This window comes from Pseudoalteromonas sp. 20-92, assembly GCF_030847595.1.
Lineage (GTDB): Bacteria > Pseudomonadota > Gammaproteobacteria > Enterobacterales > Alteromonadaceae > Pseudoalteromonas > Pseudoalteromonas fuliginea.
In genome coordinates this window covers 57,672-115,342 of the sequence record NZ_JANJGQ010000005.1, presented here as the reverse complement: position 1 = coordinate 115,342, position 57,671 = coordinate 57,672, and the positions used below count along the sequence as shown (strand labels likewise).

Here is a 57,671-nt window from a genome sequence, read left to right as displayed (position 1 = left end):
CCTAAGCCTTCTGTATTCCATGTTGCAACAAAATCGATACCACGAGTTTCTGTATCTGCACCATTTAAGAAAAACTGACCAGCGCCTGCACCTGAGCTAACTAAGGCCGCATCTAAGCTTGAAGAAAGCCCTTTACCCAAACGGTTACTAATAACAATACGGTCGTCAATATCAATTGAGTAGTAATCAACTGTTAAGTTGATGTTATCTGTCACGTTGTAAACGATACCCAAACTACGGTTTTGAGATTTCTCTTCTTTGAGTTTTGGAATACCTAAACTTTGTGCAAGTGTTGAGTCATTTCTAAATGTCCCTACTTCCTCAGCAACTAATGTACCATTAGGGCCTGTCACGAACTGCGTACTAATATTGTTAAAGTATAGTTGTTGCATAGATGGCGCTCTAAAGCCTGAACTTAATGCACCACGTAATGAAATATCATCTGTAACCGACCAGTTACCCGCTAGTTTAAAGTTAACAGTATCACCAAAACCTTTGTAGTTATCGTAGCGAAGTGCGCCAGATATAATAACATCTTCAATAAAGTAGGCTTCTGCATCCATATAAAATGAAATAACATCGCGTGACTCGTCAACCGACGATGCTGGAGATGAACCACCAAAACCTTGTGTGCCACCAGATGCATCTTCACTGCCTACACCACCACTTAACCCATCGTAAATACTTACGCCATTGTTTGTATCATAATCTCGGTATGCATATTCATTACCTTCTAGGATACGGTATTCGTCAGTACGAATCTCAGCACCCATTGCTAAAGAATAATCATCAAAGTTTTGTGTGAAATCAAGATTGATTGTTTGTAGTGAGAGCTCCATGCCATAAGCGTATGCTTCACGTGGAATAGTTGTACGGATATCAGCTGCACTTAAGCCTTGGTCGTAACGTAAAAAATTAGCGTATGAAGCATTAATTGTGTCACTTGTCGTGTAATCAATGCTGTTTTCACCGTAAGTGTAGGATAAGTCTAAGCTAGCATCGTTATCAAATTGTGTCTTATAACCAAAGTTATATGAAATATCATCGATCGTTGTGTTGATTTTTGGTAAAAAACCTAGCGGAATCGTCGCATCATTATCTTGTAGTACTGGGTTGCCACCCGCATTTGCATTGTGACGGAAAAATGCAGCTGATTCGTTATCACGCGTTGAATAAGTAATAAAGCCATAAAGCTCGCCATCGCCTAACTCATAACCTGTGTTAATTGTTAAACCAAACTGTTGAGAGTCGGCATCACCAATTCTAAATGTATCTCTGTCTGCGGTCACTTCTCGTGGATCGCCAGCCAATAAAGTACCGTCACTTAATTCTGTACAACCGTAAAATTGGCATGAACCATGTAAACCAGCACGGTTAGTAGGTGAACGGTCGCGATAGTTAATTGTTGCATTTAAATAACCGTCATCGCCTAGTGCAAAACCTTTGTTAAAATCGACGTTAACTGTTTCGCCATCACCTTCTGAATATTGACCATAATTGATAGCCGCTTTACCGCCTTCACTACCATCTTTAAGTACAATATTAATTACACCGGCAATTGCATCAGAACCATACTGAGCCGCAGCGCCATCACGCAGAACTTCAATACGTTTAATAGCTGACGCAGGTATTGCATTCATGTCAGTACCCGCAGTACCACGTCCTACTGATGTATTAATATGAATAATACTTGCTTGGTGGCGACGTTTACCATTGATCAACACTAACGTTTGATCTGGACCTAAACCACGCAGTGTGGCAGGTCTTAATGCATCGGTACCATCACTAATCGACGAGCTTGAAAAGTTAAATGAAGGGGCAATAGACTGTAACATACGGCCAACTTCTGTTTGGCCCGTATTTTCAAGCGCTTCTGCACTTAGAATATCTACTGGAACGGGTAAATCTTCAACTGAACGTCCCGCTACACGGCTACCGACAATAGCAATTTTTTCAATTTTTTCTTGAGCAACTTCTTCTGCTGCATTCACACCTTGCGAATTTGCCGCAAGTAACGCTGGTAATATAGCTGCACTGACCGCTGAAAGCTTCATCATGTTGTTATCATTCCTGTTGATTTGTTTGAGTTTTATACTCAGTAATCCATTTTGATCAACAACCGCATCGAGCTCAGTTCCACCTAGTAATGCCTGTAAAGCATCAAGTTGGGTATAAAATCCATATACCGAATTTGCATCATACTGCTTAGCTAACTCATAAGAAAACACCACGGTTTGCTCTGTTTGCTTAGCAAATTCAATTAAGGCTTTGTCTGCTCGCTGCGCTTTTATATCAAATTGCACCATTTGCCCAGTGGTTTGCGTCGCGGCTTGTACACTGATGCTAAAAATAGCGGGGACAAGCACACTTAAACCACCCAATAAATACGTATGGTTACTGCGCAACTTATATAAACAGCTGACAAACAAAAATCCTCTATGGTTTTGTTTCTTTTTTTTAATCTTTTTTTTACGTGATATCTTTATAGGTGCAACTTTATCTAACATTAGCTTGATTTTCATAGCTGCTACTTATGATTCTGTATGGCGTTTAAGACTAACTACATGCTCGCCTAAGCGTTCATGATCAATCGAAAAATTAGTTTGTAAGCTCTCAAGTAAGCCAGCTACATCGCCGGCTTTAAATACACCAGCCACTTTAATACTAGCAAGTTCAGCTGACGACAATTCAAAACGCGTTGCGGTATAACGGCTTACTTCATTTAAAGCATCGCTTAATTGTTCACCATTGAAAATTAACATACCATTTTGCCATGCTAAATCGCGCTGAACATCGCCCGCAGAAAGTTGCGTTATCGGCTTTGTTATACTTTGCTCAATAATCGCTTTCTCGCCCGAAGTAACAATATTTGCATTAATTTTGCGAATTTTTTGCGTACTATTATCAGCAAGTTGATATGCTTTAAAATCATTAGCATCTACAGCAACACTTGGGTCGGTAATCATCACTTTACCTTCGGTAACCACAAGTTCTAAATCTGATGAAGTATTGCGTTGCACATTAAATACCGTGCCTAACGCGGTAAAGCTTTTATCACCAGCCATAACACTGAACGGACGCGTCGTATCTTTAGCCACATTAAATCGCCCTTCTCCACGACTGAGTAATAGCTGCCTGCGCCCTTTGCTGTAAGCAACTTCAAGTAAACTATTGGTATTTAACTGAACAATCGTTCCATCGGGTAAAACATAAGTAGCTTGCTCACCTACTTTCGTTTTATAAATTTTAGTATAATTAACTTTAGCAAGTTCTTGGTTATAACCATTTTCTAAATTGATCAGTAAATAGCTACACACCATTAATGCTGCAAATAAACTGGCTGCAATCGAGTAAGAAAACATCCATCTATTTTTAGACTGTTTGCTACTACGGTGCGGGAATAAATGACTTAATTCGTTTAAAACAGATATTTCATCCCAAAGCTGAGCAAGTTCATATACAGCATCTTGATGAGCAGTGCTTTGCATCATCCACAATTTAAATTGCTCTTTTTCGTCAGCACTTAAGCCGCGATCTATTGCACTTATCCAATTACAGGCTTTTTCGAGAATTAAATCTTTTGAGGTAAATTGATGTACGTTGCTCATTTTGAAACCCTCTCTAGGGGTAACGATTGCACTGACATAATACTTGCATCAGGAAGTTCGTGGGTTTTGTCATGCTCTCGCATATACAACATAGTCTGTAGTAATCCTTTGGCAATGTGCTTTTCAACCGTACTTTGACTTAATTGCATCTCGCTCGCTATCTCTTTTTGGCTCATGCCGTATACTTTTTTTAATATAAAACATTTACGAATTGATACACTTAATTGCTCTGTGGCTTTACAAAAAAGTAAAAAGCGCTCTTTAGATGTGTATTCATCTTCTAACTGCATTGATTTAAGTAATACAGGCAACTCACTGTCTTGCTCAAGGGATTCGTTAAATTTATTATCCCATTTAGCAATATGATTAAGTGCTAAATGCTTTGCTGTTTTAAGCATATAACTGCGAGTAAATTGAATATCTTGCTTTAAGTCAGCTTCATAGCTTTTTATAAATGTTTCTTGCACAATGTCTTCTACGTCATCGGGCTGAACTATTCGAGAGACAAAGCGCTTAAGTTGACTTGAAATATCAACAAATGTTGACGTAAACGTTATTTTTTTCGTCATCCTTAACTAGCACCTGTTGTTATTTTTATTACCTTTAGATTACGAGTTTTGAGCATAAAAACAAGCAAAATGTTAACTTTGGGTTATTTATATGTATTGTTTTTAAAAAGGAAAGTTTATGAGTAAACTTTTAGACTATATACGATTAAGTTTTTTTGCGTGTGGTTTACTTTTAGGTGTGCAAATTCCTGCATTTGTGAGTGATTTTGGGCAAGCACTATCAGCCCAATTAATTGAAGCTAATAATGCCGTTGCGCCTTTTAAAAGCGACGCAACTAAGTATTTCAATAATGATTTAAATAAGCTAATAAAACACTATCAAAATATTGATGATGAAATTGTGAACAAAGGGGCAAGTAATATCAGTACTCTTTACGAACGACAGCAAGACTTACAGATAGCCGTAAATAGGTTTGAGAAATCTCCGTATATATTTACTATGATCAGTGGCATGAGCGATATAAAGCAACAAGTATGGCAACGCTTTGAAGGTCAAATCATTTTAAAAAAAGACTCTATTATAGCCGCCATTGTTGCAGCCATAATAGTAGCCTTGCTTGCAGAGCTTACTGGTTATTTGTTTTTAACTGGAGTAAAACGCTCATTTAAACGCTTATTCGCAGCTCAAAAATAGTGATTTCATAAAATCATAAAATACATCGGTTTTACGGGTTGTTAAACTATTTTGCGGACGTAAAAACCAAACCGGTGCATCATCTTGTGCCATTACGCCTGGCATTACTTCTACTAAAATACCATTTTTAAGATCTTCATTAATCGCTATTTTTGACTTAATAGCAATACCATGACCTGCAATAGCAGCTTGTGTCATATTATCGGAGTTTGAAATAGTAAAACGTGTTTTAGCATTAAAGGTATGGATTTTTTTGTGTTCGTCAAAAAGCTTTAACTGGCGTTGCCACGGCAGGCAAACCCAATAATGTTCACTCAATTGCGTTAAATTTTTAGGCATGCCGTACTTTTCTATATAGCTAGGGGCTGCACACAGTATGCGACTATTGTTTACGATTTTACGAGAAAGTAATCCTGAGTCATTTAATTTTCCCACCCTAATTGCAACATCTTGAGCGTCATCAACCACATTTACAAAATGATCCGTTATTAAAAAATCAAGCTTTAGTTCAGGGTAAGCTTGCTCAAACTCATTGAGTTTAGGCATTACGTATTTTGAAAAAACCCATGGGGGCATTGTCACTCTTAGTAAGCCACTTACCGATGAGCTACGCGCACCAATACTGTGCTCAGCATCGCGTAAAGCTTCTATTATGGCGCCAACTCGGGTGTAAAATATTTCTCCAGCGGGAGATAACCGTACTCGTCTGCTATCTCTAAAAACAAGCACTGTAGCAAGCTCTCGTTCTAGTTTACTTAAGCGATGGCTCACTGTTGCAGGCGATAAACGCTGCTCGCGGGCAGCAGCAAGTACTCCCTTATTTTCAACTACAGCTATAAATGTTTCTAGGTCGCTCAAATTATACACAAACTTGCCAATCTCTATTTTCAATGTTTAATATTTTCGAATGAAGCTTTCAGTTTTGCAATGTTTATTTAAATAACTGGAACACTATAATTGTAGATAGTTTAATTATTGAGGTTCAATCATGAGTTTAAAAGCGCAAATAGATGCCTATAACGTACAAAAAGAGGCCAAGTTACCAGCTGACGTTTTAGCATTAATGAACACTACAAACGAAGAGCTTATTGCACAGCATATTAAAGACAATGCGTTGCAAATTGGTCAAAAAGTAGAAAATTTTAGCCTAGCCAATCATAAAGGCGAAAACGTTGAGCTTGCGGATTTATTAAAAAAAGGCCCAGTAATTATTAGCTTTTATCGTGGTGGCTGGTGCCCATATTGTAATTTAGAGCTAAAAGCACTTAACGACTACTTACCACAATTTAAAACTCAAAGTGCTCAGTTAGTCGCAATATCACCACAACTACCTGATGAGACTCTCTCAACTGCACAAAAAAACAACCTTGAATTTGACGTGCTTTGCGATGTGAGCAATAAAGTAGCTGAGCAATTTGGTTTATTATTTACACTTGATGAGCGTATCCAAGCGTTATATACACAATTTGGTATTGATTTTGAACACTACTACGGCGATAAAAGCTTTAAATTGCCGCTACCGGCTACCTATGTAATAAACCAAGAAGGTGTTATTACATACGCATTTTTAAGCGAAGATTACACCCTACGCGCAGAACCTATTGATGTTATGGCAGCACTTGAATCGGAGAATAATTAATGTCTATTTTAAAATCGTTAAAAACACTCACTCTTTCACTACTTGTGGGCACAAGCCTTGTATCTGGTTACGCCGAAGCTGATGAACCAAAAGAACAAGCAAAACCTAAAGTGCTTATTTTTGATGTAAACGAAACCCTACTTGATTTAACGTCAATGCGCACCTCTATTGGTAAAGCATTAGGCGGACGTGAAGATTTATTACCACTGTGGTTTTCAACTATGCTGCACCATTCATTAGTAGATACTGTAAGTGGTAGTTATCATGACTTTGGGCAAATTGGGGTGGCGTCACTCCTCATGGTCGCTCAAAACAACAATATTGATATTACTAGTGAACAAGCTAAAACAGCTATTGTTACACCTCTTTTAACGCTTCCTCCACACAGCGATGTTAAAGAAGGACTGGCGAAACTCAAAGCACAGGGCTATAAATTAGTGAGCCTTACAAATTCTTCAAACAAAGGTGTAAAGGCACAGTTTGAAAGCGCTGGTTTAATATCTTACTTTGATGCACGTTACAGCATTGAAGATATTAAAATTTACAAACCAGACTTACGTGCTTATGAGTGGGTACTTAAAAAGTTAAATGTAGCTCCAAATGAAGCAATGATGGTAGCAGCCCATGGCTGGGATGTTGCTGGTGCTAAAGAAGCTGGCTTACAAACCACTTTTATAGCACGCCCGGGTAAAGCACTTTATCCATTAGCTAAAAAACCAGATCACGTTGTGAAAGATTTACATGAATTAGCCGCTCTACTTAAATAAGTATGCGCTGATGAATCAATACCCAAGCGGCCAATGTTAGGATGACATTGGCCGCTTTTTTATAACTCCTAGAGCGTGTTGAACTTTACGGTATTTATTCTCATAATCAGCATGTTAAAAAATTGAATGTAAACAAAGTATTTAGCCCGCTATGCGTTATTTTATCTGCTAGCAATTTAGTACTCACAACGCTACTATTAACTAAATACGTGGTGGAGAGTGTAATGAAAAGTCAAAGATTAGGTGAGTTTGAGCAATACTTTCAAATTGATGAAAGTATTAGAGTGAATCTATTAGCTGTGACAAATAAGCAAGTCCCTAAGTCACAACTTGAGCTTGAAGACGATATTCCTCCATTATTTAAATTAGCCAACGAAGTCAGTGAACTCGAACAAAGTTCTTTGCGTCCTCTGCGTAACTTAGGCGATATAGCGCAAGAGTTAGCCGCTTTTTTACAAGCACAGTCGCGTAAAATAGATTTAATAATGAGCCATATTTTGGCCTCAGAACAAGCCCAAGATAACGCAATCCAATGTGACAGCTATGGCGGTGGCGGTATTCGCTTTACATCACCAGAAGTACACTCAATTGGCCAAGCCTTTAGAACCAAACTGTTTTTACATCACGAAGCATCTGCTGTGTACTGTTATACTGAAGTTGTGGCAGTAGAGAAACAAGATAGTGAACATTACCAATACACCCTGCTTTTTACCGCAATTAGAACCACCGACCAAGAACTTATTGTTAGAGCGAGTTTGCATGCGCAGACTCGTCAGCTTAAAAAACGCCAAGAACCGGAACCAAACCAAGCCGACCTAAACAGTGATAATTAGCTGACATCTTTATGTAAAATGCTAAACTAGCGTCATCTTAATTAGTATATAAAATTCATGAACTTTAGACTTTTACCAGAATGGGCCGAGCAAGACGCCGTTATGCTCACGTGGCCTCACAAAAACACCGATTGGGCCGACAACTTAGCACGTGTAGAACCTGTTTATACTGAACTTGCTAAGCACATAACAACGCAGCAACAGCTTGTTATTGTGGCGCATGACAGCGCCTTAAAAATGCATATTACAGCACTGCTAAATAGCGCTAATATCGCTCTAAATCGTGTTCATTTTGTAGTAACGCCTACCAATGATACGTGGGCACGCGATCATGGTCCGCTCACTTGTGGCGCTATTGATACGCCAGGGCAACTAAAAGTATATGATTTTACTTTTAATGGTTGGGGCAATAAGTTTGAAAGCACATTAGACAATCAAATAAACCGTACATTGGTAAAAGAATTAAGTAGTTCAAAAAACCAATATCAAGCACTCGATATGGTACTTGAAGGCGGTGGTATTGAGATCAACGAACACGGTGTATTACTAACAACCAGTGAGTGTTTACTCAATAAAAACCGTAACCCAGATTTAGACCCAAGTGATATTGAAGCACTTTTAAAAGAGCACTTGGGCGCGACACGTTTTTTATGGGTTGATCATGGCTATTTAGCGGGCGATGACACCGACAGCCACATTGATACGCTCGTGCGTTTTGCACCAAATAACACCCTTGTCTATGTGCAGTGCGATGATAAAACTGATGAACACTTCAGCGCACTTGATGCAATGGAAAAACAACTGCAAACCTTTAAAACGGCCGATAACACCCCATATAACTTAATTGAGTTACCGTGGCCAAAAGCCGCTTATGACGATGAGCAAACACGCTTACCGGCTACCTACGCTAACTACTTAATTATTAATAATGCTGTGCTTGTGCCAACGTATAATGATGCCAATGATGAGCGTGCTCTTGCGCAAGTTCAAAAAGCATACCCACAACACACTATTATTGGCGTTAATTGCCAACCAATAATTGAACAATTTGGCAGCCTGCACTGTATTACAATGCAATTACCTCGTGGATTTTTAGCTGGAGCAGCACAATGACAAGCCCTGCAAAATTAACCGTTGCGTTAGTGCAACAAAGCAATACCGATAACGCTCAGGACAATATGGCAAAATCAATGAGTGCCATTCGTGAAGCCGCTCAAAAAGGTGCAAAACTGGTTGTACTTCAAGAGCTACACCGAAGCCTCTATTTTTGCCAAACCGAAAATGTTGACGTATTTGATTTAGCCGAAACCATTCCAGGCCCTAGCAGTAATGCCTTAGGTGAGCTTGCTAAAGAGCTAGGCATTGTTATTGTAGCCTCTTTATTTGAAAAACGCGCCACGGGCCTTTATCACAATACTGCGGTTGTATTAGAGCAAGATGGCAGTATTGCAGGTAAATACCGCAAAATGCATATTCCTGATGACCCAGGTTTTTACGAAAAATTTTACTTTACCCCGGGTGATATCGGTTTTGAGCCTATTCAAACCTCGGTGGGTAAATTAGGCGTGCTAGTATGTTGGGATCAATGGTTTCCTGAAGCGGCGCGTTTAATGGCAATGGCAGGCGCTGAGGTATTAATTTACCCAACCGCTATTGGTTGGGATACAAACGACGACGTTGCTGAGCAAACTCGTCAAAAAGATGCGTGGGTTATTTCCCAGCGTGCCCATGCTGTTGCCAATGGTGTGCCAGTAATTAGTTGTAATCGCGTAGGTCATGAAAGTGACCCAAGCGGGCAAAGCGATGGTATTTCATTTTGGGGGAATTCGTTCATTGCAGGCCCACAAGGTGAATTATTAGCAGAGGCTAATAATACTGATGAGCAAATTTTAGTGGTTGAAATTGATCAAAAACGCTCAGAAAACGTAAGACGTATCTGGCCTTTCTTACGTGATAGACGAATTGATCACTATAAAGACCTAACAAAAATATACCGAGACTAAGTAAACTTAACTCAAGATGACTCTTACTTGCTAAGAGCCAACTATAAATGGAGTAATAAATGGCGTTTGAGCAATGGGCAGCCTTGCCTTGGGTAAAATCTCAAAAAGATAAAATTCAATGGGGCCAGCTAAGCGGAAGTGGTTTAAGTATTGCCATTGCTGAAGGCGTTAAACAACAAGACAACTTAGTCTTGATTGTTACGCCTGATACACCAAGCGCACTGCGCCTTGAAACAGAATTAGAATATTTATTACCCGATAACCCAGTCATGGTATTTCCTGATTGGGAAACTCTGCCATACGATCACTTTTCTCCCCATCAAGATATTATTTCAGCCCGTTTAGCCACTTTAAATACCTTAAAAAAAGAACAACAAAGTGTGTTAATTGTGCCTGTATCTACCTTAATGTTGCGCACAGCCCCAGCCTCGTTTATTTACGGTTCAACAATAAACTTTAAAGTGGGCGACAAGCTAGACACACATAACTTTCGTGACAACTTAGAGCAAGCTGGTTATTTAAATGTTCAACAAGTAATGGAGCACGGCGAATACGCTATACGCGGCTCTATCGTTGACTTATACCCAATGGGTAGCCCGCACCCATTTAGACTCGACTTTTTTGATGACGAACTCGATACCATTCGCTTATTTGATGTAGAAACGCAGCGTTCTGATGAAAAAGTAGATAAAATTGAGCTACTTCCAGCGCATGAATTTCCTACTAACGACGCTGATATTGAACGTTTTAGAATAAGCTACCGTGAAAAATTTGGCGCAAGCTCGCAGCAAGACTCAGTATACATGCAAGTAAGCAAAGGTAACTGGCCTGCAGGTATTGAATACTACATGCCGTTGTTTTTCGAAAAGCTAGCGACTATTTTTGACTACCTGCCAGATACAACAACCGTTATGCAGCTGGGTGATTTAGAGCATGCGGCAGATAACTTTTGGCACGATGTAAATGTACGCTATGAAAACCGCAGAGTTGACCCACTTCGTCCATTACTTGAACCCAATGCACTTTATCAGCCTATTGAAGAGCTGTTTTCTAATTTAGGCAATTTTGCACGTATTAGATTATCCCTTGCAAAGCTTGGTACTAAAGCAGGCAATAAAAACTTAAGCGTTAGCGAGCTGCCTACTATTCGAATCGACCATAAACAGCATGAACCTTATGGCGCGTTTATAAATTATGTAGCAGAGCAAAAAAAGAAAAAAGGCCGCATATTACTCAGTGTTGAATCGGACGGTCGTCGCGAATCATTGCTGAGCATTTTAAAACCAAGCGGTTTAAAATTTAAAGCATTTGAAACACTCGAACAATTTACAAAAAGCGCGAGTGACGTAGGCTTAATAGTAAGTCCGCTTGAGCAAAGTGTCGTACTTGGTACTAAACCAAGCCTTTCTATTATTACCGAGCAAGAACTGCTTGGTATAAAAGTATCTCAGCGCAGACGCCGCAAGCACAAGTACGAAGCCAGCCAAGATGCGCTAATCCGTAATTTAGCTGAGCTTAAGGAAGGCCAACCTGTTGTGCATCTCGATCATGGTGTTGGGCGTTACCAAGGTTTGCAAACAATTGATGCCGCAGGTGTAATTACTGAGTTTGTTACGATTACTTACGCAAGTGAAGCTAAATTGTACGTGCCAGTATCTGCATTGCATATGCTGAGTCGTTACTCTGGCGGTGAAGAAGCTAGCGCCCCGCTGCATAAACTTGGTTCAGATGCATGGGAAAAAGCAAAAAAACGTGCGGCTGAAAAAGTTCGTGATGTAGCAGCAGAATTACTCGACATTTATGCACAGCGCCAAGCAAAACCTGGTAATAAATTTACCCTAGACGCCCCTGCATATCGCCAATTTAGCGATAGCTTCCCGTTTGAAGAAACAGACGATCAGCGCAACGCCATAGAAGCAGTGTTAGGCGATATGCAATCAAAACAAGCCATGGACCGCTTAGTGTGTGGTGACGTAGGCTTTGGTAAAACAGAAGTGGCCATGCGCGCTGCTTTTGTAGCAGTTAACGATGATAAGCAGGTAGCTATTTTAGTGCCCACCACCTTGCTGGCTCAACAACACTATGAAAACTTTAAAGACCGCTTTGCTGATTTTCCTATTGAAGTAGGTGTACTTTCGCGCTTTAACTCCACTAAAGAGCAAAAAGACACGCTTGAGAAAATGGCCAACGGTAAGCTCGATATAGTTATTGGTACGCATAAACTTATTCAACATGACATTAAGTTTAACGATTTAGGCTTGTTAATTGTTGATGAAGAGCATCGCTTTGGTGTTCGCCAAAAAGAGAAAATTAAAGCACTGCGCGCTGACGTAGACATACTCACACTGACTGCAACGCCAATACCTCGTACACTTAACATGGCCATGAGCGGCATGCGCGATTTATCAATAATCGCAACGCCGCCTGCTAAACGTTTAGCGGTAAAAACCTTTGTGCGTCAACGCGATGTAGAACTAATACGCGAAGCAGTACTGCGAGAAATTAAACGCGGTGGCCAAGTTTACTTTTTGCATAACAATGTAGAAACTATTGAGCGTGTTGCACAAGAAATTAGTGAATGGGTGCCGGAAGCGAGTGTGACTACAGCTCATGGCCAAATGCGCGAGCAAGAGCTTGAGCAAATAATGACTGACTTTTATCATCAAAAATACAACGTGCTGGTATGTACCACAATTATCGAAACCGGTATCGATGTACCTACGGCCAATACCATTATTATGGATAGAGCAGATAAACTCGGCCTTGCGCAATTACACCAATTACGTGGGCGAGTGGGTCGAAGCCACCATCAAGCGTATGCCTACCTACTAACAGGTGACCCTAAAGCGCTTTCTAAAGATGCGAGCAAACGCTTACAAGCAATCGAATCGTTAGAAGATTTAGGTGCAGGTTTTGCCCTCGCTACACACGATTTAGAAATTCGTGGTGCGGGTGAGTTACTTGGCGATGATCAATCAGGTCAAATGCAAACCATCGGCTTTAGTTTGTATATGGAAATGCTCGAACAAGCAGTAAATGCGCTACGCGAAGGTAAAGAGCCAACGCTTGAAAACCTACTTCAAAAACAAACCGAAGTAGATTTAAAACTGGCTGCATTATTACCTGATGACTACATACACGATGTAAATGCACGCTTAGGTATGTACAAGCGCGTTGCTAGTTGTGCTAACCTTGATGATATGGATGAACTACAGGTCGAGTTGATAGACCGTTTTGGTTTGCTGCCTGATGCTGCTAAAAACTTATTTAGCCTGCAGCAACTTAAAATGCAAGCCAGTAATTTAGGCATTACAAAAATTGAAGCGAACCCTAAAGGCGGTTACTTTGAGTTTAGCCAAGATACCAAGGTTAACCCTAGCTTCATCATTGGCTTGATACAAAGTGCGCCTAAGGTTTACAAAATGGATGGCGCAAATAAACTGCGCTTTGCAATTAGTGAGGCAAATGCCCGCGAACGCTTAAAAATGGTCACTGCAATGATTGCAGATTTCGAAAAAAAGGTTAGCCATTAATGTTGCTAAAAAAATCGCTTGTTGTTTTATGCTGCTTATTTAGCAGCACTGCATTTGCAGAGCGTTGGTTTGAGGTTGAGGTTCTTGTTTTTAAACAACTCCCTGCCCCTTACTTACAAGAAGACTTTAGCCTTAAACACAAAGCTATTGAAGATAAGAACACCCTAGACTTACTAACGCCTCTTTATAAAGAGCAAGCAATGCAGGCCTGCATAGATGGCGATGAGCGTTTTCAAAAACGCTCATTTACCGACTCTTTAGTTAATCTAAATCCACAGTCGAATGTGTGTGACGATAGTATTGACTATATACAAAGCTACGATGAACTCCCGGTAACGCCAATTGCTGAAACGCAAGAAACTATGGAACAAACCTATCTCTTATCACCTGAACAATTACAGTTTAAAACTCAATACACAGAGCTTGTACGAAAAGGATTAACACCTATTCTGCATACTGGTTGGCGCTTTGAAGAAGCGAGTAAGTCCCGTGCACCAAGCGTGCGCTTAATTGCAGGTAAACATATAAGAAATAACATAAACACCATTCCTAGCTACTCAAACCCCGATTTTGTCAGCTTACTAAACTCCCAACCTAAGCTATTTAACGATCCAGATAAACTAAACGTTAATTGGGAATTAGAGGGCTTATTTAAAATCCATCTACGTCATTATCTCTACATAACAGCCGATTTTGATATCAGTCAAAAGCTAGAAAATGGCGACATAGAATCAGCCCGCTTTTCACAGTTTAGACGTGTGATAAGCAGCGAGATTCATTACTTTGATCATCCTCGTATGGGAATGATTGTACAAATAAGAAAATTTAATCATTAATCGTATTTACCAAATAGGAAATAACAATGAAAAAACTCCTCATTATTGTGGCTACACTTAGCCTTGCAGCTTGTTCAAAAGTAAGCTTAGAGAATTACGAAAAAATAGAAATCGGAATGGATAAAACTGAAGTAGAAACACTATTAGGTAGTGCGGATAACTGTGTAGAAAAAACACTTCATACTAATTGCGTTTGGGGTGATGAGACTAAAAATATAGAAATCACATTAGTATCAGATAAAGTAACTTTATACAGTAAGCACGGTTTAACTAAATAGACGTATACTTATAGAAAAAGGAGGGCAGATTTAAATCTGCCCTCCTTTTTTATACTAATTGCATTAAATTAGTGAGTTATTTAATTCGCTAGAATGATCATGTTTTTAATAAAAGGTGTATTATTTTGTAGAATAAATAAGTTCTATATTGACTATTTTACTGCGATTAAGGGTAATTTTATAACGTTGGTAAAGCTTTTTATCCTCTTCAGTTAACACCAGCACCATGTTTAATTGATAGCGCCTTTCTACTGCCTGCTTAGAAATTTTATTACTGTCTAAATGATATAACTTGCCCTCTCCCCGCTTTAAGTAACGTGCAAATGGTGCAAGGTTAAAATGTAATGTTTGCTGTAGCGTATCGTAACCTGGTAAAAATTCTTTTGCGCTTACACGCGTTTCACTTGCAAAATGCAACCACTGAGCCGCTTGTTTATTTTGCTGACGACGTTTTGAAAAAATAGATTTAACTTCTTTAGGGATTTTTTTAAAACGTGTGTATTCGAGCCAAATAAACTGACTCGCTATTTTATCTTTAGTAATGCTATTTTTAAAACTAAATCGCCATTTAGGTCTACCCTGCACAATAGCCCGCCAGATTACACGTGTTATGTCTTCTTTAAATATTTCTCGTAAGCCATAGATCAGCCCTAAAATCAAAATAAGGGTTGCAGTTACTTCTGTAAAACTTGAGCGCGCGTTTAATATTACCACCATCACAAAAGCCATTATAACGGCCGTCACTGTGCCTTTAACCAAACGTTTTAGATAGCTATTCAAAAATCGCGTTTGCCGCTGTAATATAACGCCATGCTCAATTAAGCGTTGTAGCAAGCGCATCTTATTCGTTATTCGATTAGCATCTTGCATGGTGGTTTCAGAATTATAATTTTTATCAGCGCGGTACGTATTTTCATTTTTACAAAATTGTAGTAACTCATTACGTTCTTTTGCATAATCGCTGCTACGTGGGCCTTCATCTAAAAGCTTTAAAAAAGATTGCTCAACATGCCAACTCAAGTAATTATCGGCATTGGTAAAAAATGGCAGTAACTTTTCATCATCAGGCGTATATCGACGCAGCTTTTTTAAAAGTCCTTCACTTTGTTCGTACACTTCATTGGCGCGTTTATAAAAATCATCAGCCTCGCTAATTTTTAACGCATCTTTTATATCGGCGTCGAGTGCTAAACGTACTTGGTAACAGAATAAATTAAGATTTTGCCGATAATCTTGCTGTTCGCCTTTGTTTTTACTAACAAAACGACTTCGCACCAAGGGCAAATGAATATTATTAGCGTTATACGCTAAGTGCGATTTAAAATGGTTATTAAAGTAGGATTCTTCAGTGAGGGTTTGCGGATTAATCCCCATTTCGTTCGGAATCGAAAAGTACAGATCAATACGCTGCTCAGAACGAGGGTTCAGTTCTGGTTCAATGACAAAAGATAAGTTTTCGTCTTGTTTTAACAATCAGTTCTCCTTCTAATTTACTCTTTAAGTGTACTTGCCTCCTTCGTTTTGTTCAATAAAAAAGGCCCAGTAAATACTGAGCCTTAATGAATTTATATTGCTAATTAAAGTTTAATATTAACACCAGCAAATAAACGGCGACCTAGTACATCATATGTAAATGGGTCAGTGTTTGAGTCATTGTTACCTGAGTAATACGGTGGCTCTTTGTCAAACATGTTATTAACACCAGCAGAAACGGTCAATACATCATTGATCATGTAAGATGCGCTAATGTCGTGGTATACAACTGATGGTGTAGTTGGTGCATAACAGCTATCATCGCTAACACATGCAAAGCTATCCATACCCGCTATGTAACGAGCTTCATAAGTAGCATCCCAGTTATCGCCTTTAACTTTTAAGCTAAAGTTTGACTTAATGTCTGCGTAACCACCTGAACCACTGGTAATTAATCCTGAATAATCTACGATAGCACCAGTATCAACAACATACTCATCTAAGTAAGTTGTATCTAGGCCTGCTTTCCACGCTAAACCTAACGCATCAAATGAGTAGTTAAGGTTTAAATCGATACCAGATGTTTTCTCTGAACCAATGTTACGTAGTTGGTTATTGAAAACAATACGGCCATCAGCTTGGAATACGGCTGAAGTACTAGTACATACATCATTAGAGCTACTATTTGCATTACCAATACATTGGTCAACTACAAATTGGTTGTTGTAAGTAGAAATAGCATTTTCGATTTCAATGTCGTAGTAATCTAACGTCATTGAAAAGCCTTCAAACCATTCTGGCTCATATACAACACCAAATGTAAGCGTATCAGCTTCTTCAGGTGTTAGGTTTTGGTTACCACCAACAGTTACTTCTGCTTGGCTATCAGCACCTGGGTAGCTTACTTGTTCATAAGATGGCGCGTTACCTGAATAAAGCTCATCTACAGTTGGTGCACGGAATGCCGTAGAACGAACACCGCGTAGCATTAGTTCATCATTTACACGCCAAGTTAAGCCTAGTTTCCAAGTTTCATCTGAACCGAATGTGCTGTAATCAAACGCACGAATCGCTGCACTTAGTTCGATAGAATCAGCAAAAGATGCATCAGCTAATAAAGGAATTGCAAATTCAACAAACGCTTCATTTACATCAAAGCCACCGCTTGTTGGATCTACACGAGGGTCATTGCCTAAACCTTGTGCTGCAATTGAATCAGGTGTGTACCAAGCTTTTTCTTGACGGTGTTCAACACCGGCTGCAAATGCTGCATAGCCAGCAGGCATTTCAAATAGTTCACCTGAAAGTGATGCCGCTAGGATAAATAACTGGCTGCCACCTGAGTTTTGTTCTGTGTAAATATACTCTTGTACATTTGACTGAGCCCAAGCTGCTTCATCTAACGGATTAAATGTACCGGCTTCAATTGCAGAATTAATTGCAGAAACATTGTGCAAGTTACTCATTTTATCTACAGAGTCGTTACGACCAAAGTTTGCAGAAAAATCCCAAGAGTAATCGCTAATTTCACCTTCAGCGCCTAGCACGATACGAACGGTATCAACCGTTTGAGATAAATCACGCGTACCACTTTCAGCCATACGACGACGGTAGCTAATCTTGTCATTGTAAGCGTAGTTAGTTGCTGTAGTTACGTAATTATCATCTGCATCTTTTACAAATGCATTATTAGCAACTTGACGTTTATCATAAGTTTGGCTTAATAAACTATCACCCATGCTATCAGCATAAGTAAAACCAAAATTAATAGGTTGCGGTGCTAATTGTTGCTCAGACCAACGCTTGGTATAAGTAAATTCACTGAAAAGTCTAGTATCATCACTTATTTCATATTTACCAACACCTGTAATGTTTAAACGTTCCATAGGTGTGTATAAGTAGCTCTTTGCTGCATAGTTATATGCATCAGCTGCATCGGTAAAGCGATGTAAGCTACCACCAAGTCCGCTTAAGCCGCTATCATTTGCAACGCCTTGTTGTTCTATTTCGCCATCACTGTTTACTATGCCAGCAGTGTTTACGTTGTAAATGTGTCCGCCTTCGCTGAACGAAGAACCACCACAGTAAAGACCATTGTCGCCTTCAAATAATGGGCAATTTGAAAAACCACGATCAGCTTGGCTTGCTTCTCCACGATTAGTGTACTGCGCACCAAAAACGATATTACCTTTATCGAATGAAGTACCTACAGTAAAGTCAATCGACGTTTCAGATGCATCATGTTTAGATGTCATTGCTGAATTAACGTTTAAATCTAACCCTTCAAAATCATTTTTAAGAATGATATTTACTACACCTGCAACCGCATCTGTGCCGTATACAGCTGAAGCACCGTCTTTAAGCACTTCAATTTGTTTGATCATTGATACTGGAATAGTGTTCAAATCAACAGTTGATGAAGCGCCAGTACCTGAGTTGATCATACGACGACCATTTACAAGCACTAAAGTACGCTGTGAACCTAAGCCACGAAGATCAATAGATGCATTACCGCCTGAACCATTGTTCACGCCAGGATTAGTCATTGCACCGCCAGTGGCTGTCATTTGTTGAAGCACACTGTCTACAGATGTTGCGCCAGAAGCTCTGATTTCATCTGCGCCAATTAGCGTTACTGGGCTAGCGGTTTCCATGTCAGAACGCTTAATGCGAGAACCCGTAATTTGAATCTTTTCGATTGATTTTGCTGCTTCGTCAGCCGCTAAAACTTGCACACTTGAGAACATCGGGATTGCTGCGATTACAGCTAAACCAAGAGTTGATTTTTTCATTAAAGAACCCTACTTGTTGGAAATTTACCGTGATTGGTAATGCTCACTTGTTATAAGAATAGTGAGTCAGGTCGGCAACTTAGGCGCTTTTAACTGAACGAAAACTTAACGAGCGGTCAGATTTTAATTTCCGTAAAAATAGAATAACCAGTAAAGGTACACACGTTACAGATTGTTTCATTGTTAATTAATAAATACACATAAAAATCAGTTACTTACATGATTCATGATACATTCAAAAAACACCTGAAATCAAAGTGATTCACTTTGTAATCAAATGTAATTAGTAGAAAAATATCCCGATATTTGATTAATTAACAAGTTAATCACAGCGCATTATTAAAACCGCAAAACTAAATGTTAATTACTAACCATATTTATGCAGAATGAGCGATTAATTAGTCTTATTTAGCTGCTTAGGAGGCGTTTAAGGAGAAATTTTTTATTCAGGAAACATTAAAAATGAACTTTTTAAAATCACATCAAAAGTAAATATAATTTTAGCCATGGCTTACTTTTAGATATTTATTTTAAAAGCATACATTTACTTTTTAGCTTAAGTAAAAGCCTGTTTCGTACCGTTACTTTATAGATAGCTGACAATAATTATTAAACACTAAATACTCGCTGTTCAAAATATCTCTTTAAAATGTTTTTTGCTGGCCTAGTAGTTACAAGTGATCAGAACTGGGCTTTGCTTAACCTGAAATCGGATTACTTATTCTTTAGTGTAGGACTGTGGATATAAACTAGGAATGGCTATCAACAAGGTTAGGTCATAAATTGCGTCATCACTTTAATAAGTTCCTACCCAATCAATAAAAACTTAATACGTACTAATTTATGTAAAAGCTTTAAGGACTGTTGACCTTGCAGAATTAAGTTTGTTCTACGTAATGGAATTTAATCACGGCGCGAGATTTGTAACCTTGCAGGCTAAAAAAGCGAGCTACAAAGGGAAATCATCCCTAGGTCTAATTCATAGGGCGGCACATGTTTGGCATTTATACTGTGTTATCACCGCTTGGTTGAAATAAAAATACTGCGCAGGCGTACGCTGCCTAAAAACGATGCATTCTGCTGAAAATTCAATCTCGAAAGATAAACCGCTTCTGAGTGATCTAATTAATTTAAATATCGTAACTTTATATGTTAGTACGTTACATAAAAATTATAGTTAAGTATCTGTTCTACTAAAGATGTTTGATTAAGTATTGTGAGCTCCAAGCGCCAAAGCATATTCTTTTCAGAGCAAATACCGACCATAGTGTTGCTTTGCCAAAGTCCACCCTTTCTTATGAACTGTTGAGGTATGTACCCCATATACATAGTAACGCCTTTTAATTTTGCGTCTGTAATGTGCAACCCGTTTGGTAGCTCACTGAAAATTGTAAATGGAGTTTCGGGGGAAAGTGTAGAATTGCTTAACCATACTTTAACACCACTTGGGAAAGTACATGGTAAATTGGCATCACATTGCGTTGTTTTTAGAAGCTGGGCTTCATTTTTTTCAGAAAAATCACATGCTATTAATAAAAAAAACGCTACAAAAAATATGGGTAATCTATATATAAGCATAACAATCTCGCTGTAAATAAAAGCGAATACTAATAATCGGGTCTATAAATAACAAGTGGGAGTGTTACTATTAGTCGAAATATGGCACAAACTGTATCAAAAAATAAACAACAAGCTCACAAAGTTTGATTGATGTCATAATATTACGTAATTGACCTATCTTTTTTAGGTCAAAAAATTTATCATTTCACCCGCAAAAATTAAGGGTTTCTCGAGTTTGTTTTCTGAAGCATTCATGCTTTGAACGTTTTAGGTAACATGCTTGTGAAGTAATAGTAGGCCCCACTTTTTAAAAGTGGGTAATTCATTTCTAAACGCATTTATTGCAGCGGAAGCCAGAAAATGAGCCAAACAGTAGCATCACAAACTGAGTATAACTATAAAGTTGTACGCCAATTCGCTATTATGACAGTGATTTGGGGCATCGTTGGCATGAGTATTGGGGTTCTGATTGCTGCCCAATTAGCTTGGCCAGCACTTAACTTTGATACACCATGGTTAACATACTCTCGACTACGTCCGTTACACACGAACGCAGTAATTTTCGCATTTGGTACTAGTGCACTTTTTGCGACGTCTTATTACGTCGTACAACGTACTTGTCAAACGCGTCTTTTCTCAGACAAACTCGCCGCCTTTTCATTTTGGGGCTGGCAGCTGGTTATAGTATTAGCAGTAATAACGCTTCCTTTAGGTATTACTAGCTCAAAAGAATATGCAGAACTTGAGTGGCCAATCGATATTTTAATCGCTGTGGTTTGGATTGTTTACGCCATTGTATTCTTTGGTACTTTAATCAAGCGTAAAGTGTCGCACATTTATGTTGCTAACTGGTTCTATGCTGGCTTTATAATTACTGTTGCAGTGCTTCATATTGTAAACAGCATGGCTGTGCCTGTGTCGTTAACTAAATCATACTCAATCTATGCAGGTGCGGTAGATGCTATGGTTCAGTGGTGGTACGGTCATAACGCTGTAGGTTTCCTATTAACTGCTGGTTTCTTAGGTATGATGTACTACTTTGTACCAAAACAAGCAGGTCGCCCAGTTTACTCATACCGTTTATCGGTAGTTCACTTTTGGGCACTAATTTCATTATATATCTGGGCTGGTCCTCACCACCTTCACTACACTGCGCTTCCTGATTGGACGCAAAGTTTAGGTATGGTTATGTCTATTATCCTATTCGTACCGTCTTGGGGTGGTATGATTAACGGTATTATGACACTGTCTGGCGCGTGGCATAAACTACGCACTGATCCAGTACTGCGTTTCTTAGTTGTTTCATTGTCTTTCTACGGTATGTCTACGTTTGAAGGTCCTATGATGGCAATTAAATCTGTAAATGCGTTATCTCACTACACAGATTGGACAATCGGCCACGTACACTCAGGTGCGCTAGGTTGGGTTGCTATGATTTCAATTGGTGCTATTTACCACTTAATTCCTGCGTTATTTGCGCAAGGTCGTATGTATAGCGTTAAATTGGTTAATACCCACTTCTGGTTACACACTGTAGGTGTTGTTTTATACATTGTTGCAATGTGGATCTCTGGTGTAATGCAAGGTCTAATGTGGCGTGCAGTGAATGCTGACGGTACATTAATGTACAGCTTTGTGCAGTCTTTAGAAGCGTCGCATCCTTTCTACATCATGCGTTTTGTAGGCGGTGTATTCATCGTAACAGGCATGTTAGTTATGGCTTATAACGTTTTCCGTACAATTTCAGCTGAGAAAGAATCTCTGAAGTTAGACGCGCAAGCACAATTAGCATAACGGAGTGAGATGATGAGCAATAAAAATTCACAAAATAAACATGAGATAGTAGAAAAAAACGTTGGCCTTATGGCTATTCTGACTGTTTTTGCTATCAGCTTTGGTGCATTAGTTGAAATTACTCCGCTAATGTTCCAAGACGACACAACTAAACCAGTAGAAGGCCTACGCCCTCTTAACGCTTTAGAAATGGAAGGCCGTGATATATATGTACGTGAAGGTTGTTATAACTGTCACTCACAAATGATCCGCCCTTTTCGTGATGAAGTTGAGCGTTACGGTCACTACTCTGTAGCAGGCGAATCAGTATGGGATCACCCTTTTCAATGGGGTTCTAAACGTACTGGTCCTGACCTTGCTCGCGTTGGTAAACGTTACTCGGACGATTGGCATTATGCTCACTTAGTTGACCCACGTGCCGTGGTTCCTGAGTCGAATATGCCAGGTTTTCCTTGGTTAGCAGAGGATAAGGTAGATACAAGCCTGACTCTGAAAAAACTACAAATTTTCCGTGATACTTTTGCTATTAACCCAGAAAACCCTAAACACCCGGGCCTAGGTTATGGCAGCGACGAAGAACTTAAAGCTGATGTTGAAAAAGTTAACGCTATGAATAACGGCGAAGGCGCAACGGAGATGCAAGCTCTAATCGCGTATTTACAGCAACTTGGTACCCACTTGAAGTAAATTATTATGGATTACGGAACATACAGAGGCATTTTGACTCTGGTAATTTTAGTATTGTTTATTGTGATTGTTGTATGGGCATATAGCAAGCGTAGCAAAAATCGTTTTGATAGCGCTGCTAATGCCATTTTCGAAGATGAAAAAAAACATAACAACACACTCTCTAACGAGGAAAAGGAGTCTGAAAAATGACTAGCTTTTGGAGTATTTGGGTTATTGTATTAACCCTTGCATGCTTATGCATCATCTTTGGCTTATTAGTTTGGAACTTAAAAAACTATGCTGGCGTAAAAGAAGGTGAAAGCTGTGGACATGAATTTGACGGCATTGAAGAGCTAAATAATCCACTACCAAAATGGTGGACTTACATGTTTTTCGCAACTTTTATTTGGTCAGTATATTACCTTGCAGCTTACCCAGGTTTAGGTAACTGGGAAGGTTTAGGTAAATGGACTAGTTCTAATCAAGGTATTACGTCTTTAGCTGAGTCTAAAAAAGCAGTTGCAGAGGCCAAAGCTGAAGGTCGTTTTGTTAAACTCGATAAAGAGTACGAAGCCGCAGAAGAACGCTTTGGTCCTATTTTTAACCGACTTGCACAAGTGCCGGTTTTAGATTTAGTTAATTCTAAGTTTGAAGGTGACGCAGCGCAGCAAGTTGCTCTAAAAAATGGCGACAAACATGAGCAAACAGATGGCCAATTAGCCATCGAAATTGGTCAGCGTTTATTCTCACAAAACTGTGCGCAATGTCACGGCTCTGATGCGCGTGGTGGAACTGGCTTCCCTAACCTAACTGATAAAGATTGGTTATATGGCGGTACACCAGACAAAATTAGAGAAACTCTGCTTAATGGTCGTATTGCAGCGATGCCTGCTTGGGGCCCAGCTCTTGGCGAGCAAGGCGTTAAAGAAATGACAGCACATGTGCTGAGCCTTTCTGGCCGTACTGTTAACCAAAAAGATGCAGCAGCAGGCGCCGCTAAGTTTGCAATGTGCGCCGCATGTCACGGTGCTGATGGTAAAGGGTCGGTTGCACATAACCTACCATTTGGCGCACCTAACCTGACTGATAACATTTGGTTATACGGTGGCTCTCAACGCGCTGTTGAAGAAACGCTTAACCACGGCCGTGCTGGTGTAATGCCTGCTTGGAAAGACATTTTAGGTGAAGATAAGATTCACTTATTAACAGCCTACGTTTACAGTTTATCGCAAGATAAATAAGCACGCGGTTAATAAAATGTTTATAAATTAATTTATTTAATTCAATAGATTAATCCAGATCAAAAAAGCCTCCACTGTGAGGCTTTTTTTTAGTCTTTTACGTATAATTCCTATAAAATAATGCTTCCTAAACTAATTTTAGAGACACTATGCAACCTACTCCGTGGTATAAAAATTTTTGGCCTTGGTTTTTAATCTTTTTTCCGTTAGTTGCCATTATTGGCTGTATTAGCTTGTTTATTACGGCGATAGGTAACGGCCCAGATATGGTTGTTGACGACTACTACAAAAAAGGGAAAGCAATAAACTTAGAATTAACCAAGTTTGAAAAAGCAAAAGCACTTTATTTACACGGCGAATTAAATGTTACTAATGAACGTGTAAGCTTTAAATTTACAAAAGGCGATAGCAGCAATGTGCATGTATTAAAGCTCTCGTTTTACCATCGCACCATTAAAGCGCATGACTTTGAAGCCACACTTACTCCTAATGCCAATCAAGAGTTTACTGCATTACTTGATGAGTACACACCGGGTGCATATTCTGTATTTATTGAGCCAATTGATGGTAGTTGGAAACTAAAAGAGAACATTGTTCTACCGACGGCTGAAACCGTTTTAGTTAATCCTAACTATAAGTAGTCATTACTATGTCTAACTTTTGCTTTCATTGCCTTGAAAGTGTGCCAACCGGATTTAGCGCAAGCGTTATCATTGACGATAAAGCCCAGCCGATGTGTTGCATTGGCTGCCAAGCTGTTGCGCAAAATATTGTTGATCAAGGTATGACCGACTACTATAAATACCGAACAGTTCGCGCTGGAAAAGTCGAACAGCTAGTACCTGAGCAACTCGCATTTATAAAAAGTTATGACAACGAAGACATTCAAGACGAATTTATAGCCACTAACGATAATATCTCAGAGGTATTATTGAGCGTTGAAGGTATAACCTGCGCAGCATGTGCATGGCTAATCGAAAAACAACTTTTAAATTTAACCTCAGTTAAACGTGTTGATGTAAACACATCTACCAATCGCGCGATGATCCAATGGGATAAAACCAGTACCCCATTAAGTGAAGTTATTACTTCCTTAGCTAAAATTGGTTATAAAGCCTACCCGTTTCAATCAGATATTGAAGCACAACAAAAACAGCAAACCGCCAAAGCCTATATTCGCCGCTTAGGTGTTGCAGGCTTAATGACCATGCAAGTTATGATGTTTGCGTTTGCCATGTACTTTGGCATGTTCTCCGGCATGGACAGCAATTTTGAGCAGTATTTTAGATGGATCAGCTTAGTACTAGCCTCTCCGGTTATTTTATACAGTGCACTGCCCTTTTTAACCAATGCTATAAATGGACTAAAAGCAAAACAGCTCAATATGGATTTACCCGTATCACTGGCTATTTTTGGTGCGTTTGGTGCAAGTTGTTACGCCACATTTATGCAAGTCGGCGAAGTATATTTTGAATCTGTGTGCATGTTTACCTTTTTACTTTTATTAGGTAAGTATCTTGAATTTAGAGCGCGTTTAAAAGCGAGCGAGTTTACTGCCAACTTACAAAAATTATTACCACTAACAGCCCGCACCATTAACGAAAGTGGCGAAGAGCTTATAATTGCAGCAAAAAAACTAAAGCTTAATGATGTAGTGCTTATTAAAGCCGGTGAAACAATTCCGGCCGACGGCGAACTTATTAAAGGTAAAACTACGGTTGATGAATCAATGATGACGGGCGAACACCAACCCGTTACAAAATTTATCGGCCACAATGTCTATGCCGGTTGCGTTAACCACGACGGCTTTATTGAAATAAAAATTAATAAAATTGGTCAAAATACGCTTTTAAACCAAATTATACGCCTGCAACATAACGCTTTAACCAAGCGCCCTAAACTGGTTGAAATTACAGATAAAGTAGCGCAATGGTTTATTGCGTCTTTACTTATATTTGCTTCACTTACAGCTATTGGCTGGTACCAAATTGACCCTGAACACGCATTTTGGATCACCATTTCGGTTTTAGTTGCTACCTGCCCATGTGCCCTGAGTTTAGCGATACCAACCGCACTTACATGCGCGGTTGCAACACTTACTCGTAAAGGCGTGTTGATAAAACAAGCACATGTGCTCGAAACACTCTCACAAATTACGTTATTTGCGTTTGATAAAACAGGCACGCTCACCCAAGGTAAATTTAGCCTTGATGAAGTGGATATAATCGATAAGCAATACACAAAAGCGCAAGTGCTAGATATGGCAGCTATGTTAGAGCGTTATTCTGAACACCCTATAGCCAGCGCATTTGATGAAATTACCCCTGCTCACCACAACCTTGATAACGTTGAAGTGCATCCAGGTCTGGGAATTAGCGCACAAGATGCAAACAATCATTACGCAATTGGTAAAAGTGGTTGGTTTGATAGCAAAAAATCAAATGCACAAGCGAGCTTGTATATTAATAAGCAAGTTGTAGCACGTTTTTACTTTATTGATAAAGTGAAAAACGATGCTCAAAAGCTTATAGGCTCACTTCAATCGCAAAATTTAACGTGTCATATGTTAACCGGTGACGCATCAGATGCTGGGCAAAAAGTAGCTAAACAACTCAGCCTTGAAAGTGTGCAATCTGGATGTTCGCCACAAGATAAACAAACAGCCGTTGAACAATGGGCGTCACAAAACGAAGTAGTTGCAATGGTCGGCGATGGCGTAAACGACAGTCCTGTATTTGCCAGTGCACACTTATCCATTGCAATGGAAACAGGTGCTGACATATCAAAAAATAGCGCCGATGTAGTGCTTCTTAATAGCGATTTAGCTTCAATCGATCATTTACTCAATGTGGCAAAACAAACAAGACGTATTATTAAGCAAAACCTTGCGCTGTCTCTATTGTATAATGCGTCCATATTACCATTGGCGGCATTAGGCTTAGTTGCTCCGTGGATGGCTGTTATTGGCATGTCTGCCAGCTCAATTATCGTGATTAGTAATTCACTAAGGCTATTAAAGTTATGAGCATAATTTACATTTTGATCCCCATTGCCATTTTATTTGTCATTATTGCTATTGGCGTGTTTTTTTGGGCCGTAAAAAGTGAGCAGTTTTCTGATTTAAACAAACAAGGTCATAGTATTTTGTTTGAAGACGACAAAGAGCAACACAACAAAAGTAATGATTGATCCTCTTTATACCAGTGCATTTTTAATGGGGCTAATAGGTAGCGGCCATTGCATTGCTATGTGCGGCGGTATTGCAAGCTCATTACAACTGGCAAGCGACAAACGTAAAACATTTACCTATTCATTTGCTTATAATATTGGACGCGCACTTAGCTACATGGCAGCAGGCGCGCTTGTTGCTGGTATTAGCAGTCAATTTGCTAGGCAAAATACGTCTTTTTCTTTAGCCCTTTCATTCATTGCAGCTATTTTTATGCTCCTAGTCGGCATATATATAATGCGCTTGGGCCCTACGCTGCAGTGGTTAGAGAAAATAGGTAGAACCTTGGTATGGCAACACATTGTTAAGCTAAATAAATATTTAATGCCTATTAACTCTCCTTTTAAAGCCCTAGGTTACGGTGCATTGTGGGGCTGGCTGCCTTGTGGACTTGTATACTCAGCGCTTACATGGGCGATGACTAGTCCAAGTGCTTTAGATGGCGCTTTAGTGATGCTTTGTTTTGCTTTAGGTACTTTTCCGGCAATGATCACTCTAGGTATCACCGCACAAAAGCTAAATAGTATTATTAACCATCCATGGACTCGCATTGTATTAGGCAGTGTTATAATTTGGTATGGTATCTACTTATTGATTATTGCAACCGACAAGCTGGTACACTAATCTAGACAACGTCGTGCATAAAAATTAAAAACGGATTAAAATATGGATTTCTCTCAAAGTCGCGCTAAAAGCAATTGTGCTATTAGCTGTAATAACTGCAGTATCAGTCAATTGTGTTTGCCATTTTCACTCAATGGCCAAGAAATGGATAAGCTTGACGAAATTATTGAGCGAAAAAAACCACTCCATAAAGGCGACTACTTATTTGAATCAGGCGCCCCTTTACAAGCTATTTATGCAGTACGTTCAGGTTCATTTAAATCTTATACACTATCAGAACAAGGCGATGAGCAAATAACCGGATTTCATTTAGCGGGCGATTTGGTGGGCTTTGACGCGATAAGCAAAATGGCGCATCAGAGCTTTTCGCAAGCACTCGAAACGTCAATGGTATGCGAAATTCCATTTGATACACTTGATGAACTTGCTGGTAAATTACCAAAACTTCGTCAACAAATTATGCGTTTAATGAGCAGTGAGATTACATACGATCAAGAAATGCTGTTATTACTTAATAAAAAATCAGCAGAAGAACGCTTAGCTAGTTTTATTTATAACCTGTCAGAGCGTTTTGGCGAGCGTGGTTTTTCGCGTAAAGAATTTAGATTTACCATGACTCGTGGTGAAATAGGTAACTACTTAGGCCTTACCGTAGAAACTATTAGCCGCTTATTAAGCCGTTTTCAAAAAGCTGACTTAATTAAAGTAGAAGGTAAATTTATTACTATTTTAGATAACAATGCATTAGCTAAAGCCGCAGCAATTGTTAAATCTTGCTAAATAAAATAGTTTGATTTAGAACAACAATTTATGTGCTACCCCTTTAACTGTTTTGTATTTACGTTACACTAAAAATACACCCGTTAAGTAAATGGAGTAGCACATGGACACTATTAAACGCATTATTGCAGTTATTGACCCTACCAAAGACGATCAACACGGTTTAGCACGTTCAATAGATTTAGCTAAGAAATCTGGCGCAAGTATTACCGCCTTTATGACGGTTTATGACTTCTCTTATGAAATGACCACAATGCTCTCTGGCGATGAACGAGAAGCTATGCGCGACGCTGTTGTTAAAGACCGCGAACTATGGCTAAGTGATTTGGTTTCTCCCTACAAAGATATAAGTATTGAAACTCAAGTTGTATGGCATAACCGCCCTTATGAAGCTATTATTGATGCCGTAATTGATGAAAAGTACGATTTAGTAATTAAAGGCACACATCAACATGGTGCACTTAAATCCGTTATTTTCACCCCTACAGATTGGCACTTAGTACGTAAATGCCCAGCTCCGGTATTGTTTGTAAAAGAAATGGCATGGCCAGCAAACGGAAATATTTTAGCTGCTGTAAATGCAGTTAGTGAAAACGAAGAACATGTAGCACTTAATAAACGAGTTATCAAAGATGCACAATTTTTATGTGGACTCGCCAATGCAACACTCAATTTAGTTAATGCCTACCCTGCAACCCCCGTTAATATCGCTATCGAAATCCCTGAGTTTAACCCTGGACTTTATAACGAATCAGTTAAAAAACATCACCACGAATCAACCAATGAACTTGCCGCTGAATTTAATTTAAGCCAAGAACAATGTTTTATTGAAGAAGGCTTACCAGAGGATGTAATTCCTGATGTGGCTAAGCGATTAAATAGTGAATTGGTTGTTATTGGTACTGTAGGTCGTACAGGTTTAAGTGCAGCACTTGTAGGTAATACTGCAGAGCATGTAATTGATAGCCTTGACTGCGATGTATTGGCACTTAAACCCGATGGTTACGTAAGCCCGTTGGCAAAAAAGCTAGATTAACCAAAAAATTTTTTAGCAAATAACAGCACGTACCTTACTTGCTAAAAATACCGCGTTTAATTACATCCTAAACTCGCATATTCAGGTGGTTTGGGTATAATACGCCCCTTTATTTTTAGCAAATAACTTTGCTGCATTGTTTTACTAGGGGGCGTAATTGTCACACTCAGATCAAGCTAAAGCTCAATTTAACTTAAATAAGCTGCAAAAGCGTTTACGTCGCCAAACTGGTCAAGCCGTTATGGACTTCAATATGATTGAAGAAGGTGACCGTATAATGGTGTGTTTATCAGGTGGCAAAGACAGCTATACAATGCTTGAAATGCTGCAGCATTTAAAACGTGTTGCACCAATAAAGTTTGATCTAGTTGTTGTAAACCTTGATCAAAAACAACCAGATTTTCCTGAGCATGTATTGCCCCAATACCTTGATAAATTAAATGTTGAATACAAAATTGTAGAAGAAGATACTTACAGTATTGTTACTGATATTATTCCTGAAGGGAAAACAACCTGTTCACTTTGCTCTCGTTTACGTCGTGGTATTTTATACCGCACAGCAAAAGAGCTAGGTGCTACAAAAATTGCGCTTGGCCATCATCGCGACGACATGATTGAAACCTTGTTTTTAAATATGTTTTACGGCGGTAAACTAAAGAGTATGCCCGCTAAATTAATGAGTGATAACGGTGAGCACATGGTTATTCGCCCGCTTGCATATTGCAGAGAAACCGATATAGCCCAATACGCATTTGCACAAGGTTACCCTATTATTCCTTGTAATTTATGTGGCTCGCAAGAAAACTTACAACGTAAACATACAAAAGCGATGCTCGCTAAATGGGATGCTGAGCACCCAGGACGTATAGAAAGCATTTTTACTGCAATGCAAAATATAGTTCCTTCGCATTTGGCCGATGCTGATCTATTTGATTTTAAAAATTTACAAACCGGTGAAGTAATTAATGGTGGTGATATCGCCCTTGATAAACCCGACATTCCTAAAGTGCCTGTTACAAATGAACTTGATGAACAAGAAGCGCCAAGTGTAGCTACTATAAACCTAAGCTAACTAATTTAAGGGTTTGTATTTATATACAAACCCTTATAATTTACCAATTTAGTATTACGCTCTATTTTCAACTCTCAGCTAAGCCTTGTAAAAACTCCAAGCTCAGCTTTTCTTGTGCATTAGCCTGATAGGGTAATTGCTGCAAGCTATCGTACGAAAAATCGTTAATATCAAATTGACTTATTTCACTATTCCCAAAGCTGTTTCGCTCACCTGGGCTTGGTGACATTCTCTCAACAACAAAGTCACTTAAGCGCATTTCTGTAATACCTTGTGGTAATACAGACCAGTGAGCTTTTAGATTAAGTGTTTGACTCCCCTGCGTTAACCTCTTCTTTGATACTAAGTGAGCTAGTGGTGTATCACCATTATATAAATTAGCTCTCACCCGATATAAACCGCTTTTTATGACGGTTAGATTTGCTGGTATAAGCATATTTTCATTTTGTGCATAGGCTGTATTAAAGCCAATTAAGGTTGCACTTGGTGGCATATATTGAATTTGCGCAACTACGGGTACTTTTTTACCTGCCACATCAGCCTCTACAAACAATTGTAAACTACGAGGATAATCTTCTTTAGCTTTAAACGTTATACTCGCCTCTCCTTCGTGTGCACTGCCAGTATGAGTATTTAATACCTCTTTTGTGTCTGTATTTGCCAGCTCAACCACCACTTTACCGAGCCCTTGCGCGCTTACGTTTAACCTTATTTCTTCTGGGTATACAAAACGATACTGCTCAAGGCTTAACGTAAGCGCAGAGCCAGTTTCGTCAATTGGGCTCGATACCGGATAAAACTGGTTTGGCTTTAGACGATCCTCATCTAATGTGCTCAACGGTTGAGAATAAGGAGGAAATTTAAGTGCACTTTCGTATTGCATAACTATTTGTTCAGCTGCTTTTGTTAAATCTTCATTAAAAGCAATTTGTTGTTTAGATGGTGTTTTTTTTACTTTAGGTACATCAATGGCTATTACTTTTACAGGATCTGTATTTGGGGCACTAAGAGACTTTGATATTGGTTTTTTTTCTGTCTCATCCAGTTTTTTTGAGTCATTATTATTTGTAAACCACAGCACAAATAAAGCAACGCTAATGATTAAAGTGATCAGATAAAATTTTTTCATAGGCTATATTCATATCCTGCATAAAGCGTGCAGTTAGTAACTGCACGCTTTTATATTATGGAATCACATTATAAATAAGCGCCGATGCACTTAAATTATTAGAATCCTTTATGTAGCGGTATTGTTTTTTCCAAAACCAAGTACCTGTTGATTCATCAAACGTATTAAAACCTACGTTTTGGCCATCAACATTCACATTATTCATCGCAATAGTTACATTACCTTTGCGTTGTGCATTATGAATTTCATTGTGGCTATAGCTATCACTCATCATCATAGGATAATGGTTTGGCATAAAGCTTGTTACTGCATCGCCTTGTGAATCTAACTGTCCATCTGTATCGATACTGCGGCTACAGCTTCCAAACGATCCTACAGAACTTGCCCCACATGATGAGTGTGATGCTACAACGGAGTCATCGTTACCTCTTAAAAAACCACCCGTTAGGCCTAAGTATGCATTACCATCAGCAACAAAACGTAAGCGTGGTGTGCGTGCGTCAGGAAATGGTGAAATTTTACGTGCATTATTTACTTTTAAATCGTGTAATACACCAATTGCTTGCGTTACATCGCTGCCTAACCACCATTTGAGTGCAGCATCTATCGCAAAGTTCCATGAAGCACCTGTTAATGCACTCACTGCAATATCAGCGAGCTCACTTCCACCGCCAGCCCCTGCCAAATCAAACGTAGCAACAATATTAAGCGGTTGTAGCCCCGCGTTTTCTAACCAGTTTTCTTGATTATCAATAATATGGCGTGCAACTAAGTCACCTGTAGAATGAGTTACAAGCACACAGCCATCGTTACACAAATTAGAACGCGAAATTTGTTTCAACTTAGGCCAAACCCAATCAGTGGCTATTTTACCCTCTACACGCTCGTATGAAGGCCAATCAATGCGTTCGTCAGCGCGATTATTCCAGTACGATTGCCAATATGTTTCACCATCATTGACAACATCACTGCCTGATTTATTTGTTATTTGCGAGGTTTGTAAGCCATGAATTAATATAATTTTGTAGTCTTTACTCGCTGCAGAAAAGCTCATTAACATAGCAAGTCCCGCACCGATTAGGTGGCTTGGCTTAATTAATTTGTGTGTGTATTTGTTGTTCATACAATTCCTTAATGTTGTGTACGTAATATTTTATTATCATTTAAGGTATTCATGTTGGTTTGCGTAAGCTTGTCAACCTAGGCGCTCACTAGTATTAGGAACAACGAACAAAAATGCAACAACTTATTATCATTTAGGAGGGGTGGGAATTTATTTCATACTGATTAATGAGTTAACAAAGGTATAATTGTTAAATATGAAATTATTAAATGAGTTTCAGGGGGATATTGAGGTATAAGATTAAAACGAGCACCATTAAAAGTGCCCGCTATAGAATAAGGACAAAACTAATCTAACCGTTGGCTTTAAGTTCATTAGTAAATTGCCCTATAGCATTCACAACTTCTTGCGCACCTTGTTGAATTTCCTGCATCACATCACCTGACTCTTTAGATAATGCTAAACCTTGCTCTGCTTTCTCTTTACCTTTCTCGATTACAGCCACCGTATTTTGTGTCTGTGATTGATTACGCTGCACAACTTCAACAATTTCTTCTGTTGCTTTTGAGGTACGCGATGCAAGCAACCTTACTTCGTCTGCAACAACAGCAAAACCTCGACCTTGCTCTCCAGCCCTAGCTGCTTCAATTGCGGCATTCAACGCTAATAAATTTGTTTGTTCGGCAATACTGCTGATACTTTGTACAATGCTCGCAATTTGTTGTGACTGCTGATCGAGCGCTGATATTTCACTAGCAGCTTGCTCCATGTTAACGGCCAACTCAGTCATAACAGCGACTGTATCTTGTATAACAAGCGCACCTTGCTCTGCTTTTTTATCGGTTTGGGTTGAGGTGCCATGAGCAATTTCGGCCGCTTGTGATATTGCTATTTCTTGATTTACTTGCTCTGTAATAACTGTCGCGAATTTCATTACTTTATAAAGTTCATTTGCATCATTTGAGATTGGATTGTATGACGCTTCTAACCATACAATATTGCCATGTTTATCTACGCGCTTAAAACGTTCCGCAATAAATTTTCCTTCCCGTAACTTAGTCCAAAATTGCAAGTACTCTTGAGAGTTTGCTTCTGATCCCTCACAAAATGTACGGTGGTGCTTGCCTATAATTTCACTTTCTTTATAGCCCATAGCTACCAAAAATTGATCATTAGCTTTTAAAACATGTCCTTCTAAATCAAATTCGATTACAGCCATAGAGCGATATATTGCTTTAATAGTGTCGCTTTGCTCGCGAGAAGCTGTAATTGTTTTTGTAAGTACACTCCCGAATATAGAAAAATAGAGCAGCTGGTCTTGCTCACCTTTTACTGGGTGTACTATTAAACGTAACCATTCAGCTTTACCATCACCGCGCGCAATTTGTAATGCACCTCCCCAATGTCCTTCTTTTTTTATAGCTTGCTGTAGGCTTTTAAATTCTGAAGATTGACGAGACGACTCAGTAATAAAATCATCAAAAGAGTTATTAGTAAGATCGTCTTCGTTGTAGCCTAAGTTTTCTAAAAACCTATCATTAGCGTGCGAAATTCTACCATCATAAAGAATGTTTAGTACTAACATCTCTCGGTAAAGCCCTTCCCACACTTGTTGTAACGGATAGAGTTCTGCTTTTAAAGAGGCTATTTCATTTTGCTTATTTTTAGAAAAAAACATTAATATCCTTACTAGGGCGTGTTGACCTTTGTGGATTGAAATTTGTTCAATCTAGGGGCGATTAAATCACGGCGCGAGGTTTGTAACCTAGTGGGCTAAGTAAAAACCGAGCAACAAAGAGTTAATCGTCCCTAGAAAGAACCCAAAGGGCAGCGTATGTTTGGTATTTATACTACGTTATCGCCTATTTATGGGGAATACCACACTACATAGGCTCTGCCTTGCCTAAAAACCAAACACACTGCTGCAAATTCACCCACCAAAGATCAACACGCCCGAATACATTCAATATAAAGTTAATTTTAGTATAGAAGACATTTATAATAACGCGATAAATAACAAGTAGTTTGAAGCTAAATTATTAATCAAAAATTCAAACTAAGCTTAAAATTGTAACCTTTCATACAATCCAGACGCTCTCGATACGCTTTTATTCATTGCTAATTGCAGTACTTTTTTATCAGCCACCAGCTCAAACTTATTTTTAGCGCGGGTTATTCCCGTATACACTAATTGCCTGTTAATACCCATGCGCGCTTGTTTTAGCGGTGGCAGTACCATGGCTGTGTAGCTAAACTCTGAACCTTGTGATTTATGAATAGTCATTACATAGACTTTATCGTGCGCAGGGAGTCGTGCAGGTGAAAATGCTCGTTGATTACCTTGCTCATCAATAAATATAGCTTTGAGTTGATTACTTTCATCAGGCATTAAAATACCAATATCACCGTTAAATAACTTAAGCTGGTAATCGTTTTGGCTCACCATAATAGGCATACCCGTATAGTGGTGAGTATTAGGGCTAACTGTTATTAAACCTTGCTGTTGCAATACGCGCTCTATTCGTTGATTTAAGCTATGCACGCCGTAATCGCCCTCTCTTACCGCAGCTAAAAGCTGATAACTAGCAAAAGCAGCATGCACCTGTGCAACATCTGCACCTTGGGCAATTAAGTTAAGGTATTTTGCATAATGACTTGCTGCACTTTTAACAAGCTTTTCAATTGGTTTTGCTACAAAGTCGTAATCTAAAATTACATCGTTAAAACGCCCTTCGGTACTTTCTTGCTCAACGTAATTTAAAATACCGGTGTTATTTGTGTTTACCGCAAGTGCGAGTTGACCAATGCCGCTTTGTGCATCAAATCGATAACTGTGCTGTAAAAAGGCAACGCAATCTGCGAGTTTAAATTCACTCACGCTTTGCGCTACGAGCTTAGGCTCATTATTAAAACATAAGCTATTTAGCTCATCACAACGTGCTTGCGAGTAGCGTGGCGTTTGCCCAAGTGTTAAACCTTGGCATAAATCGCTCATTACGCTGCCAGTATCTACCGAGGCAAGCTGATCTTTATCACCTAGGAGTATTAATCGCGCGTGCGTAGGCAGTGCTTCTATTAATTTAGCCATCAGCGATAAATCGACCATACTGGCTTCGTCAATAATCAGCACATCTAAATGCAGCGGATTGCTTTTGTTATGTCTGAATTTATTAGTAAACGGTTTTACGCCTAATAAGCGATGAATAGTTTGAGCGCTTTGCGGTATCAGCGTTTTTATATCATCAGGAATCGTTGTGAGCTTATTTTTAGCGCCCAAAATAGACTCACTTAAACGTGCAGCGGCTTTACCTGTAGGGGCCACCAGCTTAATGCTAAGCGGCGCGGTTTTATAAAGTGACTGCAAAATAGCCAGTAACTTAGTCACTGTGGTAGTTTTACCGGTACCTGGACCACCCGTGATCACGCTAAAGCCTTTGGTGGCAGCAATCGCACACGCCACTTTTTGCCAATCAGTTTCAATTGCAGAATCAGCAGGAAAATAGGTATTTAAAAGTTCTGCCAATATTTCATTATTAATATTGAGCTTTCGCTCGCTCATGCTTAATAGTCTATCTGCGAGTGTTTGCTCATAACCGGCAAGGCGCGCAAAATAAAGTCGCTCTTTAAACAGTTGCAGTGGTTTATTTTCGCCTACGCTTTCATGGCTTTGTAAATAACTGAGCGCTGTGTGTACGTTAAAGTCATCACTAAACGGGCTTAGCGTACTGGGTACATTGCCATCTAGTTTATTAAAGTCGCTTTTGCGCAAGTTAAAAGGATTGCTCCAGTCAACCTCATTTAAAGTTAGGCAGCTATGCTGGCTTTGCTGCGATAAGCACAGTAATAAAATAATATAAAACAGCTCATTATGAGTTTGCTCAATGTCATTAGCACACAGTAATTCAGCGAGTTTAACATCAACCACACGTAGTCGATTTTGCGCTAATAAATATTCAAGTAACGGGACTTCGATAATCGTATTATTTAACACAATGTCCTCAAATGGAGCATCTTGTGCTACATTTTTTGAAGTAAGAGGCTCTGCTGCTTCATTATTAAGTGTCTCGTCTATATCGTCAAACAAGCCAGGTTGCTCATTTAAATCGCTCATAGCATGGCTCCTTGGCTAAATAAGCCATCTAAAATATTCACTTGTTCTTCAGTTAGCTTTTTAAAGTACACGCCTTGCCCTGCGGGCATCCCACGTAAAAACGTGTAATACACGCCGCCTAAATGAATTTCTATTGAGTAATCAGCTATACGTTGTTTTAATAAACGATGCAGCGCTACCGTGTAAATTAAATACTGTAAATGATACTGATGACTGCTCATCGCTTGCTCAAGCAAGTCGCTCTCGTAATCAGCTGGCGTGCTACCTAAATAATTAGACTTATAATCTAAAATATAATATTTGCCTTGGTAGCAAAATATTAAATCGACAAAGCCTTTTAACAAGCCCTTTACGTGCGAAAATTCAAGCTTACTTTGTGCAAAACCAAAATGTTTAATCAGTATTTCGTTTAGCTTAGGTGCGCTTAAACTCTCAAGAGGTAAATTAAATTCCATTTCGACTAGGCAATCATTGGGTGTAAGCACGCCCAATGACAAAAGGCTCTTATCTAGGGGACACGCAAGAACATCAAGCACCCATTTTTCAGCCACTTCTCGCCATTGATCACCTATGTGGTACTTTTCAAGGCTGCGCTTAACTACCTCAGATAAGTTTTGCTCGGTATTAGTTGGGTGAACTGTTGGGCTAGTAAAATCTATTTGTTCAAATATTTCGTGTAAACAGCTACCGGGCTTTGCCCCTTTAGGAAAACTATAAGGTGATGGTAGTTCGTCCTCTTGCACTGCAAACTCGTCTTTTTCGTGATCTTCATCACTTCGCCCTGGGGCTAATTGGTCGCTGTGCTTTTTAAAGCTCAACGCACTAAAGCTGGTTGCTCGCCAGTTACGCTCAATATTTGCTGTTACTTTATTAACGCTTAACGTTTGCTGCGCGCTTTCACTGTTATTAAAACAAAGTGTTCCCTGCTCTAATAATGTTTGTGAGGTAAATTGCTGATAGCTCATCGCGCTGTTAGCGTCGCAAAACTCACTTAAATGCGTGCGCCATGTTTGGCTACTGGCAAGTTCAAGCCCTGCAAATAAAACATGCCCAAGTGCACTACTTTGCATAGCCAAGCGGCTACTTTGTCCTTGCCCTATATTATAAACACCAAGCGCACAAAAATGTACGGCGCGAGTAAGTGCTACATAAAGCAGGCGTAAATCTTCAGCTAGGCGTTCTTGTTCTGCTTTTTGAAGGGCATCTTCGTCTTTACTTAAATCGTAAACTAGCTTGCCATTATTATGATAAAGCGCTTCTTTTGTTTCGCGATAGCCACTGGCAAACGGCATAAATACCAAAGGGTATTCAAGCCCCTTTGAGGCATGCATAGTGACAATTTTAACCAAGTTGGCGTCACTTTCTAGGCGCACTTGTACTGTTTCACCGTCTTGTTGGCTTACCTTTTGTGCAAACCAGCGCAGTAAACGTAGCGTGCCTTCAAGCTCTATTTGTTTTTGCTGAAGTATTTCGCCCAAGTGCCTAAAGTCTGTCAGCCAACGCTCAACGTTATATCCCAATCCCTGCCATTTAGCGCTAAGCTGGTTATGGCTCATTAAGCGCTCAAGCATTGCCATAGCGCCTTGCTTGTTCCAAATGTGGCTAAGTTGTGCAAAAAAGTTTAAGTAGTCTTGCCATTTATTTTCATCATCGGCGAGTGCATGTATTTCGTTATAACTTAAACAAAATAGTGGACCAGCTAAAACACCGCGCAGCAATGACTCGTCATATTGACCATGTAGCGCCGTTAAAAAGTTAAGTAGGTGATGGCTAAGCTCTTGGCTAAAAACGCTTTCTCGCGATAAATACACGCTGGCAATTTTGGCATCATCTAGCGCTTTTTTCATTATTTGCGCTTCAACACGGTCGCGCACTAATATACAAATATCGGCAGCGCTGACAGGGGTACTGCCAATACACGCGTCCCCCTGTTTTGCTTTTTCAAGCAAGGTCACTATTTTATTAGCAAAGTGAGTGGCTAAATGTGCTTGCCCTACACCTTTGTTGGTTGGTTTGTTTTTTTCATCAGCGGCTTCATCCACAAATACATTAAATTCGAATGCGGTCGCGGGTTTGCCATCAATTAAAAAAGAGTCATCCGCTTTTTTACCTTTAGCAGCTACTGCGTTAAACGGTATGGCGTCGTTATAAATAAAGCTGTTAGCGTGTTTGCCAAATAAACTATTAACGCTATTTACTATATCTGTGCTTGAGCGAAAGTTAGTACCCAGCGTAAATTGCTGATCAGTCTGTACAGCTTCTTTTGCGCCAATATACGTAAAAATATCAGCGCCCCTAAAGCCATAAATAGCCTGTTTTGGGTCGCCTATCATGGCAAGCGTAGTATTTTGTTGCCCATAAATTTCACTAAAAATACCGTACTGAATCGGATCGGTATCTTGGAATTCATCAATCATGGCGACCGGAAACAATTGCGCAATTTTTTGCGCCAGTACGTCGCCTTGCTCGTTATTAAGCGCACTGTGTAAATTGGTCAGTAAGTCATCTGGGGTGATCACGCTTTGCTCTTGCTTGCGCTTAACTATTGCACCTTTTACCCAGCGTGCTGCATGTTGTACAACCGCTATTTTGAGCCCTTGGTTTATGGTGTTGTTAAGGGCGGCAAGCTCGTCAAACTGACTCAGTAATGGATGCACAAATAATGGCTGATTTTTTTTATAATTGCTCACATCGCTTAGGTTTTCTGTAGTCCACACTTCAAACGAATACTTGCTAGTGCCAAATTCAAAAAACAAATCGCCGCCTAAACAAAATGCTTCAAGCGCACCCAGGCTGCCTTTTCGTGCTGGCGTTTTAGAACCACTTAAACCCGAGCCTTTAATCGCACATATAAACTCTTGCTCTAACACCGCTTTTTTAAATGCGGGTACACGGGTTATGTACTCGTCACGCGCCTTCCATACATCGTCTAATTTTATTTGTGGCGTAATGTGCGCATTAGCTTTGTTTAAAATGCTCGCCACTTGAGCGAATAAAGCCTCGGGTGCGGAAAATACATCTAAAATAGCATCGGTGCGCTCTTTGTTAAGTGGGTATACAAACGCACGCCAAAAATCTTTAATAGTTTCGAGTAATATGTCGCGCTCATCTAAAATAAATTCGAGATTAAACGCCACTCCCGACTCAAACGCATGTTGTTTTAGCATCCGCTGACAAAAGCCATGAATAGTAAAAATAGCCGCTTCGTCCATTGATTTAGCAGCTGCATCGAGTAAATCAAACGCGCGGTGCTTATCATCAATTTTGGCAATTACGCCTTCAATGAGTTCGTCGTTTGGGTCTTGCCCTAGCAATGCGTCGCGCGCAGCAATAATTCGGCTGCGCACGCGGTCTTTAATTTCTTGGGTGGCAGCGTCGGTAAAGGTTACTACCAAAATTTGCTCAACACTGAGCGGCGTATTTAACTCACCTTCTATTTGCATGCCTAATAAGTAGCGTAAATACAGCCCCGTAATCGTATAAGTTTTACCAGTACCTGCACTGGCTTCTATTAAACTTTGACCAATGAGCGGCATAGTAAGAGGATTAAGCGCTTGCATGGTCACTCTCCTTTGCGTGTTCAAATAAAGGCGTGAGCAATTTATCACTCCATTTTATAAATTCTTCTTGGCAGTCGTTTAGCGATTGCACCGTTAAGCGAATATACGGATTTTCGCCCTCACCTCGCCCTATGTATTGCGGGCTAAATTTGCTCATTGCTTTTGTTATATCGCCGCCGCTTTTAACGTATTCATAACCACTTACCGGAAAGAACGGCACAGGCTCTGCGCGCAGCGCTTTGTATAACTCAAACCAATCAAGTAACAATGCATCGGCATCAGCTTTATTAATTGGCGCAAAGGTAATTTGCTTATCAAGCCCAAGTAACAATGTTTCTACTTGTTGATCCATACTTTGCGCTGCGAGGTGATAAATAAAGCCTTTAATTAAATCTTTCGCTTTAATACTCGCACTGCGGTAAAACACTTGTTTTTGCAAATACACATGATTGAGCCAGCCCTCTATTTTAGTGCCTTCAATGGTAAGCAAAACTTCTATCGGCTCACTTTTTCCGCCTTTAATCTGCTCTTTTACTTGCCCTGCAAGCGCATCAACTCGGTGCTCCATACTCTCAAATATGAGGCTGCCTACATTGGCCTGAGGTAACTCACCTCGCTGCAGTATTTGCTCGGTACTCAGTGGTTGCTCGTTTATGTTTGCTTCGAGTATTTCATCAAGGTAAAAATAACGGCGCAGCGCATCTAAACTAAAGGGTTCTTCGTCTTTTGCTACTTCGTTAAATTGTGGCAGGCGCAAACCTAATGTTTGTTGATAAAAGCTCTCTTGTGCGCTGCACACGCTTCTAATAAACACATCGAGATCTAACTGATCTGGCACAATCACATCAAGCGCAATAACCGGCTGTGGTTTTATTGACTCACTTGGCAGCCAAATTGGATTGTAACTGTGGTTGCTCAGTACAGTATTTGCTTGCTCATCGGCTAAATAGTAATGGCTATTAAAGGGCTGTAAATGCTGTTGATTGATTAGACATGCGGGCAGCGTTTTTTCACTCTTTTCGCTTAATACAAAACTACGCCCAATATATTCTAACAGCTCGCTTACAAGGGTTGATGGCATGCGCGGTTGGTTATCAAAACACGAGCGACCAATGTAACTTATGTATAAGTTGTCGCGGGCACTCAGTAGTGCTTCTAAAAATAAGTAGCGGTCATCTAATTTACGTGATCGGTCACCTTTTTGCTTTTTAGAGTAAGGCACTAAGTCAAAACCAATAGGTTGTACGTTACGTGGGTAGTCGGCATCGTTTAAACCAAGCATACACACCACTTTAAATGGCACTGCGCGCATTGGCATCAATGTACAAAAATTGACTTGCCCAACTAAAAATCGCTGCCCTACGCCTTTTTCTTGAATGCCTTGTTTAATTAAGTAACTAACAATACGCTGCGAAACTGCTTTGCTGTAATCGCCGTTGTCGTGGTGCTTTTGTAACTCTTCGAGCACGTTTTGCAATACTAATAAATCCCAGCTGTCATCGCTTTCACTTTCGTATATGGCGTTTAACAGCTCGCTTAAAATATGCGCTTTATTAGTGAGCGTATCGTCGGGCGTTAACTGCTCTTTAAAGCTTTGCAGTACATCAATAAAATGCACGAGCTTGTTGAGTGTATCAAGCGCCATACCTTCTACTTCATCAGCGCTGTAAATACCGTTAAACGGACATTGTTCGTCGCGCATGGCAATGCCAAGCAGTAAACGGTTGAGCCCATGTTGCCAGGTATTTAAATCAATAGCGGGTAAATCAAAGCTGCTTTTATGCGCTGCGTTTATACCCCATTTCACCCCAACACGTTCAAGCCAATATTGAATTTGCTCGTATTCGTGCGCTTCAAGCCCAAATTTTTCGGCTATTTGCGTCACTTGTAATAAATCGAGAATATCCGACACACCAAAGCGCGAAAACGGTAAGTTAGCTAAACTCGCAAATGAGCTAAGGACGGGCTTTTCTTGCTCTATGGCTAAATCGGCCAATGCATAAGGAATAAAGCGGCTGCCTTGTGCCCCGCCAAATACGGCTTCAATGTAGGGGCTGTAAGTGCCTACATCGGGCATCATGACAATTATGTCTTTGGGAGTAAGCGTTGGATTTTGATTAAATAAGTTAAGTAAGTAGTCGTGCAAGCGCTCAACTTCTCTAAGCGGTGTATGGCAATCGCTGAGCGTAATACTGGTGTCGGTTGCGCTGATTGGTAATTTACCTTCGTCGTTAATAAACCACTCTTTGTTATCAGTCAGTGATTCGCCTTTAAATGCAAGCTGATAAATCTCGCTTTGTACTTGCCCTAGTAAGGTGTCGTCAAACACATCAATAAAACCATCAATCCAACGGGCATCTAACTGTACAAGTTGTTCAAAATAGTCGCGACCTAATTTACCCCACGACGATAACAACGGATTACCTATAAAGTAGTATTCTTCATCTGGATTGGTTTGTTTTTTTTGTTGCGCTTCCACCAGCGGCATTTTGGCGTATTTAGCGCTTATTTTAGCTGCTGTTTTTTCATCTATAATATCGCCCCAGTAGTGCTCACTTGGGTTAAAAAAGAATAATATAACCTCAGTTTTTTTACTCAGCGCTTCAAATACGTCTAGCTGGGAGCTGGCAATCGCCGATATACCAAATAAGCTAATGCGTTGTGGCAGTATGCTATTGTCCATAGTCTCAAGTGCTGTAAGTAACTGCCCTTGCATGTTAGCGCGATGAAATTGGCTTTGCCCAAGGTCTTGGCTTAGTTTTACAATGCGTCGCCATAAATCAGGCTGCCATGGGGCAATGGCTACATCTACGTCATCAAGCTCATCTTTTCCGCTATCCCATGTGGCTATCCAGTGCGGTCGGTACATTAAATATTGGTCGTACACATCGGCTATTTTTTCGCACAGCGCAAAGGTTTTTTGCCCGTCGATATCGCCCTCTAAATAGGTTTTTAGCGGCAAATAAAGCGGTTCATCAATGCAGGTTGGTAAAATTGCAAACAGTTTCCAAGCAAGGTTGGGCTTATTAAATGCCGACTCTTTAGGGACATTTGGCAGCAATTGCTGATACAACTGCCAAATAAAGCTCGACGGCAACGGAAAATCAACCTGCGCTGCGACCCCTAAGTTTTCGCTCAAACCTATTTTTAACCACTGCGACATACCCGGCGATTGCACTAGCACTACTTCTTTGTCGAACGGGCTTTGCAATGGGTTTACTTTTAACAGCTGATGGAACTGCGCTTGCAGGGCTTCCATCCGGTTTGATTGAATAATATTTAGCATATAACACTGACCTTGCTTGAGATAAAACCAGTGTAAGATATTTTCAATATTAGGGGTAGCGCAAACGGGTAATTGGCTTTAATAAATCAGAGAGTTAAGAACTAATTTACAGATTTTTATACGCACAGCATCTATTTTATATACTGTGCGTAGTAGTGAGTTTATTTATAAGGGCTAATACTTGATAAACTAAAGTCACTTTGCATTATTACTTCGCCATCAACGCCTTTTAATTTAAGTGAAATAGTGGGATCAGTTTGCTGCCAATCAATGCTTAAATCACCATAATTTACGTTATGAGTAAAACTCCCTACTCGGTGTTTGTTAGGGCTTACATCTTTCCACTTTTCAGTTAAGCCAGAGCTGGTCATCTCAATTAATGGGTAATCAAGGTTTTGCTGATACTTTGATATTTCACCCCAGTGCGTATCGCCGCTGATGATCACTACCCCATTTACTTTATGCTTTTTAATCAATGCAAATAAACGGTTTCTATCTTCAGGAAAGTTTGCCCATGACTCCCAACCTGTAAAATCGGGTAAAAGCTGTAAGCTTGAGGCAATCAATTTTATTGCAGCAGGCTTTTTAAGCTCTTGTTCAAGCCATTGCCACTGGGCTTCACCTAACATGGATGCACCCTTCACTTCACTGGGACTATACGGGCCTTGGTTATTTAACTTGCGTTTAGTGTAGTATTCAAGCTCACCTACATGGTTTAGCGCATCACGATTCCAACGTAAATCAGGCATTATTACTTGTATGGTTTGCTCATTTTCACCATACATGTACGAGGTATAAATTCCATCAGGGCGAGTGCGACGCGCTGAGTTTACAGGTTCATCCCAAAAATTAAGCATAATTTGACGTGATAGCTCTTTATGCGGATACTCTTTACCGGCATCGTTTTGGCCATAATCGTGGTCATCCCACATAGCAATGATAGGCGTTTGCGCTTTTAACGTTTTAAAACCAGGCTTTGCCCCTAAACGTTGGTACTTATCGGCAAGTACATCCATATCGTTGGTATCGCCGTAAATATTGTCACCCAAAAATATAAACAAATCCCCCTGCTCTTTGTTAATTGCATTAAATATGGGTATGTTTTTATCTTGATGCCCACACGAACCAAATAGGATTTTAGATGGCGCGGCAGTAATACTTGCGCTAATAACCGAACTCAACGCCAAGGCAGTTAGGGTTAATGGTTTTAATAGGTTCTTCATTTTAAAATCTCGCTAATAGCAGGCGCCATATTTGAATTTATTTCATTTGGATTCTGCCCAAGCGCCTTTAAAACGGTCGCCGCTATTTGCGCTTGTTTAAGCTCATTTTTAGTTTTAATTAAGCCACTACCTTTTATTGCGGGGCCAATGGCTGCAAGCCAAATATGTTCAGAGCCGACAATTCCTTCTGGGTAGGTATTTTCACCTAACTCTAGCTCAGCAAGTGCACGTTTAGAGCTGTGATGTTGCCAATCGTTGGCATTATTGCCACGGCCGTGATCAGTAGTAATAATTAGTGTGGTGTTATTTTTATAACCTGCTGTAGTTTGAATGGTTGCCCATAAGTCTTTTATAAACGCGTCACTTTGCCTTGCCGATTTAAGGTATTGATCGTAATGTCCATCATGCGCAAAGTCATCGGTTTCGCCTAAACTTATCACTAACAACTTAGGCTTTTTAGCCAACATATACGCTTTAGCAAAGCGGTATGTAAAACTGTCTAGTCGTACGTTATGCCAAGGACTGGGGATTTCATTTTGTAACGCATTTAATAATGGCGCATCAGTGAATAAATTCTCTTCAATTGACATAAAACCTGCATTTACATACACGTTACTGCGCTTAGTATTTACAATGTATGGAAATACATCCCAACTGCCAAATAAGGCTGTGCTATCTTTAAACTCAGGTAACTTATCTAAACGCTCTAAAATAGTTTTATTTGGGTTGAGCACTTTGTTATTACTATTTATATTTTCGTCAACTTCACCGGTGAGTATTTCGTTATAACCAGGGTATGAAAAATACCACGGGTTACTTACCGACATAGTAGAGCTGTTAGCTCTATCGCCAATTATAATCCCTTTTTTAGCCACTACTTGCGTTAAAAAAGGCATTAGTAATTGCTGGCGCTCATTTGCTGTTTTTGCCCAAAACTGGGTCTTTAATTGCTCTGGCTTTTTAACAAAATCATTATTATTAATTAAGCTATTATCAGCCCCATTAAATACTTCTTGCCAGCGTACTCCATCAAGCGTTACCAGCACTACATTTTGCGCTGCTGTTGCAAAGTTACTCGCTAATACACTTAAGCTAAATAGTGTTACTTTTAAAATCGTTTTCATCGCGTTTTGCGCCCCTTCATATAATAAAGCCCATCAATGATGGGCTTTATTATAATTCAATTACTAAAACCTAATTAAAAGTCAGCGGTAAATGTAACTGCTGCGGTGCGAGGCGCGCCAATGTAATAAGTAGCGCCGTTACCAGTACCACCTGCTAAGTAGCTTTTGTCAGTAACGTTATAAACAACAAACGATACGTCAATGGCTTTAAAAGGACCTGCATCTACGTCAGTTGAATAACCTGCATTAAAATCAAGTACGGTGTAGCCGTCTACTTTATTACGCGTGCGAGTGTCTTCGTCTTGCCATGCACCTAAGCGCTCACCGGTGTATTTAGCCGATAAACCAACACGAAAGCCATCGCTAAAGTAATCGGTAGATACCACAAATAAATCCTCTGATGAATCTATTATGCTGTCGCCTTTTCTAAAGCTCGGTGCTACCTCATTACCACTTTCATCTCTTAATATTACACCCTGTGAATCGTATGCATTTGGATCATCCGATGAATACTCAGAACTGCTATTAGTATACGACGAGTACACGCTCCAGCTTGGTGTTAACATATAGCTTGCTGCAAGCTCGAGCCCATTTGAGTCAATACCCCCTACATTTACGTACGAGCCATTTGTACCAATGGTGTAATCAATCCCATCTGTGCCACTACCAGGGGCAATAAAGGTAATGCGGTTATCAAACTTAACACTGTAAGCCGTTGCTGTAAGGGTTAATCTGTCGGCTTGGTAACGTACACCAAAGTCGATGTTGTCGGCAGTTTCTGGCTCTATGTTTGTAAGTGTTGAGCTATCTCGCTCAAGTACACCGTCTTTAATTGCTGAAAAATTCTCGCTGTAACTGGCAAATAATTCTGTGCTGTTATTTAGCTGATACAATACACCACCACTAAATAACACGTCTGAATCGCTATCTACTTTATCTGATCTTTCGTTAGCAAAGTGGTCGTATTTTTGTAATTCAACTAAATATTGTTTTGCACCAATATTTAATGTTAAGTCACCAAAATTAATCGAGTCTTGTAGGTACCATTTGAATGTATCGGTATCAAAAGTGTTTTTGTATTGTGTCCAGTAAGGCGTGCTATCAAAGTGATGATAAATACGCGCATCAATTACTTTGTGCCAATCACGCGATTCATCACGTTCGCTTTGCTCATACCAAAAGCCCGCTTCGATATCGTGATCACCAAATGTAGCTTGGTAATTTGCCGTTACACCTAAACGATCTTTGTTGTAATGCGTATGGCGGTAAGACATAACAGGCGTTGCTGTTGCATCGTAACACGCAGGATTTAAACCAGGACCCGACTCCCATGGCCAGCTCAAACTTTGCGTACAATCGGCATTGGGTGCAAGCGGGTTGCCTTCACTATCAGCAAAACCATAAGAGCCTGCATTAGTGCCACCCTCGGTTGTTGGGTCGCCATTTTCATCAACAGGCGTTGTTAAATAAGGTGGGATCCAATCGCCGCGACCTGAATTTTTATGATAATAAGGACTAACGGTTAATAATGAAGTTGGCGAAATCGCGTATTCAAATTTTAAATAGCCTAAGGTATTTTCACGAAGCGTTCCCCAACCTTCTGCAAACATTTGGTCAAAATGCGGAACTCCTGTCCAATTCCATGTTAGCTGATCCCAATCGGGTGTTTGTTCAAACTGCTCAAGGCTTACGCTGTTATAGTTTGTCTCGCTTACATCATCGTAAGATAAACGACCAGTGAGCGTTAAATCGTCAAAATTAGATACAAACTTAAGCTCAGCGTGTTGGTTGTCTTTGCCCCCATTACTGCCTGAACCAATCCAGCGGCTTGTATCTGTTTGCGAGTAACTTACGTACGCTTGTGTGTTATTAAAAACAGTGCCTGTTTCGTGTTTAATATAATAACGCGTGGCATCGTGGCTGCCTGATGTATAAGCAAAGGTAGTGCCTTTTTCAAGGCTTGGGTCTTTACTTACAAAGTTAAATGTCCCGCCTAGTGCTTCAAGTGAAGCCGACTTAATATCAGAGGTACCTTGACCTACTTCTACCGTTGCTAAATTTTCACTCTCCAAGTAACGGTTAGCTTTAGCACCACCGCCGTAATTAGAGCCACCATTGGGAATGCCATCAACGGTCATTCCTAATTGTTGTTGGTTTCCATCAATACTAAAACCACGCATAGTGATTGTAGTAGACCAATCGTCGCCACCAAATGCATCACCTTCGTTTATGCTAATACCTGGTAAGTTATCAGTAACCGATAATATGCTCGATACCGAACTTTGCTGCTCAAGCATTGCAGGCTCAATAACATTGTTAGCGTAGCTCGTTGGTTTAGCTACAACGGTTACTTCTTCTATGGTGCTGTCGTTAGCATAAGTAGATGTTGATACCGCCATGGCAATAGCCATGCTCAATAGCGATTTGTTTTTTAAAGCGTACATTGTTGTCCCGTTTAGTTTTAATTATGAAATATGAAAACGAGCACAGTATGAATTTTAAATATGACAACGAGGATGAACTTTATTTACATAAAGGTTAAACAAATATGGAAGATTTATGGCGGGAATATGTACAAAAAAAGACACCCAAAGGTTTAACTTTGGGTGTCTTAATAACTAAATATAATAATTAGCTGTTACTTTAATTCAGCTAGCATTTCATCGCTGTAATTTACTAGTTCTTCACCGTTTGCAATTTTGCTAATGTAATCTGGATTTGCGATAAGTGGGCGACCAATCGCGATTAAATCAAACTTAGCATCGTTAATAGCCTCTTTGGCTGACTCAAAAGTATAGCTGCCTACGCCTACTAATGTACCTTTGTAGCCTGCACGTAAAAATTCAGACGTCGTTTTACCTTCAAGCGACTCAAACGCTGTACTGTCGTCAAAAATACCGCCGTGTAAGTATGCTAAATCTCTCTTCTCAAGCTCTGGTAATAAGTAATCAAATACCGCTTTATCACGGTTATCTTCGCTCATATTAAAGTAAGCACCCGGTGTTAATCTAAGTGCAGTACGATCACTGCCTACAGCAGCAATAACCGCATCGGTTACTTCTAGTGCAAAACGCGACATATTTTCAGGCGTTTGACCGTATTCGTCGCTGCGTGTATTTGCAGCGTAATGTAAAAACTGGTCAATCAAATACCCGTTAGCACCGTGAATTTCTACTCCGTCAAAACCCGCTTCAATCGCATTTTCTGCCGCTTTTGCGTAATCAGCTACCAGGCCCTTAATGTCATCTATAGTCGCTGCTTTTGGTGTGATGTATGTAAGCTCACGCATACGAGGTACTGAGCCTTCAACGCCAATTGCCGATGGTGCCAGTACATCGCCATCAAAAAAGTGAGGGTGTGCAACACGGCCAACATGCCAAAGCTGTGCAAACATTTTGCCGCCATTAGCGTGCACTGCGTCAGTTACTTTTTTCCAACCTTGAATTTGCTCACTGTTAAATAAACCCGGTGTATTTGGGTAACCTTGTCCATCTGGACGAATAATAGTTGCTTCACTAATAATTAAACCAGTTTCGGCACGGCGAGCATAATATTCAACCATATCTTGTGTTGGCACTAAGTTATCGTCAGCCATACAACGCGTTAATGGCGCCATAAGTACGCGGTTTTTAAGCTCAATCGTGTTATTTAGTTTAAACGGAGCAAGTAGATCGGTTGTCATTTTTTAATCCTTCATTAAATATATGCTTACTACAATGTGGCCTTTTTACAAACATTCAAGCTTATCTTGAGTGATCGCTCAAATTAGTGAGGACTTATACTGGTCAATATACAAATTAGATCTGCATTGCTGAAATTAAATAACAACTTTTCAACACTCTGTCATATAACTCGATATACTTGTGTGCATATAATTTAGATATAGTAATTAAGAGTGAGCTAATTATGACAACGCCAAATTTAAGTGAAGAACACGCAGTAATTTTAGGGCTTGGGGCAAAAAAACGCCTAGCCTATATGTTCGAAACCGTACAACAATTTAAACAAGTATGGATTTTAAACGATGATGATGGCTGCGTTATGCTTGCCAACGAAGATGACGACTGTGTTCCAGTTTGGCCAACTCGCGAATTTGCAGAGGCATGGGCAACTGGCGAATGGGTTGGTTGTAGCGCTAAAGCAATTCCACTTGCTGATTGGTTTAGTCGCTGGACACCAGGCCTTGAAGAGGATGATTTACTTATTGCTGCCTTTCCTACTGAGGAAGACGACGGCACGATATTGTTTTCAGATGAGTTTGAAAAACAATTAAGAGCACCGAAGAAAAAATATTAAGGTTCAAAGCCTAAATACTCAGAGTTCTAAAATTTATAAACGCGGCACTTAATTTAGTAGCCGCGTTTTTATTGGCAATATCTAAAATTCAAGTAAGCCTGCGTAATTGCATCTGGATTTTCTACTTGCGGATAATGCCCAAGCTCTACAAACTCTTGTACGCGCGCATTGGGGACCAGCTTTTTATAATGTTCAATCATGTGCTTACCAGAGATGGGATCTTCTGCGCCTGCTATAAACGTAAGTGGTATATTGCTATTTATGATGGCACCAACCCAACGCTCTCTGTTTTGCTGCCTCTGCTTTATATAACTGATAAGTTTAGGCATAACGGCTAAACCATCTTTATAAATTAGCAACTCCCAAAGTGTGTCTACCACTTGTTTTGAAGGCCGTGTACTTTTACTAAAAATAGTCACTAAATTATTGGCAAATTTTTGTTTATTCATTAATTTTGGCACTAGCCAACCAAACTTAGATAATAATAATTTTTGTATAGATAAGGGTTTATGCACTTCAGGAAGCAGACACTGTTTATTTTAAAGTCACTTTGGCTAACTACTTGCTTTGCTAATAACTCTTGAGCCACAGTATCGCCATAGTCATGAGCTAAAATATGTATATCATTAATATTTAACGTTTTTAAAAATTGAGTATATAAGTCGGCTTGTTCAGTAATTTTATAGCCTGCATTTTTAGGTTTATCTGACAAACCAAAACCTAGCATATCGAGTGTAATTACAAAATAATGTTCACTAAGCGCTTGCCACATACCTTCCCAGTCCCAACTAGCACTTGGAAAGCCATGTATTAAAAGCAGCGCAGGTTTTGTTACATCGCCGGCTACTTTTGTAAATATTTGATGACCATTAATTTGGGTAAATGAACCCTGAGACTGCCACTGCTGTAGGGAAACCATGTATTAGCTTAATTTTTATTATTTATTTATGTAGTTCTATCATAAGAGTGATATGAAGAGGTAATAAAATTGATATTTAGGAAAAATTTTAATCCGAAAAAATCAACAGCTCCTAAATAAATTTAAAAAGCGGCTAACTAAACAGTCAGTCGCTTTTTTTAACTATAAAAAGTTTATTAGCACAAAACCTTATACTCTTTTCGTATTTATAATAAATTTTTAAATAAGTAGATTAACGACCCAAGCTGATTTATTTTCTTTTTTAATTAGAACACATCTAAAAGTATGAACAAACCACGATTACAGCGCCTTAAATAACACATACTAAAACTTCAAATAATACTTTATAACTATATTCAACTACGTAGTCACAAATCAACTGCCCGAATATTAAACGATTGACATATTTATTAATGAAGTGTTAACGTCATAAAACACAAATGCCACCGGTGGCAATAGACATATAAGTATCATTTTTGTTACACACAACGCTCTTATATAAAGGAAAAATCATGAAAAGCATGAGACTCAGCACAATAGCAGCTGCATTATTATTAGCCCTTCCCTCTTATGGGCAAAGCTCTTCAACCGCTGATGAGCTTAACAATAAAGAAAAGCCGATCTCTAGTGCATTATCGAAACAAGACGGTAAACCTCAAACACCAGAAGATGATATTGAAATTATTAGTGTTACCGGTATTTACCAAGCTGATTTAAAAGCACGTGCACTTGAGCGAGACAGTAATGCATTTAGTTCAGTTATTGCAACTGATGACATGGGCAACTTTGTTGATCAAAATGTAGCAGAGTCATTAAGAAGAATGCCAGGTGTAACACTGGAAAGAAGTGAAGGAGAAGGGAAATACGTAGCTGTTCGTGGTTTAGGACCTAAGTTTGTAGCAATAAATATGAACGGTGCTGAGTTATCTGGCGCAGGAGATGACCGAAAAGTAGGTTTGGACGGTATAACGAGTGATTCTCTTGGTTCCATTGAAGTTTTTAAAACACTGACTCCTGACATGAACCTAAATTCAATTGGTGGTGCTGTAAATGTTAAATCGATCTCTGCTTATGATCGAGGTGAGAATACCCTAAAAATAAAAATTCAAGACGCTTACAATGAGCTGCGCGAAAAACACTCTCCTAAATTTAGTATTGATGGGACTCAATTGTTTCTTGATGACACCATTGGTATTGGGTTTGCCTTATCTTACGAAGATCGTAAAACACAAGTGGATGAAAATAGGCATCACAGTACCCGTGATTTAAATTTTTTAAAAGGTGGAATAGGCCTAACTGCGGAAGACATTGAAAGCGCACCTGAAATTTTAGCTCCTGCGCAATTAGAAAACCGCCGTGAAATAGCAAATAGGGAAAGAACTACCGCAACGGTTAATATCGAATTTAAACCAACAGACTCTGGTTTCTACTATTTACGTGCCAATTACTCAAACTATACAGATGAAGATATAGCACTACGTGAATTCTATAATTTTTATAATGGCGACCAAGATGACGAAGTTATTTATGTAAATTCAGAAACTAAAGAATTTGCACTGTCTGACATTGATGTAATGAACCAATATTTTGTTCAAGAAGGCGAAAAAACCACTATTAATATGAGTATTGGGGGTGAAAATTACGTAGGTGATGACTGGAAAATAAATTATGAGTATGCATATTCAAAAACAGATGATGAGTCTGTAGGTGACCGTCGTGTGCAATTTCGTGAAAGAGAAAATATTGTCTACGGCAAAGCGTCTAAAAACAGTATTGTGGCACGTGTACTTACTCCCGCAGAAGCCGCTGAGTTAGGCGGGTTTGCATTAAGTAACGAAGGCGATGTATTCAACGGTGAAGCTGATGGAGATTTAAGCGATCTTTCCAACATGGAATACGATAACTTGTTTATGGAGGACAGCACTCGTACTGACGAAATTAGTAGCTTAAAATTAGATTTAACCAAACAGTTTGACTCGGAGTATATAAATTATATCAAGTTTGGTGGTACCTATAATGAACGCGAGCACTATAACAACAAAGATCGCTGGAGTTATAGCATTGATGATAGTGACTGCAATGGGGATGAAACTTGTATTACTGTTGCGAACTCTAATATAACTAACTATGACTACGCAATACCTAATAATAGTGATTTCTCTTATCCGTTTGTATCTCGCTCGCAAATGGAATACATGGTTGATGCAACATCAATTACGCGCGAAAGTGCCACCGGTGGTGAAACGTCAATTGATAGTACTAAAGAAGATTATACATTAAACGAAGATACTTATGCCGCCTACGTAATGACTGAGCTACGTCTAGCGGATAACTTAAAAGTAATCACTGGGGTACGCTATGCGCACACTGAATTCTCATCCACTGGTTTTATGTCACTTGAGAATGATGATTGGAAGTTCGATGGTATAAACACACTCGATCTAGCTGTCCCCCTTCCCGAAAGTAGTATCACTTACAGTGAATATTTTCCGAGTATGCATATACGGTATGAGCCATATGATACGGTATTAGTACGTTCATCACTTTGGACTAGTTATACCCGACCTTCGTTTAAACAAGCACGTGGTTATGCGAAATTTGATAATGACATTAGCTTGTGTGATCCAGCCACCAATGACTGTTTTAATTCGCAGGATGGCCAAAGCGCACTTGATTTACAAAACTATGTTTTAGGCCCTGATAACGCATTACAAGTAGGTAATCCAAACTTAGTTGCAATGAGCTCAACTAACTTCGATGCATCAATTGGTTGGTATCCTTCAAAAGAACTCTTTATGGAACTTGCTGTTTTTTATAAGGATATTGATAATTTTATCGTTGATGTTTCAGGTATTCAAATGCGCTTGGATGAATTGCCTTTAACATTGCCCGTTAATCAAGTTTCTGAGTTTGCAATTTTACAAGACTTACAACTAAATCAAGTAGATATCACACTCAATGGTGACACTGCCACTGTATATGGTATGGAATTGAGCTTTAATCAATTTTTTGAAAATGGTTTGTTTTGGCAAAGTAATATGACGGTAGTAAGCAGTGAAGCAACACTAGACGATTCTATACGTGTAGATAAAATGCCACTACCTGGACAAGCAGATATTACTGCTAACATCTCTTTCGGTTGGGAAGATGACGATTTGTCACTTCGTTTAATCAGTAATTACCGTTCAAAAATCCTTGAAGAAGTTGGTGCTTGCCCTGCTTCTGCAAATATATCTGATCCCCACGAATGTAAAAAATGGGCGGATATATATCAAGACGCAATTACTACCGTAGATTTTAAACTCAAGTATGACTTTAGCAAAAACCTAAGCGCTTACTTTGATGCAATTAACATAACCGATCAATCTGATCTTCGCTATTTTGCAGGTAATGAGCTATCTGGTGGTGCTGTCCTGTATCAGCGTGAGAACTATGGACGAACCTTTCAACTTGGTATGAATTATAAATTCTACTAAATAATCTGAACTCTAAATAATAAATCTCTTAACCAGAGTACAGATTAAATACACAAAACTAAAAATTAGCACACTCTACGTGTGCATCACACACTGCCAACACAGACGCTAAAAAGTTCATCCTTGGAGGGATGTATGAAAACAAAAATAAGTGTAATCACCACATTATTACTCAGTACAATATTAACGGGATGCCAGGAAGAAAGTTCAATTAACGTTAAAGAAGCACCCGCCCCTGCTATTCAAGGAACCTTTGTAGATAGCCCTGTTGCAGGCTTAAGTTACACAAGTTTATCAGTACCTGATGGTGTAACCGATGCCAACGGTCAATTTAACTATTTTCGCGGCGAAGCGATTACGTTTGCAATAGGAGATATTGCGTTTCCATCTATTGCGGCAAGTAATATCTTGTCACCTTTAAATTTATTTTCAACCGATACTGTATTTCATCCTGCTGTTGTAAACAGCTTACGATTATTTCAATCACTTGATAGTGATGGCGATGTGAGTAACGGTATTACCATTAGTGCCACAGCAGCCGATGCAGCAACGATCAACTTATCAGAAGGCCAAACAATTACCGATTATTTTAGTCGTAGTGAAGATGAATTTGCGGCAGATGTAAACGTTTGGCTAGCAAATGCAGGCACACCAACAACGGAACTCATTGATGCTGATCAGGCTATATTACATTTTGTTGATTTTGTGTATAAGCAATACAACAGTACACAGCCTAATGCATTTAACTTGTCACTATTTACCGGTGATGTATACAACCCTTTGGTAAAAGGCAGTACTGCCGGTATTGAAATACTTAATTTTAGCCCCGCTGATGATACTAACTCCACGGGCACATTTACTAGAACAGCTGATGGTGAAATTATTGGCAACGGCAATTATGAATTTATATTTGGTGATCGCGTACTCGCTTTTACAACTGCTGTTAATGGTGAGTCAAATACACAATACCTAATTTCACGTTCATTTAATACGGTTGATAGTGTGTATAGTTTGTGCCACCAATCTGATGACGCATCGCTTAGCGACATGATTGCAAAATGCGATAGTAACGACGATGCTAAAAATAACATTATCGTATTTAGTGAAGAGCAAGCTGCCATTGAGCTTGAAAACCTCAACAATTTAGCAGAACAGAACAGCAAAGCACTTATTGAAGATTTTAACACCACCACTGAAGACTTCTTTAAGTCTACCTATAAAAGCGTAAGTGATGAGATTGGCAGTGCTGCTCTTTACTTCAAAACCGGTGGTAGCTTAGAACTTGATGCTGAAAATGGCAATATAGTGCTTGAAGGCGACCGCTTTAGTATTGGTAACACACTGCCAGGCAAAGAAACAAGCCCAAGTGACACATTGGGTAAAGGTATTTATAACTTAAGTGAAGGCTTTACAATTAGCTTTGATGTTATTGCCCATAATGATGCGGGTACTCTGTCATTGTATGTTGACAATAATACGACTGGCCAAGACAACTCAGTACATGGCAAAGCATCTAAATTTTATTCAAAAGCTATTACAGCTGAAAATTTACCTCAAGGTCAACGCTTTACATATACCTATAAACCAGGTGAAGACGTAGTAACAGGCCCTGATCTGGACAGCGAAAGCGCGCAAGGCGTATTAAATGCAGAGATTAAAAACTCATTTTTACAGATTCGAACTGATAGCGCGGCATCAATTACGTTAGATAATTTAGAGTTAATTACGGTTGCCACAGATGTACCTGAAATTGAAGAGCCTACTGATCCAACCACACCACCAACAGGGGGAGACACGACAACGCCATTCCCATTTGTTACTGATTTTACAACGGTAACAGGTGATTTATTTTCAACTGATTTTTCCGCGATTACAGCAGCTGACGGCTCTATCGTCCCTATGTTTAAAAAGACAGGTGGATCGGTTTCTGTTATTGATACCGGTTTAGAAATTAATAGTGGCCGCTTTACAATGGGTAATACAACGCCAAATGTAGAGACGACCGAAACAGATCAAAGTACAACTGGTAGCTTTGATTTATCGCGCCCCTATCAAATTTTGATAGATATCGTGAGTGTGAGCGATCCTGATGGTGATAATAACTTCCAAATTTACGTGGATAACAATACCTCTAGCAGCTCAAAGTCAATTCATGGCTCTAGCTCAAAATTTTACAATGAATTAATTAACACCTTAGTACCTGACACTACGCTAGTTGTTGAAGGTAAAGTTGCAACAGCAACTTCATTTTTACAGCTGCGTACTGAAAATGGCGGGACGGTTGTTATTAAAAATCTACGTATCGAATACTTAGACGATCCGAGCGTGTTTAAATGTAATAGCTCTCCTGAGCTGTATTTTTGTGATGACTTTTCAGCAGGCGATTTATCCAACTGGAAAATTATTGCAAAACCAGATAACACAGCGGGCGCCGTGGGTGAATTTGATATTTTAGATTTAAGTGGTAACAACGTTATGCGTTACACCGCCGGTGGTGTTGGTGGTGAGCTCATT

40 protein-coding genes and 1 pseudogene (2 of these 41 cut by a window edge) are annotated in these 57,671 nt (G+C 39.5%); 23 read left to right on the top strand and 18 right to left on the bottom strand.

Going from position 1 to position 57,671, the window contains the following annotated elements; genetic code table 11:
• The 3 genes in view from NRL14_RS07070 to NRL14_RS07060 are tightly spaced (at most 9 nt apart) and all read right to left on the bottom strand, a layout consistent with a single transcriptional unit that may run on beyond the window.
• Window positions 1-2,522, bottom strand: partial view of a TonB-dependent siderophore receptor gene (locus tag NRL14_RS07070; RefSeq protein WP_306724318.1) — the 5' portion only. The gene continues 514 nt to the left of window position 1, outside the view; the window shows 2,522 of its 3,036 coding nt (coding positions 1-2,522); the start codon lies at window positions 2,520-2,522; its stop codon lies off the left edge, out of view.
• A 9-nt stretch (window positions 2,523-2,531) separates the two neighbouring features.
• Window positions 2,532-3,608, bottom strand: a complete 1,077-nt coding sequence (locus NRL14_RS07065) for a FecR family protein (RefSeq protein WP_007375284.1) — start codon at window positions 3,606-3,608, stop codon at window positions 2,532-2,534.
• Window positions 3,605-4,177: a sigma-70 family RNA polymerase sigma factor gene (locus tag NRL14_RS07060; protein ID WP_007375285.1), complete on the bottom strand. Its 573-nt coding sequence runs from the start codon at window positions 4,175-4,177 to the stop codon at window positions 3,605-3,607. The genes NRL14_RS07065 and NRL14_RS07060 overlap by 4 nt, the downstream gene beginning before the upstream one ends.
• A 118-nt stretch (window positions 4,178-4,295) precedes the next feature.
• Here NRL14_RS07060 and NRL14_RS07055 point away from each other — a divergent pair, with 118 nt between their 5' ends.
• On the top strand, window positions 4,296-4,811 hold the full coding sequence (locus tag NRL14_RS07055; RefSeq protein WP_007375286.1) for a DUF2937 family protein: 516 nt from the start codon (window positions 4,296-4,298) through the stop codon (window positions 4,809-4,811).
• Here the strand turns inward: NRL14_RS07055 and NRL14_RS07050 are convergent.
• Complete coding sequence (locus tag NRL14_RS07050; RefSeq protein WP_033022922.1) at window positions 4,791-5,678, bottom strand: LysR family transcriptional regulator; 888 nt, start codon at window positions 5,676-5,678, stop codon at window positions 4,791-4,793. The genes NRL14_RS07055 and NRL14_RS07050 overlap by 21 nt on opposite strands.
• A gap of 121 nt (window positions 5,679-5,799) precedes the next feature.
• Here NRL14_RS07050 and NRL14_RS07045 point away from each other — a divergent pair, with 121 nt between their 5' ends.
• From NRL14_RS07045 to NRL14_RS07010, 8 genes are all read left to right on the top strand, one after another.
• Window positions 5,800-6,450 (top strand): peroxiredoxin-like family protein, encoded by a 651-nt coding sequence (locus tag NRL14_RS07045; protein WP_007375288.1) that lies wholly within the window; start codon window positions 5,800-5,802, stop codon window positions 6,448-6,450.
• Entirely contained in the window at window positions 6,450-7,217 is a 768-nt protein-coding gene (locus tag NRL14_RS07040; RefSeq protein WP_149606365.1) for a haloacid dehalogenase type II, read from the top strand. The genes NRL14_RS07045 and NRL14_RS07040 overlap by 1 nt, the downstream gene beginning before the upstream one ends.
• A gap of 224 nt (window positions 7,218-7,441) precedes the next feature.
• Window positions 7,442-8,050 (top strand): PilZ domain-containing protein, encoded by a 609-nt coding sequence (locus tag NRL14_RS07035; RefSeq protein ID WP_306724317.1) that lies wholly within the window; start codon window positions 7,442-7,444, stop codon window positions 8,048-8,050.
• A 57-nt stretch (window positions 8,051-8,107) separates the two neighbouring features.
• Window positions 8,108-9,163: an agmatine/peptidylarginine deiminase gene (locus tag NRL14_RS07030; protein ID WP_306724316.1), complete on the top strand. Its 1,056-nt coding sequence runs from the start codon at window positions 8,108-8,110 to the stop codon at window positions 9,161-9,163.
• Complete coding sequence (locus NRL14_RS07025) at window positions 9,160-10,053, top strand: carbon-nitrogen hydrolase (protein WP_306724315.1); 894 nt, start codon at window positions 9,160-9,162, stop codon at window positions 10,051-10,053. Before NRL14_RS07030 ends, NRL14_RS07025 begins: the two co-directional genes overlap by 4 nt.
• A gap of 59 nt (window positions 10,054-10,112) precedes the next feature.
• The gene (gene mfd, locus NRL14_RS07020; protein ID WP_306724314.1) at window positions 10,113-13,586 is read left to right on the top strand and encodes a transcription-repair coupling factor; all 3,474 of its coding nucleotides are present in this window, start codon (window positions 10,113-10,115) and stop codon (window positions 13,584-13,586) included.
• Window positions 13,586-14,422 (top strand): peptidoglycan binding protein CsiV, encoded by an 837-nt coding sequence (locus tag NRL14_RS07015; RefSeq protein WP_149606370.1) that lies wholly within the window; start codon window positions 13,586-13,588, stop codon window positions 14,420-14,422. The genes mfd and NRL14_RS07015 overlap by 1 nt, the downstream gene beginning before the upstream one ends.
• A 26-nt stretch (window positions 14,423-14,448) precedes the next feature.
• The gene (locus tag NRL14_RS07010) at window positions 14,449-14,700 is read left to right on the top strand and encodes a hypothetical protein (protein WP_007375295.1); all 252 of its coding nucleotides are present in this window, start codon (window positions 14,449-14,451) and stop codon (window positions 14,698-14,700) included.
• A gap of 120 nt (window positions 14,701-14,820) precedes the next feature.
• Here the strand turns inward: NRL14_RS07010 and NRL14_RS07005 are convergent, their stop codons facing one another.
• The 3 genes from NRL14_RS07005 to NRL14_RS06995 form a co-directional block, all read right to left on the bottom strand.
• Entirely contained in the window at window positions 14,821-16,173 is a 1,353-nt protein-coding gene (locus NRL14_RS07005) for a hypothetical protein (protein WP_007375296.1), read from the bottom strand.
• A 104-nt stretch (window positions 16,174-16,277) separates the two neighbouring features.
• Window positions 16,278-18,965: a TonB-dependent receptor gene (locus NRL14_RS07000; protein WP_007375297.1), complete on the bottom strand. Its 2,688-nt coding sequence runs from the start codon at window positions 18,963-18,965 to the stop codon at window positions 16,278-16,280.
• A 1,152-nt stretch (window positions 18,966-20,117) separates the two neighbouring features.
• Complete coding sequence (locus tag NRL14_RS06995; protein WP_306724313.1) at window positions 20,118-20,543, bottom strand: hypothetical protein; 426 nt, start codon at window positions 20,541-20,543, stop codon at window positions 20,118-20,120.
• Between the two features lie 342 nt (window positions 20,544-20,885).
• Here NRL14_RS06995 and ccoN point away from each other — a divergent pair, with 342 nt between their 5' ends.
• The 11 genes from ccoN to ttcA all read left to right on the top strand — a co-directional run bounded on the left by ccoN (window position 20,886) and on the right by ttcA (window position 30,970).
• Window positions 20,886-22,319, top strand: coding sequence for a cytochrome-c oxidase, cbb3-type subunit I (gene ccoN / locus NRL14_RS06990; RefSeq protein WP_002961515.1), 1,434 nt, complete (start codon window positions 20,886-20,888; stop codon window positions 22,317-22,319).
• A gap of 12 nt (window positions 22,320-22,331) precedes the next feature.
• Window positions 22,332-23,006 carry a cytochrome-c oxidase, cbb3-type subunit II gene (gene ccoO / locus NRL14_RS06985; RefSeq protein ID WP_033016430.1) on the top strand — a complete coding sequence of 225 codons (675 nt, stop codon included), beginning with the start codon at window positions 22,332-22,334 and terminating at the stop codon, window positions 23,004-23,006.
• 6 nt (window positions 23,007-23,012) lie between these two features.
• Complete coding sequence (locus NRL14_RS06980; protein ID WP_024597380.1) at window positions 23,013-23,198, top strand: CcoQ/FixQ family Cbb3-type cytochrome c oxidase assembly chaperone; 186 nt, start codon at window positions 23,013-23,015, stop codon at window positions 23,196-23,198.
• Window positions 23,195-24,229 (top strand): cytochrome-c oxidase, cbb3-type subunit III, encoded by a 1,035-nt coding sequence (gene ccoP, locus NRL14_RS06975; protein WP_007375299.1) that lies wholly within the window; start codon window positions 23,195-23,197, stop codon window positions 24,227-24,229. The genes NRL14_RS06980 and ccoP overlap by 4 nt, the downstream gene beginning before the upstream one ends.
• 149 nt (window positions 24,230-24,378) lie before the next feature.
• On the top strand, window positions 24,379-24,870 hold the full coding sequence (locus NRL14_RS06970) for a FixH family protein (RefSeq protein WP_008139162.1): 492 nt from the start codon (window positions 24,379-24,381) through the stop codon (window positions 24,868-24,870).
• 8 nt (window positions 24,871-24,878) lie between these two features.
• A complete protein-coding gene (locus tag NRL14_RS06965; RefSeq protein ID WP_306724312.1) occupies window positions 24,879-27,254 on the top strand; it encodes a heavy metal translocating P-type ATPase in 2,376 nt (791 codons plus the stop codon).
• Complete coding sequence (gene ccoS, locus NRL14_RS06960; RefSeq protein WP_002963071.1) at window positions 27,251-27,418, top strand: cbb3-type cytochrome oxidase assembly protein CcoS; 168 nt, start codon at window positions 27,251-27,253, stop codon at window positions 27,416-27,418. Before NRL14_RS06965 ends, ccoS begins: the two co-directional genes overlap by 4 nt.
• Complete coding sequence (locus NRL14_RS06955) at window positions 27,411-28,082, top strand: sulfite exporter TauE/SafE family protein (RefSeq protein WP_008139160.1); 672 nt, start codon at window positions 27,411-27,413, stop codon at window positions 28,080-28,082. The genes ccoS and NRL14_RS06955 overlap by 8 nt, the downstream gene beginning before the upstream one ends.
• Window positions 28,083-28,124: 42 nt before the next feature.
• Entirely contained in the window at window positions 28,125-28,862 is a 738-nt protein-coding gene (locus NRL14_RS06950; protein WP_007375303.1) for an FNR family transcription factor, read from the top strand.
• 103 nt (window positions 28,863-28,965) lie between these two features.
• Complete coding sequence (uspE, locus tag NRL14_RS06945; RefSeq protein WP_007375304.1) at window positions 28,966-29,898, top strand: universal stress protein UspE; 933 nt, start codon at window positions 28,966-28,968, stop codon at window positions 29,896-29,898.
• 157 nt (window positions 29,899-30,055) lie between these two features.
• Window positions 30,056-30,970, top strand: coding sequence for a tRNA 2-thiocytidine(32) synthetase TtcA (gene ttcA / locus NRL14_RS06940; protein ID WP_306724311.1), 915 nt, complete (start codon window positions 30,056-30,058; stop codon window positions 30,968-30,970).
• 67 nt (window positions 30,971-31,037) lie between these two features.
• Here ttcA and NRL14_RS06935 read toward each other — a convergent pair whose 3' ends face one another.
• From NRL14_RS06935 to NRL14_RS06890, 10 genes are all read right to left on the bottom strand, one after another.
• Entirely contained in the window at window positions 31,038-32,099 is a 1,062-nt protein-coding gene (locus tag NRL14_RS06935) for a hypothetical protein (protein ID WP_007375306.1), read from the bottom strand.
• A 55-nt stretch (window positions 32,100-32,154) separates the two neighbouring features.
• Window positions 32,155-33,222, bottom strand: a complete 1,068-nt coding sequence (locus NRL14_RS06930; protein ID WP_306724310.1) for a hypothetical protein — start codon at window positions 33,220-33,222, stop codon at window positions 32,155-32,157.
• A 292-nt stretch (window positions 33,223-33,514) separates the two neighbouring features.
• The gene (locus NRL14_RS06925) at window positions 33,515-34,840 is read right to left on the bottom strand and encodes a PAS domain-containing methyl-accepting chemotaxis protein (protein WP_033038416.1); all 1,326 of its coding nucleotides are present in this window, start codon (window positions 34,838-34,840) and stop codon (window positions 33,515-33,517) included.
• 384 nt (window positions 34,841-35,224) lie between these two features.
• Window positions 35,225-37,273, bottom strand: a complete 2,049-nt coding sequence (gene recD / locus NRL14_RS06920; protein ID WP_306724309.1) for an exodeoxyribonuclease V subunit alpha — start codon at window positions 37,271-37,273, stop codon at window positions 35,225-35,227.
• Window positions 37,270-40,833 (bottom strand): exodeoxyribonuclease V subunit beta, encoded by a 3,564-nt coding sequence (gene recB / locus NRL14_RS06915; protein ID WP_306724308.1) that lies wholly within the window; start codon window positions 40,831-40,833, stop codon window positions 37,270-37,272. Before recB ends, recD begins: the two co-directional genes overlap by 4 nt.
• The gene (gene recC, locus NRL14_RS06910; RefSeq protein ID WP_306724307.1) at window positions 40,820-44,119 is read right to left on the bottom strand and encodes an exodeoxyribonuclease V subunit gamma; all 3,300 of its coding nucleotides are present in this window, start codon (window positions 44,117-44,119) and stop codon (window positions 40,820-40,822) included. Before recC ends, recB begins: the two co-directional genes overlap by 14 nt.
• Before the next feature lie 161 nt (window positions 44,120-44,280).
• Window positions 44,281-45,342 carry an alkaline phosphatase D family protein gene (locus NRL14_RS06905; RefSeq protein WP_306724306.1) on the bottom strand — a complete coding sequence of 354 codons (1,062 nt, stop codon included), beginning with the start codon at window positions 45,340-45,342 and terminating at the stop codon, window positions 44,281-44,283.
• Window positions 45,339-46,466, bottom strand: a complete 1,128-nt coding sequence (locus NRL14_RS06900) for an alkaline phosphatase family protein (protein ID WP_306724305.1) — start codon at window positions 46,464-46,466, stop codon at window positions 45,339-45,341. The genes NRL14_RS06905 and NRL14_RS06900 overlap by 4 nt, the downstream gene beginning before the upstream one ends.
• A gap of 74 nt (window positions 46,467-46,540) precedes the next feature.
• On the bottom strand, window positions 46,541-48,910 hold the full coding sequence (locus tag NRL14_RS06895; RefSeq protein ID WP_306724304.1) for a TonB-dependent receptor domain-containing protein: 2,370 nt from the start codon (window positions 48,908-48,910) through the stop codon (window positions 46,541-46,543).
• A 194-nt stretch (window positions 48,911-49,104) separates the two neighbouring features.
• The gene (locus NRL14_RS06890) at window positions 49,105-50,148 is read right to left on the bottom strand and encodes an alkene reductase (RefSeq protein ID WP_306724303.1); all 1,044 of its coding nucleotides are present in this window, start codon (window positions 50,146-50,148) and stop codon (window positions 49,105-49,107) included.
• Between the two features lie 224 nt (window positions 50,149-50,372).
• Between NRL14_RS06890 and NRL14_RS06885 the strand changes: the two genes are divergently transcribed.
• A complete protein-coding gene (locus NRL14_RS06885) occupies window positions 50,373-50,762 on the top strand; it encodes a DUF2750 domain-containing protein (protein ID WP_008139141.1) in 390 nt (129 codons plus the stop codon).
• Between the two features lie 68 nt (window positions 50,763-50,830).
• Here the strand turns inward: NRL14_RS06885 and NRL14_RS06880 are convergent.
• A pseudogene (locus NRL14_RS06880) lies at window positions 50,831-51,681 on the bottom strand (alpha/beta fold hydrolase).
• A 512-nt stretch (window positions 51,682-52,193) separates the two neighbouring features.
• Between NRL14_RS06880 and NRL14_RS06875 the strand changes: the two are divergent.
• Window positions 52,194-55,157 (top strand): TonB-dependent receptor, encoded by a 2,964-nt coding sequence (locus NRL14_RS06875; RefSeq protein WP_306724302.1) that lies wholly within the window; start codon window positions 52,194-52,196, stop codon window positions 55,155-55,157.
• A 135-nt stretch (window positions 55,158-55,292) separates the two neighbouring features.
• A protein-coding gene (locus tag NRL14_RS06870) for a pectinesterase family protein (protein WP_306724301.1) crosses the window boundary here: on the top strand, window positions 55,293-57,671 show its 5' portion. Its footprint extends 3,801 nt past the window's final position; 2,379 of the gene's 6,180 nt are visible here — the first part of the coding sequence; the start codon lies at window positions 55,293-55,295; its stop codon lies beyond the right edge, outside the window.

Excerpts from the sequence above, each read along its gene's own strand:
- NRL14_RS06955 (WP_008139160.1), top strand. The coding sequence starts at position 27,411 with ATGATTGATCCTCTTTATACCAGTGCATTTTTAATGGGGCTAATAGGT.
- NRL14_RS06930 (WP_306724310.1), bottom strand. The coding sequence starts at position 33,222 with ATGAACAACAAATACACACACAAATTAATTAAGCCAAGCCACCTAATC.
- NRL14_RS06980 (WP_024597380.1), top strand. The coding sequence starts at position 23,013 with ATGGATTACGGAACATACAGAGGCATTTTGACTCTGGTAATTTTAGTA.
- mfd (WP_306724314.1), top strand. The coding sequence starts at position 10,113 with ATGGCGTTTGAGCAATGGGCAGCCTTGCCTTGGGTAAAATCTCAAAAA.
- recB (WP_306724308.1), bottom strand. The coding sequence starts at position 40,833 with ATGCAAGCGCTTAATCCTCTTACTATGCCGCTCATTGGTCAAAGTTTA.
- recC (WP_306724307.1), bottom strand. The coding sequence starts at position 44,119 with ATGCTAAATATTATTCAATCAAACCGGATGGAAGCCCTGCAAGCGCAG.
- NRL14_RS07035 (WP_306724317.1), top strand. The coding sequence starts at position 7,442 with ATGAAAAGTCAAAGATTAGGTGAGTTTGAGCAATACTTTCAAATTGAT.
- NRL14_RS06925 (WP_033038416.1), bottom strand. The coding sequence starts at position 34,840 with ATGTTTTTTTCTAAAAATAAGCAAAATGAAATAGCCTCTTTAAAAGCA.
- NRL14_RS06950 (WP_007375303.1), top strand. The coding sequence starts at position 28,125 with ATGGATTTCTCTCAAAGTCGCGCTAAAAGCAATTGTGCTATTAGCTGT.
- NRL14_RS07045 (WP_007375288.1), top strand. The coding sequence starts at position 5,800 with ATGAGTTTAAAAGCGCAAATAGATGCCTATAACGTACAAAAAGAGGCC.
- NRL14_RS06935 (WP_007375306.1), bottom strand. The coding sequence starts at position 32,099 with ATGAAAAAATTTTATCTGATCACTTTAATCATTAGCGTTGCTTTATTT.
- NRL14_RS07065 (WP_007375284.1), bottom strand. The coding sequence starts at position 3,608 with ATGAGCAACGTACATCAATTTACCTCAAAAGATTTAATTCTCGAAAAA.
- NRL14_RS06875 (WP_306724302.1), top strand. The coding sequence starts at position 52,194 with ATGAAAAGCATGAGACTCAGCACAATAGCAGCTGCATTATTATTAGCC.
- NRL14_RS06890 (WP_306724303.1), bottom strand. The coding sequence starts at position 50,148 with ATGACAACCGATCTACTTGCTCCGTTTAAACTAAATAACACGATTGAG.
- NRL14_RS06885 (WP_008139141.1), top strand. The coding sequence starts at position 50,373 with ATGACAACGCCAAATTTAAGTGAAGAACACGCAGTAATTTTAGGGCTT.
- ccoO (WP_033016430.1), top strand. The coding sequence starts at position 22,332 with ATGAGCAATAAAAATTCACAAAATAAACATGAGATAGTAGAAAAAAAC.
- uspE (WP_007375304.1), top strand. The coding sequence starts at position 28,966 with ATGGACACTATTAAACGCATTATTGCAGTTATTGACCCTACCAAAGAC.
- NRL14_RS07055 (WP_007375286.1), top strand. The coding sequence starts at position 4,296 with ATGAGTAAACTTTTAGACTATATACGATTAAGTTTTTTTGCGTGTGGT.
- NRL14_RS06895 (WP_306724304.1), bottom strand. The coding sequence starts at position 48,910 with ATGTACGCTTTAAAAAACAAATCGCTATTGAGCATGGCTATTGCCATG.
- recD (WP_306724309.1), bottom strand. The coding sequence starts at position 37,273 with ATGAGCGATTTAAATGAGCAACCTGGCTTGTTTGACGATATAGACGAG.
- NRL14_RS07040 (WP_149606365.1), top strand. The coding sequence starts at position 6,450 with ATGTCTATTTTAAAATCGTTAAAAACACTCACTCTTTCACTACTTGTG.
- ccoS (WP_002963071.1), top strand. The coding sequence starts at position 27,251 with ATGAGCATAATTTACATTTTGATCCCCATTGCCATTTTATTTGTCATT.
- NRL14_RS06965 (WP_306724312.1), top strand. The coding sequence starts at position 24,879 with ATGTCTAACTTTTGCTTTCATTGCCTTGAAAGTGTGCCAACCGGATTT.
- NRL14_RS07030 (WP_306724316.1), top strand. The coding sequence starts at position 8,108 with ATGAACTTTAGACTTTTACCAGAATGGGCCGAGCAAGACGCCGTTATG.
- NRL14_RS07000 (WP_007375297.1), bottom strand. The coding sequence starts at position 18,965 with ATGAAAAAATCAACTCTTGGTTTAGCTGTAATCGCAGCAATCCCGATG.
- NRL14_RS06905 (WP_306724306.1), bottom strand. The coding sequence starts at position 45,342 with ATGAAGAACCTATTAAAACCATTAACCCTAACTGCCTTGGCGTTGAGT.
- NRL14_RS06900 (WP_306724305.1), bottom strand. The coding sequence starts at position 46,466 with ATGAAAACGATTTTAAAAGTAACACTATTTAGCTTAAGTGTATTAGCG.
- ccoP (WP_007375299.1), top strand. The coding sequence starts at position 23,195 with ATGACTAGCTTTTGGAGTATTTGGGTTATTGTATTAACCCTTGCATGC.
- NRL14_RS07010 (WP_007375295.1), top strand. The coding sequence starts at position 14,449 with ATGAAAAAACTCCTCATTATTGTGGCTACACTTAGCCTTGCAGCTTGT.
- NRL14_RS06995 (WP_306724313.1), bottom strand. The coding sequence starts at position 20,543 with ATGCTTATATATAGATTACCCATATTTTTTGTAGCGTTTTTTTTATTA.
- ccoN (WP_002961515.1), top strand. The coding sequence starts at position 20,886 with ATGAGCCAAACAGTAGCATCACAAACTGAGTATAACTATAAAGTTGTA.
- NRL14_RS06970 (WP_008139162.1), top strand. The coding sequence starts at position 24,379 with ATGCAACCTACTCCGTGGTATAAAAATTTTTGGCCTTGGTTTTTAATC.
- NRL14_RS07060 (WP_007375285.1), bottom strand. The coding sequence starts at position 4,177 with ATGACGAAAAAAATAACGTTTACGTCAACATTTGTTGATATTTCAAGT.
- NRL14_RS07015 (WP_149606370.1), top strand. The coding sequence starts at position 13,586 with ATGTTGCTAAAAAAATCGCTTGTTGTTTTATGCTGCTTATTTAGCAGC.
- NRL14_RS07025 (WP_306724315.1), top strand. The coding sequence starts at position 9,160 with ATGACAAGCCCTGCAAAATTAACCGTTGCGTTAGTGCAACAAAGCAAT.